At 72.1% G+C, this 57,671-nt stretch carries 47 protein-coding genes and 2 pseudogenes (1 of these 49 running past the window's edge); 31 read left to right on the top strand and 18 right to left on the bottom strand.

From position 1 onward, the window contains the following. On the top strand, nt 1–544 hold the 3' portion of the coding sequence (locus tag ABZ659_RS19640) for a Xaa-Pro peptidase family protein (protein WP_360221267.1). It extends 533 nt beyond the left edge of the window; the window shows 544 of its 1,077 coding nt (coding positions 534–1,077); its start codon lies beyond the left edge, outside the window; the stop codon is at nt 542–544. 10 nt (nt 545–554) lie between these two features. On the opposite strand, the gene ABZ659_RS19645 is transcribed toward ABZ659_RS19640, so the two are convergent. Then, the gene (locus ABZ659_RS19645) at nt 555–2,225 is read right to left on the bottom strand and encodes a glycoside hydrolase family 13 protein (RefSeq protein WP_360221270.1); all 1,671 of its coding nucleotides are present in this window, start codon (nt 2,223–2,225) and stop codon (nt 555–557) included. Between the two features lie 357 nt (nt 2,226–2,582). Between ABZ659_RS19645 and ABZ659_RS19650 the strand changes: the two genes are divergently transcribed. From ABZ659_RS19650 to ABZ659_RS19670, 5 genes are all read left to right on the top strand, one after another. After that, nucleotides 2,583–3,530: an LAETG motif-containing sortase-dependent surface protein gene (locus tag ABZ659_RS19650; protein ID WP_360221273.1), complete on the top strand. Its 948-nt coding sequence runs from the start codon at nt 2,583–2,585 to the stop codon at nt 3,528–3,530. A gap of 320 nt (nt 3,531–3,850) precedes the next feature. Then, complete coding sequence (locus ABZ659_RS19655; protein WP_360221276.1) at nt 3,851–4,537, top strand: hypothetical protein; 687 nt, start codon at nt 3,851–3,853, stop codon at nt 4,535–4,537. Then, entirely contained in the window at nt 4,534–5,154 is a 621-nt protein-coding gene (locus ABZ659_RS19660; RefSeq protein ID WP_360221279.1) for a sigma-70 family RNA polymerase sigma factor, read from the top strand. The genes ABZ659_RS19655 and ABZ659_RS19660 overlap by 4 nt, the downstream gene beginning before the upstream one ends. A gap of 117 nt (nt 5,155–5,271) precedes the next feature. Beyond that, nucleotides 5,272–5,928 (top strand): hypothetical protein, encoded by a 657-nt coding sequence (locus ABZ659_RS19665; RefSeq protein WP_360221282.1) that lies wholly within the window; start codon nt 5,272–5,274, stop codon nt 5,926–5,928. Next, a complete protein-coding gene (locus ABZ659_RS19670) occupies nt 5,921–11,092 on the top strand; it encodes a hypothetical protein (protein ID WP_360221285.1) in 5,172 nt (1,723 codons plus the stop codon). Before ABZ659_RS19665 ends, ABZ659_RS19670 begins: the two co-directional genes overlap by 8 nt. A 9-nt stretch (nt 11,093–11,101) precedes the next feature. Here ABZ659_RS19670 and ABZ659_RS19675 read toward each other — a convergent pair whose 3' ends face one another. After that, nucleotides 11,102–12,064, bottom strand: a complete 963-nt coding sequence (locus ABZ659_RS19675; RefSeq protein WP_360221288.1) for a nucleoside hydrolase — start codon at nt 12,062–12,064, stop codon at nt 11,102–11,104. Between the two features lie 184 nt (nt 12,065–12,248). Between ABZ659_RS19675 and ABZ659_RS19680 the strand changes: the two genes are divergently transcribed. Continuing rightward, nucleotides 12,249–13,061 carry a hypothetical protein gene (locus tag ABZ659_RS19680; RefSeq protein ID WP_360221291.1) on the top strand — a complete coding sequence of 271 codons (813 nt, stop codon included), beginning with the start codon at nt 12,249–12,251 and terminating at the stop codon, nt 13,059–13,061. 15 nt (nt 13,062–13,076) lie between these two features. Here the strand turns inward: ABZ659_RS19680 and ABZ659_RS19685 are convergent, their stop codons facing one another. The 5 genes from ABZ659_RS19685 to ABZ659_RS19705 form a co-directional block, all read right to left on the bottom strand. Continuing rightward, a complete protein-coding gene (locus ABZ659_RS19685) occupies nt 13,077–13,856 on the bottom strand; it encodes a GAF and ANTAR domain-containing protein (RefSeq protein ID WP_360221294.1) in 780 nt (259 codons plus the stop codon). 317 nt (nt 13,857–14,173) lie between these two features. Continuing rightward, nucleotides 14,174–14,803 (bottom strand): NAD(P)H-dependent oxidoreductase, encoded by a 630-nt coding sequence (locus tag ABZ659_RS19690; RefSeq protein ID WP_360221297.1) that lies wholly within the window; start codon nt 14,801–14,803, stop codon nt 14,174–14,176. A gap of 220 nt (nt 14,804–15,023) precedes the next feature. Continuing rightward, nucleotides 15,024–17,459, bottom strand: a complete 2,436-nt coding sequence (locus ABZ659_RS19695; RefSeq protein WP_360221300.1) for a lamin tail domain-containing protein — start codon at nt 17,457–17,459, stop codon at nt 15,024–15,026. Nucleotides 17,460–17,656: 197 nt separating this feature from the next. Next, complete coding sequence (locus ABZ659_RS19700; protein ID WP_360221303.1) at nt 17,657–18,484, bottom strand: DUF2182 domain-containing protein; 828 nt, start codon at nt 18,482–18,484, stop codon at nt 17,657–17,659. 7 nt (nt 18,485–18,491) lie between these two features. Continuing rightward, nucleotides 18,492–19,148, bottom strand: coding sequence for a DUF1326 domain-containing protein (locus ABZ659_RS19705; protein WP_360221306.1), 657 nt, complete (start codon nt 19,146–19,148; stop codon nt 18,492–18,494). A gap of 310 nt (nt 19,149–19,458) precedes the next feature. Between ABZ659_RS19705 and ABZ659_RS19710 the strand changes: the two genes are divergently transcribed. Beyond that, a complete protein-coding gene (locus ABZ659_RS19710) occupies nt 19,459–20,706 on the top strand; it encodes a hypothetical protein (protein WP_360221309.1) in 1,248 nt (415 codons plus the stop codon). Continuing rightward, the gene (locus ABZ659_RS19715; RefSeq protein ID WP_360221312.1) at nt 20,703–21,302 is read left to right on the top strand and encodes a hypothetical protein; all 600 of its coding nucleotides are present in this window, start codon (nt 20,703–20,705) and stop codon (nt 21,300–21,302) included. Before ABZ659_RS19710 ends, ABZ659_RS19715 begins: the two co-directional genes overlap by 4 nt. 40 nt (nt 21,303–21,342) lie before the next feature. Here ABZ659_RS19715 and ABZ659_RS19720 read toward each other — a convergent pair whose 3' ends face one another. Then, a complete protein-coding gene (locus ABZ659_RS19720) occupies nt 21,343–23,817 on the bottom strand; it encodes a tetratricopeptide repeat protein (protein ID WP_360221315.1) in 2,475 nt (824 codons plus the stop codon). A 215-nt stretch (nt 23,818–24,032) separates the two neighbouring features. On the opposite strand from ABZ659_RS19720, the gene ABZ659_RS19725 reads away from it, so the two are divergent. Beyond that, nucleotides 24,033–27,056: a tetratricopeptide repeat protein gene (locus ABZ659_RS19725; protein ID WP_360221318.1), complete on the top strand. Its 3,024-nt coding sequence runs from the start codon at nt 24,033–24,035 to the stop codon at nt 27,054–27,056. A 379-nt stretch (nt 27,057–27,435) separates the two neighbouring features. Here ABZ659_RS19725 and ABZ659_RS19730 read toward each other — a convergent pair whose 3' ends face one another. Continuing rightward, nucleotides 27,436–27,801: a hypothetical protein gene (locus ABZ659_RS19730; protein WP_360221321.1), complete on the bottom strand. Its 366-nt coding sequence runs from the start codon at nt 27,799–27,801 to the stop codon at nt 27,436–27,438. 100 nt (nt 27,802–27,901) lie between these two features. Here ABZ659_RS19730 and ABZ659_RS19735 point away from each other — a divergent pair, with 100 nt between their 5' ends. After that, a complete protein-coding gene (locus ABZ659_RS19735) occupies nt 27,902–28,567 on the top strand; it encodes a hypothetical protein (protein ID WP_360221324.1) in 666 nt (221 codons plus the stop codon). A gap of 127 nt (nt 28,568–28,694) precedes the next feature. Here ABZ659_RS19735 and ABZ659_RS19740 read toward each other — a convergent pair whose 3' ends face one another. Both ABZ659_RS19740 and ABZ659_RS19745 read right to left on the bottom strand, forming a co-directional pair. Beyond that, nucleotides 28,695–29,975 carry a PE-PGRS family protein gene (locus ABZ659_RS19740; protein ID WP_360221327.1) on the bottom strand — a complete coding sequence of 427 codons (1,281 nt, stop codon included), beginning with the start codon at nt 29,973–29,975 and terminating at the stop codon, nt 28,695–28,697. A 4-nt stretch (nt 29,976–29,979) separates the two neighbouring features. Further along, a complete protein-coding gene (locus ABZ659_RS19745; RefSeq protein ID WP_360221330.1) occupies nt 29,980–32,169 on the bottom strand; it encodes an AAA family ATPase in 2,190 nt (729 codons plus the stop codon). A gap of 83 nt (nt 32,170–32,252) precedes the next feature. On the opposite strand from ABZ659_RS19745, the gene ABZ659_RS19750 reads away from it, so the two are divergent. The 6 genes from ABZ659_RS19750 to ABZ659_RS19775 all read left to right on the top strand — a co-directional run bounded on the left by ABZ659_RS19750 (nt 32,253) and on the right by ABZ659_RS19775 (nt 39,105). Then, nucleotides 32,253–33,059, top strand: a complete 807-nt coding sequence (locus tag ABZ659_RS19750) for a metallophosphoesterase family protein (protein WP_360221333.1) — start codon at nt 32,253–32,255, stop codon at nt 33,057–33,059. 295 nt (nt 33,060–33,354) lie between these two features. Then, entirely contained in the window at nt 33,355–34,704 is a 1,350-nt protein-coding gene (locus ABZ659_RS19755; protein WP_360221336.1) for a phosphatase PAP2 family protein, read from the top strand. A 344-nt stretch (nt 34,705–35,048) separates the two neighbouring features. After that, nucleotides 35,049–36,698 carry a serine/threonine-protein kinase gene (locus tag ABZ659_RS19760; RefSeq protein ID WP_360221339.1) on the top strand — a complete coding sequence of 550 codons (1,650 nt, stop codon included), beginning with the start codon at nt 35,049–35,051 and terminating at the stop codon, nt 36,696–36,698. Next, nucleotides 36,695–37,324 (top strand): hypothetical protein, encoded by a 630-nt coding sequence (locus ABZ659_RS19765; RefSeq protein ID WP_360221342.1) that lies wholly within the window; start codon nt 36,695–36,697, stop codon nt 37,322–37,324. Before ABZ659_RS19760 ends, ABZ659_RS19765 begins: the two co-directional genes overlap by 4 nt. A 180-nt stretch (nt 37,325–37,504) precedes the next feature. Beyond that, nucleotides 37,505–37,942, top strand: coding sequence for an NfeD family protein (locus ABZ659_RS19770; RefSeq protein WP_360221345.1), 438 nt, complete (start codon nt 37,505–37,507; stop codon nt 37,940–37,942). A gap of 59 nt (nt 37,943–38,001) precedes the next feature. Further along, a complete protein-coding gene (locus ABZ659_RS19775; protein WP_360221348.1) occupies nt 38,002–39,105 on the top strand; it encodes an SPFH domain-containing protein in 1,104 nt (367 codons plus the stop codon). A gap of 10 nt (nt 39,106–39,115) precedes the next feature. Here the strand turns inward: ABZ659_RS19775 and ABZ659_RS19780 are convergent, their stop codons facing one another. Continuing rightward, a complete protein-coding gene (locus ABZ659_RS19780; protein WP_360221351.1) occupies nt 39,116–40,573 on the bottom strand; it encodes a nitronate monooxygenase in 1,458 nt (485 codons plus the stop codon). A gap of 175 nt (nt 40,574–40,748) precedes the next feature. Between ABZ659_RS19780 and ABZ659_RS19785 the strand changes: the two genes are divergently transcribed. Further along, on the top strand, nt 40,749–41,114 hold the full coding sequence (locus ABZ659_RS19785; RefSeq protein WP_360221354.1) for a hypothetical protein: 366 nt from the start codon (nt 40,749–40,751) through the stop codon (nt 41,112–41,114). A gap of 15 nt (nt 41,115–41,129) precedes the next feature. Here the strand turns inward: ABZ659_RS19785 and ABZ659_RS19790 are convergent, their stop codons facing one another. Both ABZ659_RS19790 and ABZ659_RS19795 read right to left on the bottom strand, forming a co-directional pair. After that, nucleotides 41,130–41,273 carry a hypothetical protein gene (locus ABZ659_RS19790; RefSeq protein ID WP_360221444.1) on the bottom strand — a complete coding sequence of 48 codons (144 nt, stop codon included), beginning with the start codon at nt 41,271–41,273 and terminating at the stop codon, nt 41,130–41,132. Between the two features lie 118 nt (nt 41,274–41,391). After that, nucleotides 41,392–41,811 (bottom strand): annotated as a pseudogene (locus ABZ659_RS19795) (hypothetical protein); the annotation flags it as partial. On the opposite strand from ABZ659_RS19795, the gene ABZ659_RS19800 reads away from it, so the two are divergent. The 6 genes from ABZ659_RS19800 to ABZ659_RS19825 all read left to right on the top strand — a co-directional run bounded on the left by ABZ659_RS19800 (nt 41,792) and on the right by ABZ659_RS19825 (nt 49,156). Further along, nucleotides 41,792–42,487 carry an ester cyclase gene (locus ABZ659_RS19800; protein ID WP_360221357.1) on the top strand — a complete coding sequence of 232 codons (696 nt, stop codon included), beginning with the start codon at nt 41,792–41,794 and terminating at the stop codon, nt 42,485–42,487. The pseudogene ABZ659_RS19795 and the gene ABZ659_RS19800 sit on opposite strands and share 20 nt — an antisense overlap. Before the next feature lie 268 nt (nt 42,488–42,755). Beyond that, entirely contained in the window at nt 42,756–44,348 is a 1,593-nt protein-coding gene (locus ABZ659_RS19805) for a DUF1254 domain-containing protein (protein ID WP_360221360.1), read from the top strand. A 49-nt stretch (nt 44,349–44,397) separates the two neighbouring features. Then, nucleotides 44,398–45,303: an HAD family hydrolase gene (locus tag ABZ659_RS19810; protein ID WP_360221363.1), complete on the top strand. Its 906-nt coding sequence runs from the start codon at nt 44,398–44,400 to the stop codon at nt 45,301–45,303. A gap of 19 nt (nt 45,304–45,322) precedes the next feature. Then, entirely contained in the window at nt 45,323–46,759 is a 1,437-nt protein-coding gene (locus ABZ659_RS19815) for a DUF1254 domain-containing protein (RefSeq protein ID WP_360221366.1), read from the top strand. Between the two features lie 11 nt (nt 46,760–46,770). Then, nucleotides 46,771–47,448 (top strand): GAP family protein, encoded by a 678-nt coding sequence (locus ABZ659_RS19820; protein ID WP_360221369.1) that lies wholly within the window; start codon nt 46,771–46,773, stop codon nt 47,446–47,448. 46 nt (nt 47,449–47,494) lie between these two features. Then, on the top strand, nt 47,495–49,156 hold the full coding sequence (locus tag ABZ659_RS19825) for a SulP family inorganic anion transporter (protein WP_360221372.1): 1,662 nt from the start codon (nt 47,495–47,497) through the stop codon (nt 49,154–49,156). A 573-nt stretch (nt 49,157–49,729) separates the two neighbouring features. On the opposite strand, the gene ABZ659_RS19830 is transcribed toward ABZ659_RS19825, so the two are convergent. Both ABZ659_RS19830 and ABZ659_RS19835 read right to left on the bottom strand, forming a co-directional pair. After that, a complete protein-coding gene (locus tag ABZ659_RS19830; RefSeq protein ID WP_360221375.1) occupies nt 49,730–49,930 on the bottom strand; it encodes a hypothetical protein in 201 nt (66 codons plus the stop codon). A 49-nt stretch (nt 49,931–49,979) separates the two neighbouring features. After that, on the bottom strand, nt 49,980–50,924 hold the full coding sequence (locus ABZ659_RS19835; RefSeq protein ID WP_360221378.1) for a hypothetical protein: 945 nt from the start codon (nt 50,922–50,924) through the stop codon (nt 49,980–49,982). Nucleotides 50,925–51,162: 238 nt separating this feature from the next. Between ABZ659_RS19835 and ABZ659_RS19840 the strand changes: the two genes are divergently transcribed. Continuing rightward, the gene (locus ABZ659_RS19840) at nt 51,163–51,894 is read left to right on the top strand and encodes an MMPL family transporter (protein WP_360221381.1); all 732 of its coding nucleotides are present in this window, start codon (nt 51,163–51,165) and stop codon (nt 51,892–51,894) included. A 313-nt stretch (nt 51,895–52,207) separates the two neighbouring features. Here the strand turns inward: ABZ659_RS19840 and ABZ659_RS19845 are convergent, their stop codons facing one another. Next, a complete protein-coding gene (locus ABZ659_RS19845) occupies nt 52,208–52,858 on the bottom strand; it encodes a TetR/AcrR family transcriptional regulator (protein ID WP_360221384.1) in 651 nt (216 codons plus the stop codon). Nucleotides 52,859–52,943: 85 nt separating this feature from the next. Between ABZ659_RS19845 and ABZ659_RS19850 the strand changes: the two genes are divergently transcribed. From ABZ659_RS19850 to ABZ659_RS19870, 5 genes and pseudogenes are all read left to right on the top strand, one after another. Then, nucleotides 52,944–53,363, top strand: a complete 420-nt coding sequence (locus ABZ659_RS19850; RefSeq protein WP_360221387.1) for a nuclear transport factor 2 family protein — start codon at nt 52,944–52,946, stop codon at nt 53,361–53,363. Beyond that, nucleotides 53,360–53,575 (top strand): heavy-metal-associated domain-containing protein, encoded by a 216-nt coding sequence (locus ABZ659_RS19855; protein ID WP_360221390.1) that lies wholly within the window; start codon nt 53,360–53,362, stop codon nt 53,573–53,575. The genes ABZ659_RS19850 and ABZ659_RS19855 overlap by 4 nt, the downstream gene beginning before the upstream one ends. Before the next feature lie 291 nt (nt 53,576–53,866). Next, nucleotides 53,867–54,061, top strand: a pseudogene (locus tag ABZ659_RS19860) (VapC toxin family PIN domain ribonuclease); the annotation flags it as partial. A gap of 135 nt (nt 54,062–54,196) precedes the next feature. Next, a complete protein-coding gene (locus tag ABZ659_RS19865; RefSeq protein WP_360221393.1) occupies nt 54,197–54,475 on the top strand; it encodes a hypothetical protein in 279 nt (92 codons plus the stop codon). Beyond that, nucleotides 54,472–54,870 (top strand): PIN domain-containing protein, encoded by a 399-nt coding sequence (locus tag ABZ659_RS19870; protein WP_360221396.1) that lies wholly within the window; start codon nt 54,472–54,474, stop codon nt 54,868–54,870. Before ABZ659_RS19865 ends, ABZ659_RS19870 begins: the two co-directional genes overlap by 4 nt. 540 nt (nt 54,871–55,410) lie before the next feature. Here the strand turns inward: ABZ659_RS19870 and nhaA are convergent. After that, nucleotides 55,411–56,727: a Na+/H+ antiporter NhaA gene (gene nhaA, locus ABZ659_RS19875; protein WP_360221399.1), complete on the bottom strand. Its 1,317-nt coding sequence runs from the start codon at nt 56,725–56,727 to the stop codon at nt 55,411–55,413. A 371-nt stretch (nt 56,728–57,098) separates the two neighbouring features. On the opposite strand from nhaA, the gene ABZ659_RS19880 reads away from it, so the two are divergent. Next, complete coding sequence (locus ABZ659_RS19880; protein ID WP_360221402.1) at nt 57,099–57,593, top strand: DUF5994 family protein; 495 nt, start codon at nt 57,099–57,101, stop codon at nt 57,591–57,593. Nucleotides 57,594–57,671 lie beyond the last annotated feature (78 nt).

Here is a 57,671-nt window from a genome sequence, read left to right on the forward strand (position 1 = left end):
GCACGGGCACAGCCGGGTCGACGTCGCCGTGGTGGGTTCCGGGCCCAACGGCGCCGACCCCCGGCACACCGCGGGGGACCGGGTCATCGAGCCCGGCGACATGGTCGTCCTCGGCTTCGGCGGGCTGCGCGACGGCTACGGCTCCGACGCCACCCGGACCGTCCACGTGGGCGAGCCCACCGCGGCGGAGCGCGAGCTGTACGACGTGGTCAGCGCCGCCCACCGGGCCGCCGTGGCGGCGGTGCGCCCCGGGGTGCCGTGCCGGGAGGTGGACCGCGCGGCCCGCACGGTCATCGAGGAGGCCGGGTACGGCCCCTACCGCGGCCCCCGCACGGGCCACGGCATCGGCATCGCCGTCGACGAGCCCCCCTACCTGACGGCGGAGGAGCCGCAGCCCCTGCTGGCGGGCATGTGCCTGGTCGTCGAGCCGTCGCTCGGCCTGCCCGGCCGCTTCGGCGCCCGCCTGGAGACCACCCTGGCCTGCACCGCGACCGGCGTCCGCCCGCTGACCCGGGCGCCGCGGACGCTGGCCGTGGTGGCGTGAGGACCCCCGCTCAGGCCAGCCAGGCCGTCGTGTCGGGCCCGAGAAGTCCGCCTCTCGCCAGCGGCGCGCTGCTGAGCAGCAGCTCCCCCGCGGGCAGCGGTACGGCGGTGCCGGTCAGGTTGGTGACACAGCGCCAGCCGTCGTGGCGGTCGAACTGGAGGACGCCGGGCGGGGTGTCGTCCGCCCAGGTCAGGGTCTCGCCGTCGAGGAGCTTGCGGCGCAGTCTCAGCGCGGCGCGGTACAGCTCCAGGGTCGAGCCCTCGACGCCGTCCTGCGCCTCGACGGCGTACGCCGCGAACCGCTGCGGCTGCGGCAGCCAGGCGCCGCCGGGCCCGAAGCCGTACGAGGGCCCGCCGGTCGTCCACGGCAGCGGCACCCGGCAGCCGTCGCGGCCCTTGCGGACCCGGCCGGTCTGCTCCCAGACCGGGTCCTGGAGCACCTCGGTGGGCAGGTCGGCGACCTCGGGGAGCCCGAGTTCCTCGCCCTGGTAGAGGTACGACGACCCGGGCAGCGCCAGCATCAGCAGCGTGGCGGCGCGGGCCCGGCGCAGGCCCGCCGCCTCGTCGACCTCGGGCGCGTGGCCGCCGGAGAGCAGCCAGGCGTTGTCGTCGGTGCCGGGCGGCAGCATCAGCCGGGAGGCGTGCCGGACGACGTCGTGGTTGGAGAGCACCCAGGTGGCGGAGGCCCCGGCGGCGTGGGCGTCGGCGAGGGAGGCGGTGATCAGGGCGCGGAGCGCGTCGGCGTCCCATCCGGCTCGCAGGTACTCGAAGTTGAAGGCCTGGCCGAGTTCGTCGGGGCGGGCGTAGAGGGTGCGGCGGGCGCCGGGGACCCAGGCCTCGGCGACGGCGGTGCGGGGTGGGGCGTAGGCGTCGAGGATCTTGCGCCAGTCGCGGTAGATCTCGTGGACCTCGTCGCGGTCGTAGAAGGGGTGGGTGCCGGGAGCGAACTCGGTGAGCGCGGCCTCGCTGCTGAGTTCGGGGGCGCCGAGGTCGCGCAGGGGTTCGTCGAGGTCCTTGGCGAGGGCGTGCGCGACGTCGACGCGGAAGCCGTCGGCGCCGCGGTCGGACCAGAACCGCAGGGTGGTCCGGAAGTCGGCGCGGACCTCCTCGTTGTCCCAGTTGAGGTCGGGCTGCTCGGGGGCGAAGAGGTGGAGGTACCACTGTCCGTCCGGGACGCGCTGCCAGGCGCTGCCACCGAAGACGGACTGCCAGTCGGTGGGCGGGCGTTCGCCGTGCGCGCCGCGTCCGTCGCGGAAGACGTACCGGTCGCGGGCGGCGGAGCCGGGCCCGGCACGCAACGCCTCCTGGAACCAGACGTGTCGGTGGGAGGTGTGGTTGGGCACGAGATCGACGATGACCTTCAGCCCGAGCCGGTGCGCCTCGTCAGCCATCGCCCCGAAGTCGTCCAGGGTGCCGAGGCGGGGGTCGACGTCGCGGTGGTCGGCGACGTCGTAGCCGCCGTCGGCGAGTTCGGAGGGATAGAAGGGGCTCAGCCACAGGGCGTCCACGCCGAGGGCGGCGAGATGGGTGAGGCGCTCGGTGACGCCCTTGAGGTCGCCGAGCCCGTCGCCGTCGGCGTCGGCGAAGCTGCGGGGGTAGACCTGGTAGATGACGGCCTGCCGCCACCAGTCGGGGTGCTGCGGGGAGAGGTCGGGGGTCCGGGTCCGGGTCCGTTCGGTCACGCGATCGGTCTCCTCTTGGTGTGGCTCGGCTGCGGGCGACAGGAAGAACTCTGTCCACATAGCCGGAAAAGTGAACCTCGGCACTTTCCGTGGGAGATGCGACTGAATATGGGTTAAGCGCGGGGGAGATGAGGAGGAATGGTGAAGTCCGCTTGAGTCGTCGCAGGTTGACAGGTAGTCCGGGACAGGACGACGATGGGGACCACGGTGACCCATGTGACCAATGGGCTCCGTGTATTCGTTTCTCAGACCGATCGTTCCCGGCCCGACCAGCCGGAGCCGCAGTGGTGTGTCCATTCCCGCTGTCGCCGCCCGCTGCCGTCGGCCGGGGTTCGCACAGCTTCAGATGGGATCCGCATGTCCATAGCGAGACGTGTCACCATGCGCCGCCTGCTGGGGACGGGCGCCGCGACCCTCGCCCTCTGCGCCGCCTCCGCGTCCGCCACCGCCTGGGCCACGGGCTCGCACGGCGGCGGCGACGGCTGGGGAAACGGCGACCACTACAAGCCCGGCACCGGCGCGGGCCACCAGACCCCCACCGACCGCTGCGAGTTCTCGCTCGACGGCACCAACTTCTACGAGTCGGTCAAGGTCGACAACCAGAACCTGAAGCCCGGTGAGGACGGCAAGGTCCACATCACGGTCCGCACCGCCGGCAAGGCCGCCACCTGCACCGCCTCCCTCGCCTCCTACCTCGCCCACGGCGACACCTTCGCCACCTCGGGCGAGCAGGTCTTCGTCGACTTCGACACCGTGACGGTCAAGCCCGGCGCGACCGACACCCTCGACATCGCGGTGCCCGACGAGGGCTGCTACGCGCAGATCGACCTGTACCGCGGCGCCGTCAAGTACGACGGCCTGCTCGACGCCGACGACGGCTTCGAGCACGGCAACCTGCCCAAGGGCCCGGACGGCGCGGTCATCAAGGACAAGCTGATCGCCGCGTGGAACGGCGGCACGAAGGACTGCACCAAGGAGGAGCCGTCCACGCCTCCGTCGCAGTCCGAGGAGCCCTCGAACCCGCCGGAGTCGTCGACCCCGCCCGCGGACGACACCTCCACCCCGCCCGCCGACGACTCCTCGACGCCTCCGGCCGACGAGTCCGCCACGCCGACCCCGGCCGAGTCGTCCCCCGCGGCCCCGGCTCCCACCACCAACGGTGGCGGTGACACCGACGTCAAGGGCGACCTCGCCGAGACCGGCAGCAGCAGCGCCACCGGCCCGATCGCCCTCGGCGCGGCGGCCCTGCTGGCGGGCGGCGCGGCCATCGTCGTCGTGACCCGCCGCCGCAAGGCACAGAGCTGACCCGAAGGCACGCCGATCCACCGGGGCGGCGTACGGCAGACCGCCGTACGCCGCCCCTCGGCGTTTGACCGGGCCTGGTGACCGCTCGCGGACGCGCTCCGCGTCGCCCGCCCATGAGATGTTCCCGGACTCTCCCCCGTACGTACCCGCGCATGCCATCCTGCCGACGAAGGCCGTAGCGGCCATCACGCTCAACTGGACGCGTAGATATGGGGGTTACGGGTCCGGAGTCCGTCATGCCGTATCTCCGGTTGGCCAGTCTGTCGACATCCTCCGTACTCGTCTTCGACATGTTGCTCGGCCGACCGGGTGAGGGAGACGTGACCGTAACCGTAACTGTGACCGCGGTGCTGACCGCCATCTTGTTGAGCGAACTGGCCTTCGACACGGACGACACGGCCTTCTGGCGCCGCTGGCTCGGCTGGTGGGGATACGTCTGGCGCCGTGGCCTGCTCGCCTTGATACCGGCACTGGTCGCACTGCTGGTGAGCCAGGCAGTCTCCACGGACGGTGGTCGAGTGCGGCAGGTCACGCAGGGCCTGGTGGCGGGGGTGACCGCCTCGGCCCTGCTGCGAGCCGACGCCCGTACCCGGGTGCGGGGCGGGCAGCGTCCCGAGACCGCACAGGCCGCCTCGGCGCTGTCCTGGATCTACCAGCAGGCCTGCCGACGCTTCGACGCACGCGCGCGTCGAGCCATCGAGAAGTTCGTGCTCACGCTGCGCAAGGCAGGGGCCGGTCATATGGAGAGGCTCCTGCCCACCGCTGAGGAGGTGGACGGCCTCCTCAGCAAGGAACTCTCCGGCGTGCACACCGCCAAGCAGCGCAAGGCACTCCAGGACCGGTTGGACTCGCTCAGAGCACAGATGGACCTGATGGTCGACCCGCTGGCCGATGGCCGGGCGCGCAGGAGGGCCGGAGCTGTGCTCGCCGAGACGATCATCGACGAGTTGGCCCAACGCCGCTGGAACCGCCCACCTGCCCACAACGAGACGAAGGAGGGCCGGTGACCGGCACCGTCTCCCAGCAGACCCAGTTCGCCGTCGACTGCGCCACCGTCACGAGACTGCTGAAGGCTCAGGACGGCGACGAAGCGCTCGCACCGGACGAGGAGCACCGTCTCGCCACCGCGCTGGCGAACGTGACGACGACCTTGCCACGGCTGCTCGGCCAGCGGGTTCGAGACGCTGGCCAGGACCCGGAGGACATCGCCCAGGAAGCGTTCGAGCGCTTCGTCAAGGCCGTGCGGGCCGGCCGGGTCGACGAGCACCACTCCCCGGCCGGATATCTCGTCACCATCGCCATGAACATCGCCCGGGACGGCGTACGGCGCCCCGACACCATCCCCTTGGCGGAGGCGGGCGCCTCGCGGGACACCCGCGAGGACCAGGTGACACGCATGATCGACTCGCTGGCCTCCGCGGAGACGGTCCGCCGGGCGCTTGAGCGAGCCCTCGCCGAAAGAGATCAGATGGTGCTGGAAGTAGTGCCGGCCTGGCTTGACCTCGCGCACCACACCGGCAAGCAACCGACGAGCCGGGAGGTCGCCCTGTACGTGGGGATCAGCAAGACCACGGTCGCCAACGTGCTGGGGCGGTTCCGGAAACTTCTGCAGGACCCGGGCTGATTTTGCCTGCCGGATCCCGAAAGAGGTGGCCGCTCGACGACTGTCTTCCGTACTTGTGGAGTGGCCTCCCTTACGAGGCCCGTGCAACACATAGCCGAGGGGGTAGTGAGGTGCCTAATGGAACGGTTTGAGGGCCAGCCGAACGCGGAGCGCTCCTTGGACCAGCGGGTGACCACCGAGGTGGACCTTGACGAGCTGGTCCAGGCAGTGCCGCAGAGGCTCGCCGACTTCCTTGCCCGACTCGCGTATCTGACGCCCGTCGGGCAGCGACACGCCCTCGACGCACTGGGCCCCGGATCCCGACTGGTGCTTGAGGCGTTGCGCCTGACGGAGACCGGCCCGACCGGCGAACTGACCGAACGTGGCCGACTCCTCTCGGAGCGGCTCGCGAACGAGTGGCCGAGGCCGGCTTCCGCGGTTCCGGACGATGAGTGGTCCGGCGGCAGGCTTCGGCGGATCGCCCGCGTCGTACCAGTGGGAGACCGTGGAAAGGCGGCGGCCGCGACGGCCCCGGAGCAGCGCAGCGAGGACCGCGTCGTCACCTACGGCCTCTCCCCGGACTCCGGGACGACCGAAGCGTCGGTCGAGGTGTTCCGGGTCGACGGGGACTACTGGCTCTGGCAGAGAAGCGGCACGCACGACGTGGTGGTGGTCGACTCGATGGAGGCACTGCCGAGAAGCGACGAGCCCTACGTCCTCGCCAACCCCGATGCGGAGCCTCCCTCCATCCTGCTGCGCGACAAGCTCGGGCTCAGCAGGGGCGGGCATGGCTGACGGGGCGTCCACCTGGACGGGGCGGCGGCGGTGGGAGTGCGCGCTGTCACTGCAGACCGCGCTGCTGCGACTGGACTTCACCGTCGACGGGGTGTCGGTCGAGGAGAGGGCTCACGCTCAGGAAGCAGGGTCCAAGGGGTTCGCGCGGCTGGCGCGTGACGTACGCCAGGTCTTCAGCGCGTTCGAGGACCTCAAGGACCACGGTACGGCGGGACTGTGCGGCGTCCCCGCCTGGCTGGGTCCGGTCGAGGACGACCAGGCGGCCGTCTCCGGCGGACTGGGCCTGCTTCGCCAGCGCCTGGACTCGGGGACGCCGGTGTGGGAGGAGATCCGCCGACGCCTGGCAGAAGGCCCTGAGCAGTTCCTGCTGACGAGGCTGGAGCGGCAATGGGCGGACCTGGCCCAGCGCGACGGAACACCCGACCCGGCGGAGTTCGTGCCGACGGCGCCCGCACCCGGTGCGGAGAGCGGGGTAACGGTGGTCTTCCCCATGGTGCACGACCGTGGTGGCGGATTCCTGGTGGAGATGCTGATCCGCCCCCGTGACGTCGTGGAACCCGGGCCGGCCGAGCAGCGGACGACGCAGAAGTTCAGCCAGGCGGTATGGGGCGCCTGCCGCGCCGCGGGCAGGTTCTCCGAGGGAGTCGGTGTGCCCCAGGAGGACATCGAGCGCTGGCAGCACCACACCCTCACGTTCCATGGAGTCCCCGAGTGCATCAAGCCGGACGACACCTCGGCCAGCGCGCCGACCGCCGTCGCGCTCACCGCTCACCTGCTCGGCCTTGCCGCCCCGAGGATGCTCGTCACCGGCGGGATGCAGGCCGACGGCACGCTGGGCAGCCTGCCGACCGAGGAACAACTGGCCACCAAGGAGAGCGCCGCGAGTGAGCACGGCCTGGAACTGCTGAGGCTGGATCCGGCCTGGCAGCTCCCCGACATCGGAACCCGGCTCTGGGGCGCCGCCTGGGGCGACGCGCTGGCACGCGCGGCGCAGCGCGGGCTGCGGGACCTCGAGCACGAGGTATGCGTCGTCACGGACGTGCGGAGCGGAACGCAGGATGATGACTGGGACTTCGTCCCGGTCAAGCTGGAGGCAGCCCGCGACGTCCTCCAACGCATCAAGGCGGGGGCCCCGGCCATCGTCGTAGGCGGCCCCGGCTCGTCGGCGCGCACGACCGCCGCGCGGCAGGCGGCGCTGGAGCACGCGGCGGAGTGCGGGGTGACCGTCCTCGAGATGAGGCTGAACAACGGCCTCGTGCCGAGCGCGCACGATCTCCGGCACGTCATCCGCCTCGCCCGGTACGCGCAACAGATCCCCACCGACGCCTCGGCCGTCGTCATCCTGGAAGACCTCATTCCGTACGACGACTCGGTGAATCTCGACGCCGTGCTGCCCTGGGCCGCAGAGGAGACCTCCTCCGTCATCGTCGCCGCCTGCCTGTATTCGGGGCGTGCCAGATGGCAGACGGACGGACTGGCGACCGTACCCAGCCTGTCCCGGACCGACGATCTGTGGCGGTTCGGCAGAGAGTTCGCGCGCGTGAACTGCCTGGCGTGGAACGACTCGGATCTGTCCATCGCCATCCAGAGCTCGGACGGCGACATCTGGTGGCTGGCGCGCCTGCTCAAGCGGAGGCAGTTGGCGGGCCCGGCGGGTGACCAGCGCCGTGAGGCGCTTGCCCGAGCGGCGACGGCCGTCGCTCCCGGGGAACGCGTCGAGACCCCCGCCTTCACACCACCGCAAGCGGAGACGTTCGCCAAGGTCCGACGCGCCTACGTGCGCCGGACACGTAAACGGGCCACCCGCGCCTGGCTGAAGCAGATGAAGATCGTGGCCGCCGCCAGCCTGCTGCGGATCGCCGTACCCGAGGGTCTTCTGGGCGGCATCCCGGCGGACCGGTTGATGCGGGCAGGTGCTCAACGTGACTCGAGGGGCGGCTGGTACATCGCCCGCAGTGCCACCTGCCGTGCGCTGCTCGCCTCCGAGGAGGCGATGACGGATGCCACGGAGCGGTCATGGAAGCGAACCACCGACGCGCAGTACGAGGCGCTGGCGAACCTGATCCGCGAACAGCCGCGCGTCTACGAGGAAGTCCTCACACGCTTCATCACCGCGCTTCTCAGCGCGGCGAAGACCTTGGACAACCGTCTGTACCGGCGGCTGCTCGTCGTCGCCGCGCCTGCCATGGCGCTCATCGCAGTGGACGCCCCGCCGGCAGTCCTGGCACAGGCCCTGCTCGCCTACAGTTCGGACGGGCCCGACGACGAGCGGCAGCGGCTCTTCGACACGCTGATACGCAGCATGTTCGCCGTCGGCTGGCACTCCATGGACCCCCGTCAGGCGGCGATCTGCCTCCGCGCCATCCGTTCCTACCGCGACTTCACCGACTGGGGGATCCGCCGCAAGTACGAGGAGGTGTTAGAGCACAGCCGGGATATGCGGCAGGTGCTGGGGCGCGCCGATCCGGTGCCGGGCCTGCTGTTCGTGCAGGAACTCGGTCGTCTGTGGGAGGAGAAGACCAGGGGCGAGATCCTGGACCTGGCCGTGAAGGCCACCACGCGTTGCGACCCCCGGCAGGTGCAGCACTACGAGGCGGTCGTGGGACTGGTGGACGCCGCGATGAAGTACGGCGACGACCGTGGGGCGGTCGTCAACCAGTTCGCGCGAGCGCCCGGGGTGCGGCGCCTGCTCGGGGCCGGGGACACCGACGACGCGGGGCTCGTCCTCGCGCGGGCCGCTCTCCATCTCCTGCTCGACCGCAATGCGGACGCCAAGCCTGACGCACTCAGGCGGCGGGGGAGGGAGGCGGCCAGATGCCTGTCCAGGTCAAGGGCGGCCAGCGTCATCGTCGGGTTGTCGCTGCTCGAACGGATCGACCGGGGTGCGGCCCGCGTGATCGTGCAGGCAGCCGAGATGGACAACTGGCTGCGGACGATCCTGCGGCACGAAGGGCCGGACGGGCTCACCCCGTGGCACACGGCCCAACTCCTGCGCAGGCTCGGGAGGATCGACGCCCGCACTGTCCTGCGGGTCCTGTACCAGCCGAGTGGCCCGCCCCTGGCCGACAGGGACACCGTCGGTGCGCTCGTCACCAGGATCATCGCGATGGGGGACCTGAAGGGCGCCGGTCACGTGGTGTCAGCCGTCGCATCGGTCGACGTGCCCTGGGGGCCGGGAGGACCGGACAGCGGTGCGGTCCGCCTGTGCGCTGACCTGGCGCAGTTCTTCAAGGAGTCGCTTGAGCACGAGAAGCGCGGGAGCGTGGTGCTGGCGGTCGTCACCGCACTGCTGGAAGCGAACATTCCGCAGGAGACCCTGCGGGCGCTGCTCCATCGCTGTGCTGATGTGGTGGTGACCGAGATCCGGGAAAGCCAGAAGGAGCACGGCCCCCGACTCGCACTCCTGGTGGGCCAGCATCCGACCGTGGGTTCGGCGTTCCTCGCCATGCTCCACCCCAAGATCGAGGACAGACGGCTCCTGGACCGCATGACGCACTGCCAGTCGCTGGAAGCGCGCGCGGCATACATGGATCTGGCACGTGCCCTGCGCCGCACTATGGACGACGCGTTCGTCGACAGCTTCCTGGACCAGGACTGGCTGGAGCAGTCGAAACCGGAGTTGCGCGGCGGAAACGTGCTCAGGTCCCTCTCCGCCCTGCGCGCCTTCACACGGTTGCTGCGGGACATGGGCGTCGTCCTCCGAGACGGGGAAGCGGGGGTGCTGCGAGCCGTTGACGAAAGCCCCAGATGGTGGGCGGAGCGGTTGAAGCGGCTGTACGACCCCGGGCAGTGGAGCCAGGCCCTGCACCTGCTGCATCAACTCGCCCCGGGCTTCGCCGTCGACTGTCTCCGGGAACTCGACGCACTCCAGCGGCCGGAGGCCAGGTACGGCGGCACGGTGACCGCCCGACTGGCCCCGCTGGTCACGGCCGACGAGCCACAAGCCCGTGAGATACCGAAGGGGCCTTCGCCCGCCCGGGTAGCCCAGCTGCAACGACGCCGGGGAGCGGCCTCTCGTCATCGTGGACTCACGAGCCTCGTCGAACGGCGGTTCATCCAGCCGGAGGAGGCTGTGCAGCTGGTCCACGCGGTGCGCACCATCGACAGGGAGACCGGACAGAGCATGGGCGCCGCCGTGTCCGCGGGAGCCAACTGGGAGAGGAAGGTGCGCTCCCTGCTCGACACGGACCTGCCCGAGCAACTCGGTGTTCAGATGCGGCAGATGGCGGACTGCAAGCTCCAGTTCCCCCCACTCCATCGGGACCGGTTGTTCAAACGGTGGCGGGCCGAGGCGCGCGACCTCCGCTCTCCGGCGGTCGCCCAGAGCCTTCTGTGCGGATTCGCGGCTTCGGGACAGGACGGGCCGGAGCTGGCCGCACAGCTCGCCGACCAGCTCGACCTCGATGGCATCGCCTCCCGGCTCGGCCGCGGCTTCCCGCGCGACATGACCACGGCCTCCCCCTTCATCCGCGCGCTCGCGGTCTGGGGGCCGAGCGGGAGCGCGGAACGCATGGCCGCCGCCCTCCCCGCGGACACGATGACGCGTGTGGAGGTGGCGGATGCCAGCGACCTGATGCTGATGCTGAGGACGGTCCGCCCCGACACGGTCAAGAACCATGTCGAGGCCGCTGCCAGCGCTCTGGAGGCCCAGGTCGGCAGGCACTACGTCCCCCGCGCTGAGGATCACTGGCGGGAGATGGGCTGGCTCATCCGCACCACACGTGAGGCCGGTGGCGCCGTGCCCGATCCCGATGACGTGCTCGGCCGCGTCGCCGCTGACTGCCGTCGGCCGGAGATCGTCGCGTGGGTGGAGGGCTGTCTCGGCCGCTTCCCCGACCCCGAGTACTGGCGATCCGACGACGCTCGTGCCTGGGCCGAAGCAGCCCGGTTGCTCGTCCACTCCGAACTCGGCCCGTCCGGTGTCCGGCTTCCCGGCGACCTCGGCTCGTTGCTTCCCCGGGTCTCCCTGCGCTGGCAGATCCACCTCCTCCGCAGGGCGGGTCGGGATGGCGCACTGCGCGCCACGCTCACCGAAGAGGACCTGGTCACGATGGATGAACGGGGGAGTTACCTGCTGACGACCGGCCGTCCCTCGGGGGCCGTCCTACGCGGTGCCGTGGCTGATGTCCTCGCCGCGGCGTCCGACGGACAGGCCCTGGCTTAGAGCCTGTTGCTAAGCGCCTTCCACCACCCTCAGCCACAGCCGGGCGTACCGTTCCGCGTCCACCCCGAGGGCCACGTCCACCAGGGGCTGGTCGCGGGGGCCGTGGTGGACCTCCGACTCGCCGGGGCGGGGGCGGCGGTCGACGACGGTCTGGCCTCGGGTGGGGCCGGGGGCCAGGGCGACCTCGACCGGGAGGGGTTCCGTGGTCAGGCCGTCCGGGTCGACGACCGCGCAGACCGCGCCTGCGTCGCCCAGGCCGCCGGAGGGGGTGGGGTCGCCGGAGGACGCCGGGTCGCGGTGGGCGAGCAGGGCGCCCGCCATGCGCAGGCGGGGTTCCGGGCTGGCGCGCAGACGGGCGACGTCGGCGGCCGGGACGGTGACGCGGCGGAACACGTCGAGGCCGTACATGGTGGTGGGGACGCCCGCCGTGAGCAGGATCGCCGCCGCCTCCGGGTCGTGCCACACGTTGAACTCCGCGACCGCCGTGGCGTTCCCCGCCGTCACCGCGCCGCCCATGAACACGATCCGCTCGATGTTGCCGACCACCTCCGGGTGGGTGCGCAGCAGCAGCGCGATGTTGGTGAGCGGGGCGGTCGGGACCAGGGTGACGGGGCGGGGGCTGGCGAGGATCTCGCGGCGTAGGAGGGCGACCGCGTCGACGTCCACCGGTTTGCGCGTCGGCGCGGGCAGGCCCAGGTCGCCCATGCCGTCGGCGCCGTGTACGTGCCGGGCCACCCGGACCGGCTCGATCAGCGGGCGTTCCGCGCCCCGGGCCACCGGGATGCCGGGCGCCCCGGCCTGCTCCAGGACGGTGAGGGTGTTGCGGACGACGCCGTCGACGTCCGTGTTCCCCGCGACGCAGGTGACGGCGCGGACGTCCAGGCCCGGGTGCCGTACGGCGAACAGCAGGGCCAGGGCGTCGTCGACGCCGGTGTCACAGTCGATGATCACGGGGATGGGCTGACCGGTCACGGCGGGGTCCTCTCCTCCACGGCTACGGGCTGACCCTACGACGGCTCACCCGGACGGACCGTCGCGGTGGTGGGGGGTCGGGGAGGGTGGTGCCGTGTGTGCGGAGACCCGCGTCCGGCGTTCCCCGCTGGTCATGACAGGCGGCGCTCCACCGGTACGTCCCGTTCCCCTGGAGGCACTCCCGATGTTCCGACTCCCCGCCGTCGCCACCGTCGCCGTCCGTGTGCCCGTGGCTCTCGTCGTGCTGTGGGGCAGTGGCGGTTGTTCCGGGGTGGGGGAGACGTCCGCGCCCCCGCCCACGCGAGCCCGTCCGTCCACCGTCTCCCCCGCGCCCCGCGCCTCCGCGCCCGCCGCCCCCGCCACCGCGCCCGCCCTCAGCACCCGGCAGGCCCGCGCCGCCCTGATCACGGACGCCGACCTGGGCGATCCCTGGGTGCCCACCGAGGGCGCCGCGCTCTGGCGGGACGGCTACCTCAAGGCGCGGGCCGCCCCCGGCACCCCCCGCGACTGCCAGCGCCTCCTCGACGCCCTCTACGCCGACGAACTCCTCGGCGCTCCCCCGCGCGCCGTCACCGGCCTCGACGACGCCTATACCGGGGCCCAGATCCGCTACCAGGTCACCACCCGGCGCGCCGCCGACGTCGACCGGACGCTGGCCTGGCTGGGGGAGATGCCGGACCGGTGCGACGAGTTCACGGCCACCACCGCGCGCGGCGTCACCGAGAAGGTGCAGGTGTACGACGCCGCCCTCCCGGACGCCGGGGACGCCCGCCAGGGCCTGCGGCTCACGGTGACTCCAAACCCCGACGGGGCGGACGGGGCGGACGGTGCGGGCCCGCTCACCCTCGACGTCGCCGCCGTCCGGGTCGGTGAGGACGCGCTCGCCCTCACCAACGGCGGTCTGGACGTCGTATGGGCGGAGATCACGCAGTCGGTCGCCGAGCTGGGCGCCGAGCGGCTGGCGGCCGTGCGGAAGCAGGGGCGGGCCCAGGTGTGAGCCGTCCTCGGGGCTTCACGGGGGCTCCTCGTCGAAGCGTGTGCGGTGGGTCACCACCTCGTGCGCCGCGCCCAGCACCGTGCGCCCCTGCGCGAACGCGTGCGCCCGTAGCCGGGCCAGCGCCTCGTCCGCGCCGATCCTCAGCTGGGCCATGATCATGCCGGTGGCCTGGTAGACCTCGTCGTGGTCGGTGGCCAGGTCGCTCAGCCAGGACCCGTCGCCGAGTCCGCCGTTCTCCTCCCCGTACGGCAGCTCCATCAGCGCCACCGTCATCACACCGGCCATCACGTGCGCGGTGTGCAGTTCGCGCGCCGGGAGTTCGCCGGGGGCGTCGCGGTACAGGTCGAGGGTGCCGAGGCAGCGGTCACCGGCGCCCAGGGGAAGGGCGTACACCGCGCGGATGCCCGCCTCCGTGGCCTGCTGGGCGAAGACCGGCCAGCGGTGCGCGTCCGGCGCGCTCGTCAGGTCGGGGGCGAGGACCGGCGCGCCGGTGCGGGCGGCGTGCAGACAGGGGCCGTCGCCCAGGGTGGCCTGGATCTCCATCAGGTACGCCGCCCGGGGATCGCTCGCGCTCAGCGGTACCGGCAGCCCGTCGCTGCACAGCGACACGCTCGCCCCGGTCACCGGCAGCACCCGGGACGCCACCACGCACAGCCGCTGCGGTACCTGCGCGGGTTCGGCGCCCTGGACACCCTCGGCGATGGCGTCAACCGCCTTGTCACCGCGCGGGCCGCGCCGCCGGCGGGGGTCGTCGCCGTCGGAGCCGTCGGGCTCTCCCGTGAGCCGCACGCTCACGTCCTCCTCCGCTGGTCGTCCTGCTCGTCCCCCGGGAGTCCGGACGGACGCGCCCGAAGCGGAACGGGGACAGGAGACGTGCCGCGGGGGAGCACCCGCCCGGAAACGAGGCCCGACTACCCCGGCCGGACTGACCGAAACCGCCGTGTCGCAGGGCTTCCGCGCCTCCTCACGAACGCCCCCGGCTCACCGTCTCCCGTACGGGTCCGCCGGTTCCGTCACCGTCCTCACACCCGTCGTGCCCAGCACCGGCGGCCACGCGTCCCGTGCCGGGCGGGCGGCGACGGGTCGGGACGGGGGCGGCGCCCGGACCGGGCTCACCCCACCAGCGCCGCCGCCTCCTCCCGGGCCCGCGTCAGCCACGCCGCCCGGGTCTCCGGGGTCGCGTCCGTCACCGTGCGGAACACCGTCCGCCGTACGTCCGTCACACCGACGTACGGCAGGACGCACGCCGCCCACACCCGCTGCAACGGGTCACCGAACTCGCGTTCCTCGCGGTCGGCCGGGGTGTCGGAGGTGTTCAGGACCAGGGCCCGGCCCGCTTTCAGCAGTCCCGCCGGTTCACCGTCCGCCGTGCCCAGCTTGTAGGCGACGCCGGGGACGAGGACGCGCTGTACCCAGCCGGTCAGCACGGCGGGCGGCATACCCCACCAGTTGGGGTGGACGAACACCAGCGCGTCGAGGGTGGCCACCTCCGCGCGGTGCCGGGTCAGCAGGGGGTCGGGCGTCCCGGCCGCCGCTCCCACGGTGTCCGTCTCGGCCGCCGACAGGACCGGGTCGAAGCCCTCCGCGTACAGGTCGTGCGCCGCCACCTCGCAGCCGCGGGCGCGGAGCTCGGTCACGACGGTCTCGTAGAGCGCGTGGTTGAAGCTGCTCGGGTGGGGGTGGGCCACGTACACGCCCACCGCGCGCCCCCGTGTCCGTGTCTCTTCCGGCTCGCTCGTCATGTGTCGTGTCCGCCCCTCCCGGCCGCCCCTCGGCCCCGCCGCATTATCGTCGGCGGTTGACCCTGCCGAACCCCGCGCCCTCTTCCCGCCGCACGCCGCCGGACGGCACCTCCAGACGCCCCGGCGTACGGTCAGGGACCCGTGAGGTCCCTCAGGGGGAGACACGGAACGCGCAGGGGACGGCGAGTGCCGCCCCCTGCGCGTGCCTGCCGTTCGGTGACTACTTACGGCACTTGCCGACGTCGATCCGCACGATCTGCGGGTCGTGGTCGCTCGCCTGGTCGGCGAACTCGGCGTTGATGTGCACGATGTCGTAGTCGAAGCGGGTGATGGCCGGGCTGGTCAGGGTGTGGTCCAGAGTCTGCGAGTTGCCGTCGTAGACGTAGGTGTAGCGCTCGGCGGCGGGCAGGGTCCTCACCAGCGGGGTGAGGACACCGCCGTCGGTCAGGGTGCCGACGGTCTGCGAGAACTCGAAGTCGTTGAGGTCGCCGAGGACGACGGCCTTGGCGTCCTTGTCCACGGCGAGCAGCGACTTGACGAAGGTGTTGACCTCGGCGGCCTGCTGGTGGCGCTTGGTCTCGCTGCTCCGGGTCGGCTCCTGGTAGCGGCCGTGCAGGGGCTGGTCGCCGCCCTTGGAACCGAAGTGGTTGGCGATCACGAAGACGTTCTGGCCGTGGAAGCGGAACTCGCCCACGAGCGGCTTGCGGCTGTCGTCCCAGGCGTCGCTGGCGGGGTTGATCCGGCCGGGCGAGTACGTCAGCCGGGCGCCCTTCCTCGTCCTCACCACGCCGGTGGCGGTGGTGGCGTCGCCACCGGCCCGGTCGGTGAAGGAGACCCGCTCGGGGTTGTAGAGGAAGGCCAGCCGGATGTTGCCGCCGGGCTGGCCGCCGTCCTGGTTGTTCTCGGGGGAGACGTAGCGCCAGGAGTAGCCGGGGCCGCCGGCCGCGCGGATGGCGTCGGTGAACCGGGTGAGCGTGGCCTCGGCGGTGACGGTGCCGTCGTTCACGGGGCCGTTGTCGTCCTGGATCTCCTCCAGGGCGACGATGTCGGGCGAGTTGAGGTTGACGGCGACGCCCTCGGCGAGCCGGTCGAACTTCTCCTGCGCGTCGAGCGCGTCCAGGTTCTCCACGTTGTACGTGGCGACGGCCAGCTCACGGCCCTTCTGGCGGCGGGTCACCTCGCGCTGGAGGTCGTGGTCGGCGAGGGTGCCGAGGCGGGTGGCCTGGACGTTGTAGCCGCCGTAGGTGGCGTAGTCGAGGGGGCCGCTGGTGGTGCCGGTCAGCTCGTCGCCGACGTCCGCCTTCGGGATCGCGGCGGAGGCGTCGAGGGACATCACCTTGATACGGCCGGTGTTGGGCTGGTCGTAGGAGGAGTACAGCGTGCCGCCGCGGGCGCTCGGGCTCTCGTCCGGCTTGACGGTCACCCACACCTCCTTGTACGGGGTGGTGCCGCCGACGACGCGGGCGTCGGACAGTTCGACGCGCATCCCCTCCAGGGACTCGTAGAAGTCCAGGGCGTAGGTGTCCGGGGCGAGCGGGAGGGCGTCGATGCTGCCGCCCCCGGCGGTGGGCACATAGCCGTCCGGGACGCTCGTGGAGTCCAGGACGACGGCGTCGGGCACCGGGTTGCCGCCGGACAGCACGGTCTCGGTGGCGCCGGTGATCTCGGTGACCGACTGGCTGGTGCTGCTCGGGTAGTACTCGGTGACCTTGCCGCTGACCAGCACCGAGTCGCCGACGGCGACGGTGGGCGTGGCCGAGCCGGTGTAGACGAAGACGGCCTCGCTGGTGCGCGGGTCGGCGTCGGCGGACGGGTCCTGGATCCAGTAGCCGCGCGAGCCGCTGGCGCGGACGCCGGTGACGATGCCGGGGACGCGGGTGACGGTCTGCCCGTTGAGCGGGGAGAGCCGGGTGGTGCCCTGGAGGTCGTGCACACGGACGGTGCCGGGCTCGGTGGAGCCACCGTCGCCGCCGTCGCCGCCGCCCGGGTCGGTGCCCTCGGCGCCGGAGTTGACGGGGGTCGGCGCACCGGCCGCGAGGTCGGCGGCGTTGTCGTCGGTGTCGGCGAGCGTGGCGGCACGGGCGACGGACGCGGTGTTGGAGGCGCCGGTGGCGGGGCCGCCGCCCTCGCGGACGACCGCGCTGCCGTAGCCGACGAGGTCGACGATCCGGTCGTCGGCGGCGCAGTCCGCGGCGGTCTTGCAGGTCAGCGCGGTGGTGCCGGAGACCAGCGCGACGGTGCCGTTGCCGGCGCTCATCGCGATGGAGCCGCTGGCGTCGGGCGTGGGCAGCTCGGCCGTACCGCCGCTGCCCGCCGCCTCCGCGACCAGGTAGCGGCCACCGGGCGCGACGGACCCGTTGAGCGCGGTCACCTGCCACAGCGAGGACGCCGACGGCGATCCGGGCAGGTACTGCACGCTGTACCCGGCGAGGTCGTGGGCGGTGGTCCCGGCGTTGCCCAGCTCGATGAAGTCCCTGACGAGCGTGGCCCCGGAGTTGCCGCCGCCGCCGTACACCTCGGAGATGACGACGGTGGTGGACGGCGCGGCGTACGCGGCGGGCAGCGCGGTGAGGGCGAACGCCCCCGCCACGGCGACGGATATCACCGGATAGACGGCACGGCGCGTACGCCGTCCACTTCCTACGTTTCTGGCCACGCTCGGGGTCTCCTCGTACATCAGGGCGTCAGGACGTGGGGAGCCGGCTCGGTGGGGGGGAGTCGGCTCGGTGGGGGGAGTCGCTCAAGAGAGTCGGCTCAAGTTACGCGCGTAGAGGCGCAGTCGCCAAGGGGGAGGAGGTTAATTCCCGGGAACGAGTCAGACGCGGGTGGACGTGACGGGGAGCTGGCGCGCTCTCAGCGCCCGCCCGCCATGTCACCCATCGACGGGTCGCCCATGTCCAGTCCGGGCAGCGGCCAGTCCTGGAACGGGGCGAGGACGGCGAGGACGAGGAAGAGGGCGCCGACCGCCCGGCTGAGCCAGGGCCCGCCGCGCCACAGCTTCTCCAGGAAGATCACGGCCGCCAGACCGGCCATCGCCGCGATGTTCATGACGCCGAGCGGGACCAGCACGAGCATCAGGCCCCAGCAGCAGCCGACGCAGTACAGGCCGTGGTGGGCGCCGACGCGCAGGTCCTTGGCCCAGGGGTGGAAGCGCGCGTACCGCGCCAGCTGGGCCAGCGGGCTGCGGCAGTGCCGCAGGCACACGGTCTTCAGCGGCCCGAACTGCTGCGCCCCGGCGAGCAGGTAGACGCCCGCGCCGATCCAGCGGGCGGCGCCGGGGTCGGCGTCCACCAGGTCGCCCGCCGCCGCGAGGAGGCCGTACGCCAGCAGTCCGAACGCGGTCCAGGCGAGCAGGTAGCCGCCGACGAAGGCGCCGGTGCGCAGGGCGCGGGCCGTCCCCGAGGTGGTGCGGCCGATGGCCCGGACCCAGGTGAGGGCGACGGGCGCGACCGACGGCAGCATCATCGCCGCCATCATCACCACCCACAGCACCAGGAAGAGGGGCAGCGCCAGCCCCATGGTGCCGGGCTCCATCGCCATGTCCCGGGACTGGGCGACCGTGAGCACCCAGGCGAGGGCGGCGATCAGCACCATCAGCGCCCAGCCGACGGCCAGTTCGCGGCCGGGCGGCCGGGCGACGGGCGGGGCGGAGACGGGTGCGGACGCCCTCACGTCGCGCATACGACGCTCAGTCCGGCCCGGTCCAGTCGAAGGTGATGTGCTTGCTGGACTGCCCCTCCCGGCTCCACCGGAAGCCGAACGCGTCGGCGCGGTCGGCCGTGGAGCGCCCCCAGGTGGCGACCTGGCCGGGGCCGGTCTCCGAACCGGGCAGGTTGGTCGTCCGCACGCGCTCGCCCTTGGGCGTGGTCGGCCCGGTGAGGGCCTCGGCGCTCGCGGTGACCCGGCCGGGGACGCCGGCCCGCCAGCTGCCGAGGTCGTCGTCGATCTCGAACTGGATGGGCGCGAAGTCCATGCCGCGCATCTCCGCGCCCAGCATGGTGATCATCTCGTGGGGCCAGCTGCCCGCCTGCCCACCGAAGATCATCTGGAGGGCCTCGCGCTGGGCGTCGTCGGCCCGCTCGTCCAGGAAGACCGCGGCGTAGGCGTCGGAGTGCTCGGCCCACACGTTGCCGACGAACGAGCCCAGCATCAGGACGTTCAGCCCGTCGAGGGTGACGTCGCCGTAACGCCCTTCACGGATGTGCCACACCAGGACGCCGTCGCACTCGCCGTAGGTCGGCTTCTGCGCGAACGAGCAGGGGCAGGGGATGTCGCACCTGCAGGTGTCGAACCAGTCGCCGGAAGCGTGCCACCGCGGAATGGTCGGCGTCGTCGTGTCAGTCATGGTCGCCGCCTCCTCAGAACCTCACCTTTCATCGTCCCACCGGCACCTTCCGCTGTCCTGTTCGGCGGGGGGAGTCCTTGGCCGCCGCACCGTCCGGCGAGCGCCGGCAGGGCCCCGGCGGCGGCCGACCGCTCCCGGCGCGCCCCGCGCGTGGGGGCCGGTCGGGGTGCGCCGGGGCGCGGGGCGGGGCGCATCGGGGTCGGGTCCGGGTCGCGCAAGGGAGTTGCAAGGAGCCTGCAAGGAAAGTGCCGTGCCCGTCGGGCAAGCCCCTGCCGACTGCTGTACGCAGCGACGAGCGATGGGGGATCGCATGTCCGTCAGAACCACGAGACCGGCCCTGATCGAGCAGGGGCACTGGTTGACCGTACGGGACTGCAAGAGGGTGTTGGTGGTCGTGCACACGGTGACGTTCGCGCAGCGTCTGCGGGAGGTCTTCGACCTGCTGGAGGCCGACCGGCGCGTCCAGCTGGTCTTCACCGTGGCGCCCCATGCCTTCGGCGGCGGGGCGGAGCACTTCCTGCAGGGCCTGGGCATCACCACCGTCCCGTGGGAGGAGGCACTGCTCGGCGAGTTCGACCTGGCGCTGGCCGCGAGCTTCCGGGGCGTGCACGAACTGCGGACGCCGGTCGTCCGCGTCTCGCACGGTGCCGGACACATCAAGCCGCTCACCGATGTCACCCTGCTGGCACCGGGTGAGCCGCGGGTGCCGGGGATGCTGAGCCGCCAGCACCTGCTGCACGAGGGCCGCCTGTTCCCGGCGGCGGTCGGCTACGCCCATGAACGGGACGTGGCGGAACTGGCGCGGACCTGCCCGGAGGCGCTGGAGGTGGCGCATGTGGTGGGTGACCCGTGCGTCGACCGGATCACGGTCGGGAAGCCGCGGCGGGAGCGCTACCGTCGCGCGCTGGGCCTCGACCCCGGGGAACGGCTCGTGGCCGTCACCTCCACCTGGGGACCGGCCTCGACCTTCGAGCGGCTCGACTCCCTGCTGCCGCAACTGCTGAGCCAGCTGCCCGGCGACCGCTACCGGATCGCGATGCTGGTCCACCCCAACGTCTTCGCGGGCCACGGCGCCTGGCAGGTGCGCGGCTGGCTCGCCGACTTCCGCGCGGGGGGCGTCGCGGTGGTGCCGCCGGAGGCCGACTGGCAGGCGGTGCTGATCGCGGCGGACTGGATCATCGGTGACCACGGGGCACTGACCGCCTACGGAACGCTCACGGGCGCCACCGTGCTGCTCACGGCCGCCCCGCGGCGCGCGGTGTCGCCCTCGTCCCCGGCGGCGCTGCTGGCCGCCGTCGCGCCCGTCGTCTCGCCGGGGTATCCGCTGGCCGAGCAACTGGAGTACGCGGCGCGGTCGCGTCAGCCGGGGCAGTACGACCAGGTGACGGCCTCGCTGTCGTCGGTGCCCGGCGAGTTCCACCGCCGTATCCGCTCGGTCGTCTACCGCCTCCTCGACCTGGGCGAACCCGCCCGTCCGCCGTTCGTGGGGCCGCCCCCGTCCCCGCCACCGCTGTCCTGGTGGGAGGCGTCGCACGCCGACCGGGGAGCGGTGCGATGAGGAGCCGGTGGCAGCCGACGTCCCGGTCCGCGCTCGTGGCGGACCCGGGGGCGGTGGCCGGGTGGGGCACGGTGTGCTTCGCGGCGGCCGGCGCGGCGGGGGGTACGGGTCAGCCGGTCCGTCTCGTCTGGGGGACCGGCTCGGGTCCGGCGGTCGTCCGTACCGACGCGCCGCTGTCTCCGGGCACCGGTCAGCCGTACCCGTTGCGGTGTCCGTCGCCGTGCGCGCATCCGCCCGGCTCGCTGCCGTGCGACGCGCATCTGTGGGCCGACGCGGACGTCCGGGGCACACCGGGCCTCAGGGAGCAGGCCGATGTGCTCGTGAGCCGTGCGCCGCTTCCGTGTCCGGCGGCCCGTCGCCGGGTGCGGGAGTTGCTCGACGGCCATCCGGGGTGCCTCGTCGCCGTGGTGCCGGGGACGGCCACCGGGTGCGTCGTGGGCGTGCGCGACCGCGCCGTACGGGGTGTGCGGTGGGCGTGGGTGGAGCGGTGCGGGCCGGTCACGGCCCGGGCCGTCGCCTCGGTGGCCCACGCGTGGGCGGCGGCCGGTGGCGAGCCGGGGGCGCTTCGGCGGGTGACGGGGCCGCCTCCGGCGTGATCCGCGCGCGGGGGGAGCGGCCGGCTGCGGTGGCGGGTGCTCACAGCTGCCGCAGCCGGTCGTCGAGGCGGTCGGCGTCCGCGGGGCTCAGCCGTCGGAAGAGGTCCCGGGCGGCGGTGTAGTGGTGGGCCGACCGTTCCCGGTCGCCGTCCGCCTCGGCGGCCATGCCGAGCCACTCCAGGCAGCGCGCCTCCCAGAACTGCGCTCTCGTGCCGCCCGCCCGGAAGCGCGCCAGCGCCTCCCGTAACCGCCGTACGCCTTCGGTGCGGTCCCCGGCGCGGTCCAGGACGTGGCCGAGCAGGGCGAGCGCCCGGGTGGCCTCGTACGTCTCCCCGAGCGCCGCGAGCTCGTCACCCGCCCGGTGGAGCCGCGCCGCGGCGGCGGTGAGGTCGCCCGAGGCGAGCGCGGTCTCGCCGAGACGCAGCCGGCTGAGCGCGGCCCCGCGCCGGTAGCCGATCGACTCGCGCAGCCGCAGCGCCTCCTCGAACCGGTCGCGGGCCTCGTCGAGTCGGCCGGTGAGGAGGCTGAGGTGGCCCAGTCCGTTCACGGCCTGCGCCTGCTGCCGGGTGTCCCCGTCGGCGAGGGCCAGCGCCAGCGCCTGCCGGTACCAGTCGGCCGCCTCCTCGTACCGTCCGGCGGCGCGCAGGCTGAGCGCGCCGGAGGTGAGCATCCGGCCCTCACCCGGTCGTGAACCGCTCCGGCGGGCCGCCTCCAGTCCGAGGCGGTGTGACTCGATCGCGATCTCGGAGACGTGGAACCGCTGGACCAGGGGCCACATGAGGTCCGTCAGACGCCAGCAGGAGGTGTGCCAGCCCGCGCGGGCGCAGAGCCGTACCGCGCCCATCAGCCCGTTGCGGTGGGTGTCCAGCCAGGCCAGGGCCTCCTCGGGGCCGGTGAGGGCGGTGGGCGCGACGGTGCCGGCGGGGAGGTCGTGCCCGGGCAGCGGATGGCTCGGGGTGAGGATCCGCTCCGCCGAGGCCGCGGTGGCCAGGCACCAGTCGACGTACCGGCGCAGCGTCCGTTCGCGCTGCTCGCGGTCCTCCCCCTCCTCACCGAGCCGACGGGCGTGCGGCTGCACGAGGTCGTGGAAGCGGTAGGTGTCCGGCCCCGTCTCCTCCAGCAGGTTGGCCTCGACGAGGGCGTGGACGGCGGTGTCCACCACGTCCGCGGTGGGCGCCCCCTCCCCGTCCGCCGCCGCGACCGCGGCCAGCGTCATGAGGTCGTAGCGGTCCGTCGGCAGCAGCCCCATCCGGCGGTACAGCCGGGCGCTCTCCTCCGGCAGCAGGGCGTACGACATGTCCAGCGCGGTACGCATCACGGCCTCCCCGTCGACGTGCAACTGCCCTATGGCGCCCTGTCCCTGGGACAGGCTCTCCGCCAGCGCGGCCAGGGACCGGTGCGGGCGTACGGCGAGCTGCGCCGAGGCCAGGCCCACGGTCAGGGGCAGACGGCCGCACAGCCGCACCACCTCGTGCGCGGCGGCGGGCTCCAGCGCGACGCGTGTTCCGCCGCCGAGGGCCAGCAACTCGACGGCGAACTCGGTCGGCAGCCCTTCGAGGCGGTGCAGGCAGGCGCCGTCCACCCGGAGCCCGGTCAGGTTGTTCCTGCTGGTCACCACGGTGAGGCTGGTCGGCGAGGCGGGCAGGAGGGGCCGTACCTGGGCGGCGGTGACGGCGCTGTCGAGGAGCACGGCCAGCCGTAGCTCCGAGGTCATCGAGCGCCAGAGCGCGGTGCGCTGGGCGATCCCGGCCGGTACCGAGGGTGCTCCCAGCGCGGTCAGGAACGCCTCCAGCACCGTGGAGGGGGAGGCGGGCCCGCCCTCGCCGCCGTCCACGGTCTGACCGGACAGGTCGGCGTAGAGCTGCCCGTCGGGGAAGCCGCTCGCGTGCCCGTGCAGCCAGTGGCTGGCGAAGGCGGTCTTCCCGGCGCCGGCGAGTCCGCTCACGACCAGGACCTGGGGCGCGTGGCCGGAATGCCCGGCCCGCCACGCGTCCAGGGCCTGCCGGTCGGCCTCGCGGTCGAGGAACCGGGCGGTCACCGGGGGCAGCTGCCGGGGTACGGGGGTACGGGGCGCGGGCGTCGTGGGCGGCGGGTGGAAGTGGACGCCGCCGTGGACGGTCCCGGCCTGGACGGTGGGGCCGTGGAGTACGGCGGCTCCGCTGATGGTGTTGGCGGTGGTCGCCGCCGCCTCGGAGGACGCCGCCGGTCCGGGCGGTCCGGGCGGCGCGTGCCGCCGGAGCCACTCGGTGAGCGCGCTCGCGGTCGCGGCGTCCCGGGCGGCGATCGCGGTCAGCGTCCGGGCCAGCTCCTGCCAGCGGGCGGCCTCCGGTCCCTGCTCCTGGGGCTGCCCGGGGTCCGGACCCGGCAGCCGGAGCCGGGCCACCGCCGCGTCGGCGCGGGCCGCGACGGCCACCACCCGCGCCAGTTCCTGCCACGCGGACGACTCCTGGTGCGCACGGTGGGCGACCATGGCCGACAACAACACCTCCAGCCCGCTGTAGGGGAACGCTCCCACGTGCGTAACTCCTCTCGCCGCGTGGAAGGTCACTCCCCGCTCTCGGCTCGATGCGAACGGAAATCGATTGTTTATCGGTCAATTTGAGACTCGTCGAGTCGCCGTCTGGTCCACCGTGCGGGGTTCATGACACGCTCCCGTTCCCGGGGACAGCAGGCCCTACCGGCGGGAGGACGCTGGTGGAGTTCGAGATACGACTCTCAGGAGCGGTCGAAGTGCGGGCTGCCGACCGACGCGGTGACCTCGGCTCCACGAAGACGCGTCTGACCTTGGCGTCCCTCGCCTGGGACGCGGGCCGCACCGTCGGCGTGGAGACCCTCGTCCACCGCATCTGGGACGACCACCCGCCCGGGAAGCCCCGCGAAGCGCTGCACGTCCACGTCTCCCGGATCCGTGCCGCCCTGCGCACCGCCGGGGACGACGCGCCCCGGATCGTCAGCCGCACCAACTCCTATGTGATGTACGTCGATCCGGACCGCGTGGACCTGCGCTGCTACACGAGCTGCGTGGAGCAGGCCCGGTCCCTGCGGGCCAGCGACGACGAGGAGGCGGCCCTGCGGCTGCTGGACCGGGCGGACCGGTGCTGGCACGGCGAGCCGTTGGCCGGGATGACCGGCTCCTGGGCCGAGCACCTGCGCGCCAGCGTCGGTGAGACCAGGCTCGCCGCCGCGATGATCCGCACCGAGATCCTCCTCGGCGAGGGGAAGTTCGCCGACGCCGTCCCCGTCCTGCGTCCGTTGGCCGGGGAGTACCCCCTCGACGAGGCGCTGGCCGAGCGGCTGGCCGTCGCGCTGTACGGCAGCAACCGCACGGCGGAGGCGACCCGGCTGCTCCAGCGGACCCGGCAGCGCGTCGTCCGTGACGTCGGCCTCGACGCGGGCCGCGGCCTGCACCGCGTCCATCAGGGCATCCTGTCCGGCATCCCGGCGGCGGCCCTCTTCCGGCAGGACGGCGGCGCCGGGGTGAGGCCCACCCGCCCGGCCCGCCGGGTCCCGGACAACCTGCCCCGGGACATCCCCTGGATCGGCCGCCGCGACGAGGTGCGCCTGCTCACCTCGGCACTCTCCGAGGGGCAGGGGGCGTCGGGGGTGGTGGTCACCGTCGAGGCGATCGACGGGATGCCCGGTGTGGGGAAGACCGCGCTGGCCACGCACATCGGACATCGAATGCGGGAGAGGTTCCCCGACGGGACCGTCTTCCTGGCCCTCGGCGGCTCCGCGGACCGGACGGCCACGCCCCCCGCCCGTGCCCTGACCGAACTGCTGCGCCTGCTCGGCACGGAGTCCCGGGAACTCCCCCACACGGAGGACGAGTTGGTCGCCCTCTGGCGTTCCGCCGCCCGCGACCGGCGGATGCTCGTGATCCTGGACGACGCCGCCTCCTCCGACCAGGTCGCCCCGCTGCTCCCGGGTGCCTCCCCTACCGCCGTCATCGTGACCAGCCGCCGACGGCTCCCGGGCCTGCCCGGCGTACGCCCGCTCTCCCTCGACGTGCTGCCGCCGGCGGACGCCGTGGCGCTCTTCACCCGGCGGCTCGGCGCACGGAGCGGCGTCGACGCGACCGACACGGCGGAGATCGTCCGGATCTGCGACTACCTGCCGCTCGCCATCGAGATCGCCGCGAGTCGCCTGCTCGCCCGCCCCTCCTGGACGACGGCCGATCTGCTGCGCCAACTGCGCGGAGCCCAGCTGACCCACCTGCACGACGGCGAACGGGCGATGTCCCACGTCTTCGCGCTGTCGTACCGGGCGCTCACCGCCGAACAGCAGCTGGTGTTCCGGCGCGTCGGACTGCACACGGGCCTGGAGTTCGAGGCGCACGCGGTGGCGGCGCTCACCGGTCTGTCCGCGGAGGCGGCCGGGCGGGCGCTTGAGGAACTTCAGATACATCACCTTCTGATCGAAAAGTCACCACACCGGTTCACCATGCACGATCTTCTGCGCAGCTATGCCCGCTCGTTGGTGGAGACCGGTAACGACGATTCCGCGGAGGACTCCCGGCAAGCGGTGCGCCGACTCACGGATCACTACATCCGGACCGCGGACCGGGCGGACCGGCTGGCGTACCCCGTCCGCTCCCGTATCGACATCGGCACCAGAAGCCCTGGTCCGCCGGGCCCGGAACTCGCCGACTCGCAGACGGCCGAACAGTGGCTGATCACCGAGCGCGCCAATCTCCTGAACACGCTGGACTGGCTTACGGATCACGGAACGGAACCCCAACTCGCGCGCGGAGTCCACGCGTTGGCGGGCTTCCTGGAAATGGAAGGCCACCTCGTCGCCGCCGAACCACTGCTGCGGCGGGCCGTCGCCCACTGGCGCGCCGCGGGCGACAGCGCGGCCCGGGCACGCGCCCTCCTCGACCTCGCCGCCGTCTACAGCCACAGCGCCCGCTACGCCGAGGGGATCTCGGTCGCCAACGAGGCGTTGGAGGCCGCGCGCGCCCTCGGTGACCTGGAACTGGAGAGCGAGTGCATCCACCAGCTGTCGATCCCGCTGTGGCAGACCGGCCAGTACGCCCAGGTCCGGACCCTGCACAGGCATTCGCTGGATTTTCTGTCGCAAACAAACAACAAGCGCCAGACCGCGCGCAGCCGGAACATGCTGGGAATAGCCCACCTCCACCTGGCGGAGAACCAGGAGGCGCTGGAGTGCTTCAGTCTGGCGCTCGCCGGTTTCACGCAGATCGGCGATGAGCGCGGGCGGTACAGCGCGCTGAACAACATTGCGAAGCTGTGCCAGAGGATGGGTGATCTGGAGGCGGCAGAAAGTGCTTATCGTGAGGCGATAAGCATTGCGGAGGGAATGGGTAACAGGCGGGAAAAGGCCACCCTTCACATGAACCTGGCCAGCGTTCTGGACAGCCTGGGGAAAACTGATGACGCCCTGGCCCTCTACGGCGAAGCCATTCCGGTACTGCGCGCCGTGGGGGACCGCCGGGCGGAGGCCATCGCCCTGAACGGGACGGGCCGGGCCCACCGCGCCGCTGGTCGGGCCGAGGACGCCCTCCCCTGGCACGTCACCGCGCTTGCGGTGATTCGCCGCATTCACGCGGTAAGTGAGGAGGCCGACGTGTTGTACGACCTGGCCCTCACGGAACGTGCCACGGGTCGGATGAAACAGGCCGTTGGGCACTTGGAGGAGAGCAGGTCGGTCAGCCGAGCACTCCAGGCCCCGGCGGAGGAGGCCCGAGCGGATCGGGTGCTGGCTGAGATGCGCGAGGCGTCCTCGGCGCGCTAGGATCGGGCAACCAACGGCGCCGGTATCGCACTCGATATGGAATAAACGTTGCGCTTCTGTGTGTCCTGGTGTAGATGCAAATCGCAGCGCACTTGGAAGGTAAATGCTCCACATAAATAAATACCGCGCCGCTCTTATCGGCCTCGGTCTGACCTGTCTGCCCTATGCAGTCGTAATGCTGAGCGGCGTGTTCGGGCAAGGCGGCGCGGCGTAACGGTTCCCCTCGGGTGGGAGGGCCGCCGGTCCCTCCCACCCGGGACCCGAACAGGGCTGTTCGGTCCCCGCACCCCCAACGACGATCATGTGCGCGGCACGCATGACGACGGCATGTCCCACCCGTCCTCGCCCTCGGCGCCGCGGTCGCTGGCCTGGCAGAGCGTCACCCTCGCCCGAACACCTTCCTCCGGGTGCCCGGGTCCAGGAAGACCGTCTCGCCGGCGGCGTCGTCCAGGGCGTCGTTGCCGGTGATGGCGTAGACCTCGCCGTTCCCGGCCACGGTCAGGCCCTCCAGCTTCTCCTGCGTCCAGCCGTGGGTGGCGCGCAGCGCGGGCGGGACGTCGTACGCGAGCCGCTTGGGGAGGACGGGCAGGGTGCCGGACGGGGCGTGCGGAGGAACACAGGCCGAAGACCACGCGACGCGAACGGCGCGCGGGCCCCCGGGGCGGGCGGCAAGGAGAACAGAACGTTTCCCAGCCCCGAACAACAAGCCGCGGAACGAACAATTCAGTTCGACGCTTTCCGGCACCTTCGGCGGCACCGCCAAATAACTGCGGGAATTCCTTGCGTCACGACTAATCTGAGGCCGCTTCCTTTCCACCCATACGTAAGGAATAGCCGTGCGACGCATGACGTCCGTCCTTTTGTCCCTGACCGCCGTGGTGGCCGCCTCCGCCCTGGCCGTGCCCACCGCCGGAGCCGCCCCGCAGACCGACCGGACCACCGCCGTACCCAGCGGCTGGAAGGCGGTGGGCCCCGCTGAAGTGGCGCGCATAGCCGAGGAGTCGGGCGCGCAGCGGACCCCGCTCACCTCCGGCGACGGCGTCTCCGCCACGGCCGCCGAGGCCGACCTGCTGGCGATCAAGTCGGTCCGCAACAGCAAGTTCGTCGCCACGGAGAAGAACTACGCGGCCCCGAACACCGGCGTCCTGCGCGCCCGCTCCGCCGCGTACGGCGGCTCCTGGGAGGGCTTCGCCCTCGAATGGGACGAGACCACCGAGACGTACGCCCTGAAATCCCTCGCCAACGACCGTTACGTGGCCGTGGAAAAGAACTTCACGGGCAGCGCCCAGAACGTGCTGCGCGCCCGTTCCACCACGGTCGGCGGCTGGGAGCGCTTCACCCTCTACTACAGCGAGACCCTCGACCACTGGGCCCTCCAGTCCAACCTGAACAACATGTTCGTCGCCATGGAGAACAGCTACACCGGCACCCTCCAGTACGCCCTGCGCGCCCGCTCCACGGACATCTCCGGCTCGTGGGAGGAGTTCGACTTCCTCCCGCTGGAGGGCTGACACGGACGCCCCGGCACACAGCAGCGCCCTCTGCCCAGCCTGACCGGGCAGAGGGCGCCGGCACCGTGTCCTCTCAGCGGAACGACCGGACCATCCGTGTCGGACCACGACTGTGCGTCGAGGCCGGTCACGGTACGGCCGCAGTGGACGAGGCGAACGCGGCGATCGCGCCCCGCAGGGGGCCGGTGGCGTCCTTGGGGGAGGCGCGGGTGTCCAGGCCGAGCACCCTGATGATCCCGAGTCGGCCGCGGGGTCCCTCGACCACGAGGTCGCGTGGGGGGAGGGGGCCGTGGGGTGCGGGGTGGACCACGAGGGCGACGGGGTGGTCCGGGGTCGTGTAACCGGCGATGTAGGTCAGGAGCTGGTGACGGTCGGGAGAGGAGACGTTCCTCGTCGCGTAGTTCTTGTACTTGGCGTCGACGACGAGGTAGCGCGATGTGCCCGGCTCCTCGGTGGGTGAGGGGAAGGCCAACAGGACGTCGGGGTCGAACGCCGGTTTCCTGTCACCCAGCCCGCCGTGGGTGCGGATGGCTCCTTCACCCTTCCGCGCGCCCCTGCCGCCCACGGCCACGGCCGCGTCGACCGCCATCCGTTCGACGACCTTCTCCCACAGGCGGTTCAGGTCGAGCAGGAGGCTCTTCGCCCCGAACCCGTACGGGTCGAGCAGGTCCGTGACGCCCCCGCCCCCGAGCACCATGCGGGCCCAGGCGTGGGCGGCCCGGTAGTGGGTGTTCAGCCGGGTGTACTGGCCTCGTGCCAGCAGCGGCACCGCGTCGAGCGGGCGGCGCGGGGACGGGAACCGCGCCGCGGTGTCGAGCAGCCGTCGGGTCTGCTCCGGGTCGGTCGAGCGCTGGGCGGCGACGGTGAGGGCGGCGCCGCACACCAGGTTCTCCCAGCCGCCGTCCTCGTACTCGAAGGTCTGGAGGTGGAGCCGGTCCACCGCGCCGTAGCACCGGGTCGCCTGCGCCTCGACGTCGAGTCGGCCGCGCAGGGCGGTGTCGATCCGGGGGCGGCGTACGTAGTCCCGGCGCAGGCCGCGGCGGAGCAGGAGGCGGCACTCGTGCAGCAGGGCGGCGGGGACCAGACCGGCGTAGCCGTCCCGGCCGAGGGGCCAGTCGCGCAGTGTCTCGTCGGGCTCGCGCTGGTGGTTGGCGTAGCAGAGCCAGTCGATCAGCCGCTTCCCGGGGATCGGGAACTTGGGGCGCAGCACGAGCCGGAGACGTTCGAGTTGGAGTACGCCGGTGGTCGACCGGGCCTTCAGCGCGTATCCGGCGCGGACCTCGACGACGCTGACGGCACTGACCGAGCGAAGCTTGGCCAGGTCGTCGCCGGAGAGCCGGGAGCGCGGCACGACCGCGGCCCGGTGCTCGGTGAGGACCACCTCGGACCGCGCGGTGCTCACGGGCATGGGGCTACGCTCCGGCCCATTCGACGGCGTCGGGGTCCTCGGGGAGTTCCTCGCCCGCGACCTCGGAGGTGGCGAACTCCTCGGCCAGCAGGCCCGGCAGGTCCTGCGGGTTCGTCTGGACGACCCGCCCCGTCCCGTCGTCCACCAGCCTGCCGAGAACCTTCCGCAGCAGGTCCGGCTGGCTCAGGCAGTAGTCGGAGACGAGCGGCACGATCTCGTGGTGGAAGGCGTGGGAGAGCTGTTCGGCGCTGTGCAGCGGCTGGTCGCCGTTGAGCAGGTAGGCGTGGCCGATGAGGTGGTCAGGTCCGAAGGATTCGTCGAGTTTGGCGTTCAGCCCTTCGAGGAAGACCGCCAGGTCCAGTCCCTCGACCTCGCCGTCGAGCACGTCGGGGTCCGGGGCCACGTCGTAGAACGCGAAACGGCGTCGGATCGCGGCGTCGATGTGTCCCACGCTGCGGTCGGCGGAGTTCATCGTGCCGATGATGCGCACGTTCCGCGGGACGGTCTGCTGACGGCCGCTGGTGGGCAGCGTGATGGAGACGGAACCCCGTTTGTCGAGTTCGAGCAGGGTGATCAGCTCGCCGAGGACGCGTGGCAGGTCACCCCGGTTGATCTCGTCCACGACGATCAGGAAGGTCTCGTCGGGGGCGGTCTCCGCCGCCGCGCAGACGCGGCGGAACAGGCCGTCGGTCATGGCCAGGTTGAGCCCCGTGCCGTCGGCGGCCGGGTTCGGCTTGAACCCCTCGATGAAGTCCTCGTAGCCGTAGGACGGGTGGAAGGTCACCATCGTCAGCCGCGCGGCCTTCGCCCCGGCGGGCACCTGCGACAACTCGGCGAGGATCCGTCCCCGCTCCTCCGGCGGGGCGTCGATGGCGTCGGCCCGGCCCGCGAGGGCCAGGGCGACGCTGAGCGCCAGCCGGGTCTTGCCGGTGCCGGGTGGGCCCTGGAGCACCACCTGCCCCTTGTGGTCGAGTAACTCCCGTACCTGGCGTACCGAGTCGGGGAGGTCGTCGTCCGCTCCGGAGCCCGGCGGTGGCCCGGTCTCCGCGACGGCTGGCGGGCGTACGTCCCGGATCTCCCTCCACAGGGTGGCGGGGACCTTGACGAGGGTCTGCTGCCAGGCGTGCCGCGGTGTGTCGAAGACCTGGGCGTAGGAGGTGTCCCAGCTCACCCCCACCGTGTGGCGGTGGTCCGGCGCGCCGGTGTCGTAGGAGTAGCCGTCCTGGACGGTGCCCACCGCCAGTACCTCGGACTTGCCCCGGTTCGCCACGACCAGGTCTCCCGGTTCCAGGTCCCGGAAGGCCAGCATCTGCCGGGCGAGCCTGAGGTTCCCTCCCGTGCTGTGGGGCCAGTACTGGTTGAGCGCCTCCCTCAGGTCCTGGTCACTCTCGTACTGGCTGAGGCTGCCGACCTCGTCCCAGCCGATCCGGATCCGCCCGTTGGCGAGGCAGTCGTCCCACAGACTCGCCTGCCGCCCGGGCGCGATCTTCCAGACCACGCGGTCCTTGGGCCGCGGATCGTGGAAGGCGTACAGGAACCTCGTCACCTCGTGCGGGGTCCTGCCCTGGAACTCCGGCACCTCCCGCACCAGCGACAGCAGCTCGCGGTTGGCCCGCCAGGTCCGGGTGCCCGAGGAGTACTTGTGCGGTCTGCCGCCCAGCAGCGCGGTGAAGTGGCGGACGTGCGAGGCGGAGAAGACCGGCAGGAAGTCGTCGGGGAAGTAGACCGCCAGCGCCTTGGTGGTCAACGCCTGCCCGTACGACAGGGACTCCAACTCGTCGATCTGCTCGTACCGTCGACCGGCCGTCGCCTCGAAGGCGGAGACGAACTCGGCGCGGACCTCCGCCCACGCCTCGTGCACGGAGAGCTTCCGCAGCGAGCTGGGTACGACCCGCCACTCACCGGTCCGGTGCTGGTAGACGATGTGCTTGGCCGCGCTGCCGCCGCGGATGCTGCCGACGGCGTTGGTGCCGTACTCCAGCAGGCGGCAGAAGGAACGGCCCGGGGCGTGGTAGGTCGCCGGGCCGAGCGCGTACCGCTCCAGGGGCAGCCGGGGCCAGTCCTGGAGCGGGAACTCCGCCCGTACCCGCTGCCGTTCCTCCGCCGCTCTCTCGCCGGAGCGCCTGGCCGCGTCCCAGTCGAAGGCCGCGACGCGTAGCTCGATGCCGTCCCTGAAGTCCCCACCCTCAGCCATGCGCGCATTCTTCCGTATCCTCCGCCGCCGGGCGGGCCGATATCCGGATGCCCGTCGACACGGGTGGCTGCCAGGATGCCGCCATGCCTGCCCCCCTCGAACGCATCGCGCTGATCTCCGACGTGCACGGGAACCTGACGGCGCTGGAAGCGGTGTTGGACGACATCGGCGCCCGTGGGGTGCGCCGGGTCCTCAATCTGGGGGACTACGTCGGGAAGGGGCCGCGCGGCCGGGAGGTGATCGACGTGTGCCGGGAGCGGTGTGAGGTCAACCTGCTCGGGAACTGGGACGACTTCCTGCCCGACCCGGACCGGACCCATGACAGCGAGGCCCTGTCCTGGTGGCTCGGCCAGCTGTCCGAGGGGCAGGGGAGCTGGCTGCGCGGGCTGCCGTTCAGCCATGACTTCCTCGTCAGCGGTCGGCGGGTACGGCTGTTCCACGCGTCCCCGGCCTCCGTGCACCGCAGGGTCCGCTTCGACCACGACGAGAGCGAGTTCCTGGAGATGTTCGCCAACACCCCGGCCACCGGCGACGGACCGGTGCCCACGGTCGTGGGGTACGGGGACACCCACGACGCGTACTACGAGGTCGACCGGGAACGCCGTACGTTGTTCAACACCGGGAGCGTCGGCAACAGCCTCGACGACCCGACCCCGGTGTACGTGATCGTCGAGGGCGTCGTGGGCTCGACGGCCGACGCGCCCTTCTCCCTGCAGTTCGTGCGCGTCCCGTACGACGTCGAGGCCGAACTCGCGGTGGCCCGGGAGACGGGGATGCCGGAGTTCGACGGCTACGCCTCGGAACTGCGCCACGGGATCTACCGGAGTGACGCCGCCAACGGCAGGTCGCCGCGGTACCACCGTCGGGGCCCGGACGTCACGGCGTCCTGAGGCCCGGCCGGGGCGGGCGGCCCGGCACTGTGACACAACCATATTGACCTGCGCAATCGCGCTGTGCTTCGCTCTGCGCCGGAAGCTGTGGGAAGGCTGTCGGAACGCGAGGCGTGATCTGTCCGTCTTGCCTCCGGCGAGCCGCTTCTCCTCCCGGCGTCCGCCCCCGCACGGGCAACATCTAGCAAAGCTGACCAAATTGAGACATGTGCCACCGCCCCCGTCCCAGGGCTCTGACCGAATACCCGGGATATCCCCAGAAATAGGGGTGTTCGGGAAGTCCGGGATATCTCGGATGTCCGCGCTCAGGACCGTCGTCGTCACGGCGGCCGTCGTGGGGCTCGGGTTCCTCGTCGCGCTGGAGTTCGCCGCCCGGCACTACGGCGTGGCGGGGCCGGTCACCAACCAGGTGCGGGAGGTGGTGTACGCCCCCAAGTCGGGCGGTCTGCTGTACGCCTCCATGGCGCTGATGATGGTGGTGCTCTCCTGGCGGGAACGTTTCGTCGCCCTGGGTGCGGCGATCGGCGTCGACCTCGTCTTCTGGGCGGTCCGGGCCACGTTCGACATCGACACGGGCGGCGGCCACCCCTTCGGGAACGGCGCCCTGTGGGCCGTCCTGGGCTGCGCGGTCGTCGCCGTCACCCGGCGGGAGGGGGCGGAACGGGTCCTGCTGCTGAAGGGCGCCGGGCTCGGGCTGCTGCTGATGACGGGGCGCAAGACCGGTGACACCTGGCTGTTCATCACCGCGCAGACCCGGCCCGGCGTGCTCGACCAGTTCGTGGCCACCGCCGACCAGGCGCTCGGCAACCCGTCGTGGCTCGTCGGGCGGGTCGTGGAGGCCACCGGGCCGGTCGGGTTCAACTTCCTCGACTTCGTCTACGGCCAGCTCCCCGTCGCCGCCGTCATCGCGGCGCTGTACCAGCTGCGGCACGTGGCGGCCGAGCGCCGCTTCCCGCGCCACCACCTGGTGCGTACGTTCCTGGTGATCGGGCTCCTCGGGCCCGCCTTCTACATGATCTTCCCGGTGGTCGGACCGGTCTTCGCCTACGGCACCGGCACCGAACACTGGGCCGACATCAGCCTGTGGGCACCGGACATGCCGCCCACCACACCGTGGGCCGTGGCCACCGTGTGGCCGCAGACGCTGCCGCCGATCAGCGTCCCGCACTCCATGCCGTTCGACGCGATCACGCCACGGAACTGTATGCCCAGCCTGCACACGGCCTGGGCCACCGCCATCTTCCTCCACACCCGCCAGGCCCCCCGGCTGCTGCGCCACGCCGGGACGTTCTGGCTGGCCGCCACGCTCTGCGCGACGCTCGGGTTCGGCTACCACTACGGCGCCGACCTCGTCGCCGGTGTGGTGTTCACGCTCACGATCGAGGCGGCCCTGCGCACCTACGACCACGGCTGGGACCGGTCAGGCGTCCGGCTGGTCGCCTACGGGACCGCGGTCTTCACGGCCTTCCTGCTGTCGTACCGCTGGCTACCGCTCCAGATGGCCCACCACCGGTGGCTCGCCGGGCCGCTGCTCCTGCTCGCGACGGGGTCGGTGGTCTACGGGTACGTCCGCACCACCGGAGCGTGGGCGCGTCGGATCCCCACCGTCACGGGGCGCCCCGAGCCGCAGCCCGAGCTGATCTGAGCCGTCCCGGCCGCCGCGTTCCGGGTCCGTGCGGGCGGCGCGTGCCGTGGTCCAGGAACGCCGCCACGCCCGGGCGCCGCTCCGCCCCGCGCAGCCAGACCATGGTGACGTCGGTGTGTGCGGCGGGGCCCGTCAGCGGTACCGCGGCGACCTCGCCACGGGCCGCCGGTCCGGCCGCCGCGGTCTCCGGCAGCGGGGCGCAGCCCATCCGGCACGGCGGGCGCGAGGGCACCTGAGTGGGCGGCGGGCGCAACCGCGGTGGCCGGAAAACGTGTCTCTCACCGCGCGGCCCGGACACCTCGCCAAGGGGCGGGGCTCCGGCGGCCGTCGGCTGGGGGGCTGGAATGGACACATGGGCGGTACCCGGATACGCCGAGTCCGGGGAACTGGGGTCGGGGGCGAGCGGGCGGGTCGTGCTCGCCGTGCACGAGGAGACCGACCTGCCGGTGGCGGTGAAGTACCTCAGCGAGTCCCTGCGCACCCGGCCGGGCTTCGTCCACGGCTTCCGGGCCGAGGCGCGGCTGCTCGGCGGCCTGGACAGCCCGTACGTCGCCAGGCTGTTCGAGTACGTGGAGAGCACGCACGGCGCCGCCATCGTGATGGAGCTGGTGGACGGCGTCTCCCTGCGGACGCTGCTGCGGCGCGAGGGCCCGCTCGGTCCCGAGGCCGCGCTCACCGTCCTCAAGGGTTCCCTGCTCGGCCTCGCCGACGCCCACCGCGTCGGTGTCGTCCACCGCGACTACAAGCCGGAGAACGTGCTGGTCGCGCCCGACGGCTCGTCCCGGCTCGTGGACTTCGGCATCGCCGTGGACGCGGGCACCAGCTCCGGTGTCGCGGGCACCCCCGCCTACATGGCCCCCGAGCAGTGGACCGGCGCGCCCGCCTCGCCCGCCGCCGACGTGTACGCGGCCACCGCCACCTTCTTCGAGTGCCTGACGGGCCACAAGCCGTACCCGGGCGACAACCTCGCGGAACTCGCGCTCCAGCACGTCGACGCGCCCGTCCCCGCCGACGAGGCCCCCGAGCCGGTACGCGACCTGGTGCGCCGCGGGCTCGCCAAGGATCCGGCCGGGCGGCCCGCCCGCGCCGACGACTTCGTCCGCGAACTGGAGACGGTCGCGGGCGGCGCCTACGGGCCCGACTGGGAGGACCGCGGACGCGGTCGGCTCGCCGCGCTGGTGGCACTGGTGCCGCTGCTGCTGCCCTCGGGCCGCGGCGAGGCGCCCCGCACCACCACGGACACCGCGCGCACGGTCCTGGCCGCCGAGCCGGGCGGGGGCTGGGGCCGGTCGTGGCTGCCGGGCCGCCCGGGCCTGGCCGTCGCCGGCGTCGCCGTACTCCTCGGGTTGCTGCTGGCCTACGGGCTCCGGGACGACCCGGGGACCGCCGCTCCGCAGGGGGTGGCGGCCCTGGCGCTGGCCACCACCAGCGCCGAGGCGGGCGGGGGCGGCGCTCCGCCCGGTACGGGTCCGTCAGCGGTCCCGGGCGCGGTCACGGACTCGCCCTCCGCGCCGACCGCGTCGGCCGACCCGACGCCCTCGCCACCGGGCACCGCCGCGCCCCCGGCCACCGGCCTCACGACGGCGCCCGAGGAGACCGCCACCACGACGCCCCCGCCGTCGGAGCCCGCCGGCCCGCCGACGACGACGCCGGACGCCCCCGTCGCCCCCGCCGTCAAGGACATCGCGGTCTCGGCGTTCCAGCAGACCGGCGCGACGACCGCCACCGCCACCCTCAGCATCACCACGGACGGCACCGGACCGGTCTCCGTGACCGTGGCCTGGTACGCGGGCGACACGGCGGGGCAGCCCGGCGCCCCGGACGGCGGGTCCCAGACCTTCGAGCGCGGCGGCGCCACCCGGTACACGCTCACCCTCGACCACGCCTTCCAGACCAGCGGCTGCTACTGGACCGTCGGGGCCACGACCTCCCCCGCCTCCGCCGACGGCGGCGCCGCACAGCAACTGCTGACCAAGAGGTGTGATCTCCGATGACAGCGCGCAGCGGACGCGATGACGACGCCGCCGAGTACAGCGCCACCGTGCTGGCCAGCCACTGGATCCAGCGGCCCGAGGCGGAGGGCGCGGCGGGGCCCACACCCCCCGACCGCGTCGACGGCACGGTCCTGCGCTTCGGCCCCGGCGTCACCGCCGCCGCGCTCGCGCACCGTCCCCACCGCACGCTGCCCGCTGTCCCGCCGCCGCCCCCCGCGCCCCGCCGCCCCCGGCTCCGGCGGCTGCGCGGGCACGCGCTGCCCACCCTGGTCGTGCTCGGCGTCCTCGCGTTCCTCGCGTGGCAGCGCCTCGGGCCGTCGCTCGCGGTGGACGCGGTCACGGTCACGGCCCGTCCCACGGCGCTGGAGTGCGGCGGCACCGCGCACGTCGTCGGTGTCGTCGCCACCAACGGCCGCGCGGGCGAGGTCACGTACCGCTGGGTCCGCAGCGACGGCACGGCGTCCGGTGTCCTGACCGAGGTGCTGGCCCGGGGCCAGGACCGGGCGCGCCTGCACCTGCGGTGGACCTTCGAGGGCGAGGGCCACCACGCCGCCCGCGCCGACCTGCGCGTCCTCACCCCGACCCCGCGCACGGCCACCGTCCGCTTCACGTACGACTGTCCGTGACCGGCACCCCCGCCACGACGCCGGTGCCGGGCCAGCAGTCCGTGCCGGGGCGCCAGGCACCGGACCACCGCGAACAGCGGCGTCAGCACACAGACGATCGAACCTCCCGCCGCGCTCCCTGTCTGCCCGGCCTCCCGAGAGGTAGCTTGGGGGGAGAGGCCCCTGAAGGAGGGCGATCAGATGCCATGGTTCCTGTGGCTGCTCGCCGCCGCGGCGCTGGGCGCCGCGGAGTTCTTCACCCTGACCCTGTTCTTCGGACTGCTGGCGGGCGCCGCGCTGGTCGCGGCCGTGGTCGCCGGTCTGGGCGTCGGTCTGCTCGGCCAACTGCTGGCCCTCGGGGCGGCGACGGTGGCGGGGGTCGTCCTCGTCCGCCCGGTCGCGCTGCGGCAGCTGGCGGAACAGCCCCTCGTCCGGGACGGCAGTGACGCGCTGGTCGGCAAGCGGGCCGAGGTCGTGCAGGAGGTGACGGCGACCCGTGGCCTGGTCAAGCTCTCCGGCGAGGAGTGGTCCGCCCGCGCCTACGACGAGAGCCTGGTGATCCCGGTGGGAGCCCTGGTGGACGTGATGGAGATCGAGGGGGCCACGGCGATCGTCTACCCCCGCGAACTCCTGCCGTGACGAACGGCTGACGGCTGACGACCGTGACGAACGGCTGAAGACCCAGCAACGGAGGCACTGTGGATCCCGTGGTCATCCCCCTTCTCGTGGCGGCCCTGGTCGTCGTCTTCCTCGTGGCGTCCACCGTGCGGATCGTGCCGCAGGCGCGCCGCTACAACGTCGAGCGGTTCGGCCGGTACCGCCGGACGCTCCAGCCCGGTCTGAACCTGGTGCTGCCGGTGGCGGACCGCATCAACACCAAGCTCGACGTGCGTGAGCAGGTGTACTCGTCCGACCCCCGGCCGGTGATCACCGAGGACAACCTCGTGGTGAACATCGACACCGTCCTCTACTACCAGATCACCGACCCGAGGGCGGCGGCCTACGAGGTCGCCGACTACCTCCAGGCGATCGACCAGCTCACGGTGACGACCCTCCGCAACGTCATCGGCAGCATGGACCTGGAGGAGACGCTCACCTCGCGCGAGGAGATCAACTCCCGGCTGCGCGCCGTCCTCGACGACGCCACCGGCAAGTGGGGCATCCGCGTCAACCGCGTCGAGATCAAGGCCATCGACCCCCCCGCCACCATCAAGGAGGCGATGGAGAAGCAGATGCGCGCCGAGCGGGACAAGCGCGCGGCCATCCTGCACGCCGAGGGGGAGCGGCAGGCCAAGATCCTCACCGCGGAGGGCACCCGGCAGAAGGACATCCTGGAGGCCCAGGGCACCCAGCAGGCGATGATCCTGCGCGCGGACGGCGAGGCCAAGGCGGTGGAGCTGGTCTTCCAGGCGGTGCACCGCAACAACGCCGACGCGAAGGTGCTGGCCTACAAGTACCTGGAGACGCTTCCGCACCTGGCGGGCAGCGACAACAACACGTTCTGGGTGATCCCGGGGGAGCTGACGGAGGCGATCCGCACCGTCACCAGCGCGTTCGGCGACCAGTCGACGACGGGCGCCCCGCGGCCCGCGCCCGCGGAGGAGCCGACCGGGTCCGACGCCCACCGGGTCCCGCAGCTCGACGCGGCCAGCGCGGCGGGCGCCGCCGTCTCCCTCGACGCGGCCACGGCCGCCGACGAGGCGGGGAAGCAGGCCGCCGCGGCGGTGAGCGACGCGAAGGCGGAGGCGGAGGCCGCGCAGTCACCCCAGTCATCCCGCAGGGCCCGCGCGTCCGACGAGTGAAGCCCCTGCCCTACACGGGAGCCGCCTGGGGCACCAGCCCCGCCGACAGCCACCGCACCACCGTCTCGACGTCGTACGGTCCCCCGTCCGGCGCGATCTCACGGAGGAAGCCGAGGTCCTGCCCGATGGTGACGACGGGCGGCTCCACCCCGCGCCGCGGCCGACGCTGGCCGAACCCGACGGCGGACATCAGCCCGTTGCACAGGCACTGCCGCCCCTCGGTCCGCTCGGCGGCCCCGCCCTTGCGGACGTACGCCGTGAGGGGCTCCGCCGGGCAGCGGTAGTCGATGTCCCCGCGCTCGGTCCGGTACGGGGTGCGCAGATAGCCGAGGTCGCAGACGCGGGCGCGCCCGGCACGCGTCTCCGGGTCGGCGAGGGTGTCGGGCAGGTCGGCGACCTTGAACGGGAACGAGGTCGGGGAGGCGGCCGGATCGTTGCGTACCGTCAGCTCCCGGGCCAGTTCCCGCTCGACGACCTGCCGCCGCAGCCCCTCCGCCATGCCCGACTCCTCGCAGAGTGCGAAGACACTGCCGAGCTGCACGCCCGCCGCGCCCGCCGCCCTGGCCTCCCGGAGCCGCTCGGGCCCGCACTGGCCCCCGGCGATCCAGAACGGCAGGCCGAGCGCGGCCATCCTGGCGAGGTCGGGGGTGTCCCGGGGGCCGTAGCGGGGGTCGCCCTGCTCGTCCAGGCGCATCGGACCGCGCGGCGGGGCGCTGTGCCCGCCCGCGAGGTGGCCCTCGACGACGAACCCGTCCGGCCGGGTCTCCTCGTCCCGGTTCAGGTACGTGGCCAGGGCGGGCAGGGAGACGATGGCCAGGACCCGGGGGCGGCACAACGGCCCCGGATCGGCGCCGCGCAGCACCGAGGCGGGGTCGAAGCCCAGCTCGTGGGGCCGGTCGTCGCCCTCCACGTCCACCCGCGCGGTGACCGGCTCGCACCGGGCGAGCGCGCGGGCGATCCCGGGTATCTGCCCGGGCACGCCCGCGCCGACCAGGACGTAGTCGACACCCGCCAGAATCGCCCCGAACATCGCCGGTACGGTGGCGAGTTGGACCTTCTCCAGGTAGTTGACGCCGACCGGTCCGCCGTGTCCCTCCCTGGCGAGCCACACCTCGCAGAAGTTGGCGACGACGGTCAGCTCGCGGGCCGGGGACGCCGGGTCGACGGTGAGCAGGGGCGTGGCGGCGTACAGTTCCCCGGCTCCGATGCCGCCCTCGACGAAGTACCGGTCCAGCACCGCCTCGGCGGTCCCCGGCACCGGGAAGGCGGCCAGCGCCCGCCGCAGGTGGCCGCCCGGGTCGCCGCTCTGCAACACCCGGATCAGCAGGGTGTCGAGCGCGGTGCCGGAGACGACTCCCAGCTGCCCGGTACGCGCGACCGCCCGGGCGAGCCGCCACCCGGACACGCCCACACCCATGCCGCCCTGGATCAGCCACGGCAGCTCAGCGGTCGTCCGGACAGTGCGCATGGGTCCTCGCAAACGTCGTGCCAGGGGTCGCGGAACGCAACCTTCGGTACCGTAACTTACGGCACCGTAGGTCGGCGTGGCCACGTGGGGCGGCGGTAGCCACGACGTCCTCGGCGAGGGTCTCGGGAGGCCCGAACCCCGGCGCCGGCGCGGGCGGCGAATAGGATGTGCGCTCATGTCGAACACCGATGAGTTGCTCGTCGCCATCTCCGCCGCGGTGGAATCCGAGCGAAGCAATCAGATGTCGCTGACCGTGGTCGTCGGCGGCGCCGTCATCACCGGCCGACTGGCTCCCGAGGCCGTGTGGCGGGAGCGGGTGGCCGAGGTACTGAAGGACTCGGACCGGCTCGGCCCGTTCTCCGACGTCTTCGCCCGCGGCACCCGGTCCAGCCAGCCCGAGCCACCCACCCACCTGCACTTCCACCTCGCCCGCATCCTCCAGGGCAGCCTCGGCATCCCCGAGACGGGCGGCATGTACCGGGTCGCGATCAAGGACGTCAGCGCCTGGACGGTGGGTGACTTCAGCTACATCGACCACTGAGGTGGACGCCTGCCCCTACTCACTCCGCAACACCTGAGCCACCGTCAACCGTGCCGCGCGCCGGGCTGGGACGAAAGCGCCGAGGAGGGCTGTCGCCAGTCCGGCCAGGGCGAGGGCGGTGAGGGCGGTGAGGGCGGGGAGGTGCCAGACGTCGGTCATGTACGGGGCAGGCCGATGTCCACGGCGTCGGCCATGCGCGGGACGACCAGGTGGTGGGCGCCACGCCCAGGGGAACGCCGACGAGGGAGCCGGTGGCGCCCGATACCGCCGTCGACGTCATCGTCGTCACCGTGACCTGCCCGGGGGTCATGCCGACGGACTCGAACACGCCCAGGTCCCGGCGCCGGTCATGGGTGTGGAGGACCACCGTGTCGAAGACGCCGAGCGCGGCGACCACGGTGAATACCGCCACCGCCTGACCGTGCTGCACGGGGGCACGGGCCGGTCCCCCGGCGGGAACTGACCACGCATCCGACGGGCACCCCGCCGGGGGAGGCCCGTGCTGCGCGCGATGCGCGCACGCGTTGACCGAGCCGGGAGGCGATGGCTGGATGACCGACGGCCTGCTGCCGTACCGCCCGACGGCAGGTGAGAGGCCAGACGACCTGCCAGGAAGATCGGGCAGGCACCGCCTATCCTGAAGATGACCCCGCCCCTCTGACCATGCGGGAGGCGTCATGACATTCGTCCAGGTCATCGACTGCAAGACCAGCAGGGTCGATGAGTTGAACAGGCTGATGGACAGCTGGGTGGAAGCCACGCAAGGCAAACGGACGGCCACCCATTCGATCGTCGGCCGGGACCGCGCCGACTCCGCTCACGTGGTGGAGATCGTGGAGTTCCCCTCGTACGAGGAGGCGGTGAAGAACTCCCGGCTGCCGGAAACGGACCGGATCTTCCAGGAGTTGGTGGCGGCCTGCGACCAGGAGCCCACGTTCACGGATCTCGACGTCCTACGGGACGAGCAGTTGAACGAGACCGTGGTCCGCGACTTCTTCGAGGAAGTCGCGAACAAGAGGAACTTCGACGCGCAGGACGCGCTGTGCACGCCCGACTACCAGGAGCACGACCCCACCCTGCCGACGGGTGTCATCGGGCTGGAGGAGTCCAAGGCGGCGAACCGGAAGCTTCACGCGGCGCTCGGACCGGTGGTCACGATCGAGAACCTGATCGCGCAGGGAGACCTGGTGAGCGCGCGGTTCTCCTTCCGGGGTCGGCACACGGGCGAGTTCCAGGGCGTGGCAGCCACGGACCGGGAGTTCTCGGCCACCGGTCACGCGACGTTCCGCTGCCGGGGTGGCAGGATCGCGGAGAGCTGGTGGAACACCGACGACCTCGGTCTGCTGCGGCAACTGGGCGTTGTCGAGGCCTGAGCCCTCCCACCAGGGCGCGTGTGCGCTGTGCCGAGCCCGGCACCCGCGTCGGTGAGACGCGTCCGCGTGCCACCCCCGGAGGGTTCCGCCGCGCTCCGGGACGGCGGTGATCTCCCTGGAAGCCCGCCTCGTCACGCCGTGGAGCGGAACCTCCCGCACCGCCAGCCCCCGAGACGCGAGCGCCCCCGATGGTCTAGGTGGAGTGGTGGTCCGCGGCCGGTACGGCTCATGGTCGAGAAGAGCCCTCCCCCGAGAACGGAGCGATGCGGTGCAGCACGAGGAACGGATCTCGCCGCAGGTCATGGAGTCGCTCTCCACGCCCGAGCGGGTGGAGACACATCTGGGCACTCTGGAATTCCCGCTCGGCATCCCCACCGAGGAGACGGCCGACCGCGTCTACGACCATCTGGACCGTCTGCACGCCGTGCGCGGGTTCCTCGACGCCTACTCCGGTGTCAGTCTGTGGGCGGCGCGCAAGGGTTTCCTCGAAGCGGGGGTCAGGGACAACGACGTCCTCGTCTTCTCGGAGTTCATGGATCCCGAGACACTCGTGCTGACAGGGAACGCGGACACCGTCTACTTCATGTCGTTCCTCGACCTGACCGAGGGTCCGCTGGTGGTGGACATGCCGCCCCTCTCCCTCTGCTTCCTCAACGACCTGTGGTTCCGCTGGGTCGCCGATCCCGGTATGGCCGGGCCGGACCGCGGGGCCGGCGGCACGTACCTCTTCGTGCCGCCCGGTCACGAGGGTCCCCTTCCGGAAGGCGGCTACTTCACGCTGAGGACCCGCACCACCCGGCTCGTCCTGGGCGGCCGGGCGTTCCTGGAGAACGACGACCCGAAGCCGGCCGTCGAGCGCATCAAGGAGAGGCTGCGCATCCACCGCTATGCCCCCGGGTACTACGGAACAAGCATCGGGGAGATCGTCACGGGAGGCACGGCCCCGCCGTTGCCCTGGACCGCCCAGACATGGACCGCCGCGCTCCGCAGGCCCGACCCGCCGCGGTTCGTCGAGGGCAGCGGGCGCGCCCTGAACACGGTTCCCCCCGCGGACGCGACCTACTTCGACCTCGCGAGTGAGCTCGTGCACGACCAGCCGGCCGAGGCGCTCGATCCCGAGATCGCCGGTGCGCTGGCCGCGGTCGGGATCGCCAAGGGCCGGCCCTTCGAGCCGGACCCGCGGATGCGGGAGATCCTCACCGAGGCGGCCGCGGTGGGGAACGCGACGGCTCGTACCCTCGCCTGCCGCCCGCGCCCGGAAGAGGGAGCGCACTACTACGGCGCGTCCTCCCGGTGGGTCAACGGCCTGCTCGCCTCCGGCTACGACTTCGCGACCCCGCCCGCGGACATCACCGACCGGGGTGTCGAGCCCCGTCCGAGCGACGGCGCCCGGATGCTCAACCTGCGGAGCTGGTGGTGGTACCTGGGCGTGGGCATCAGCCCGGCGTTCACCGCACCGCTGCCCGGTGTCGGCTCGCAGTACCTGTTCGCGTTCGCGGACCGGCAGGACCGGGCCCTCGACGGGGGTCGGCACTACCGGCTGGTCCTGCCCCCGGACATCCCGGCCGCCCGTTTCTGGTCGGTGACGGTCTACGACAACCAGACCCGCTCCATGCTCTCCACGCCGCAGCGCTACCCCCGGGCCGGCAGCCAGGACTACCCGACCCCGGCGGCGGTCGCCGACGCGGACGGCACCACGACGGTGCACTTCGGTCCGGACCGCCCCGACGGCGTACCGGAGGGCAACTGGATCCAGACCACGCCGGGCCGCGGGTGGTTCGTCGTGCTGCGGCTCTACAGCCCTCTGCGGCCGTTCTTCGACAGGTCCTGGCGGCCCGGAGAGCTTGAGGCGGGGGACTGACCCCGCGCGGCAGATCGGACGGCGTGGCGGTCCGGACACCGAGGTGACCATGAGCACGAGCCCTCTGGAGAGCTGGAACGACGGAGCCGCGAAGCGGGCGATCGTCGACTTCGTGACGTCGGCGGCGGTGGAGGGGACGCCGGACTTCGTGCCGCCGATGGACCGGGTCGCCGTGTTCGACAACGACGGAACGCTGTGGGTCGAGAAGCCCGCTCCCGTGCAGACGGCGTTCGTCCTGGAGAAGCTGGCCGCGCGGACGAGGGCGGACCCGTCGCTCGCCGACGCGTGGCCCTACCGCGCCATCGCCGCCCGGGACGCGTCGTTCCTCCACGCGCTGGACATCCAGGACGCCGACGCGGTGACGTCGACGGTGGAGGCCATCGGGGCGGCCTGGGAAGGCACCACCCTGGACGCCTACGAGGCCGAAGCCGCCCGGTACCTGGCCTCCTGGCGCCACGAACGCTACGGCCTGTCCGCCACCGGCCTGGTCTACCAGCCGATGCTGGAACTCTTCGACTACCTCAGGGCCCACGGCTGGCGGGTGTTCGTCTGCTCGGGCGGCGGACGCGACTTCATGCGGGTGATCTGCGAGGAGACCTGGGGCCTGCCCCGGGAGAACGTGATCGGCTCGGCACCGGAGTTCGCCTGGCGGGACGGCGAGCCGGTCCGCCGGGCCGTCCTGCACGGCCCCGTCGCGATCGGCCCCGGGAAGCCCGAGTACGTCCTCGCCCGCACCGGCCGCCTGCCACGCTTCGCGGCCGGCAACGACGACGTCGACGTCGAACTGCTGGCCTCCGCGCGGTTCGCCCTGCTCGTCGTGCACGACGACGACGTACGGGAGTACGCCTACACCGAGGGGGCGGAGCAGGCACGCGCGACCGCGCGGCGAGAGGGCTGGACGACCGTCAGCGTGAAGGACGACTGGAGGACCGTGCTCAAGGAACGGTCCCACTGATCCGTTCAGGAGGAACCCCATGACCCAGGTGAGCGAAGGCGCCAGCCCCGGCACGTCGGCCGAGACCCTGACCTCGATCAGCCTCCCGGACCGGTTGGCGACGGTCTTCGGCGAGATGGAATTCTTCGACGGCCTCCCCCTCCCCGACACGGTCACCCGCAGCTACGACACCCTGGACCTGCTACGCGGGATCGAGGTGTTCCTCAACTGCGTGCCCGGCGCCTCGATGGTGGCCATGCGGCGTGGCCTCGCCGGCCTCGGCATCGACTCCCACACCATCGGCTTCACCGCGCCGCGCTGCGGCTCGGCACCGCTGGTCCTCACGGCGAACACGGAGACGACGTACGGAATGGCCTGCCTGGCGCTCGACCAGGACGGACCCACCGTCATCGAGTCGCCGCCGAACTCGCTGTGCTTCGTCAACGACCTGTGGCAGCACTACGTCACCGACATGGGCATGGCCGGGCGGGACAAGGGAGAGGGCGGCAAGTACCTCTTCCTGCCCCCGGGCCACGACGGTGAGGTCCCCGACGGATACCTCGTCGTGCGGCCGAAGACCTTCTCCTCGTGGGTGCTGATGCGCGCCCTGGGCGGTGAGGAGGGCATTCTCCGCGCCCGCATCTACCCGCTCTCCGCCGCGGCGGACCCGCCCGAGCAGCGCTTCGTCAACTTCGCGGAGTCGGACTTCAACACCGTCCACGCCAACGACTTCACCTTCTACGAGGAGATCGACACGCTCGTGCAGGGGGAGCCGCCCGAGGCGCTCGACCCCGAGCGGGCCGGACAACTCGCCGCGATCGGCATCGTGCCCGGCAAGCCGTTCCAGCCGGACGACCGGATGCGCTCGATCCTCGACACCGCCGCGAGAATCGCGTCGGGCATCGTACGGACGCTGGCCTTCAAGCCCCGTGACCCGCTCTTCTACCACTACCCCGGCAGCTCGTCGTGGAAGAACCCGTGGCCCTCGCGCAGCTACGCGTTCCTGTCGGCGGAGGGTGCCCGGTTGCTGGACGCCCGGGCGGTGTTCCACTACGTCGGGGCGGGCACCACGCCGGCGATGGCGTCCGCGGCCGTCGGGGTCGGATCGCAGTACGCCTACACGGCGGAGGACTCCACCGGCGCCTGGCTCGACGGCGGGCGGGCCTACACGCTCAGGCTGCCGAGCGGCATCCCGGTGAAGGACTTCTGGGCCGTCAACGTCTACGACCCGCAGACCCGTTCCCTGCTGCGCACGGATGCGCCGTACCCGAGTGTGAACAGCCTCTCGGACGCCGTCCGGTCCGAGGACAACGGCGACACGGTCCTCCACTTCGGCCCGACGGCGCCGGAGGGCAGGGAGGGCAACTGGGTCCGGACCGTCCCCGGCAAGGGGTGGTTCACCATCCTCCGGCTCTACGGACCGCTCGAAAGCTGGTTCGACCAGAGCTGGCGGCCGGGCGAGATCGAACCGGCGTGAGGTAGGCGGCCGTGGGTGAGGCGATCGGTCAGATTCTGTCCTACGGCGTCGCCGTGGCGCTGAGCGCGTTCCCGATCATCGGTGTGGTGCTCATGCTGGCCACCCCCAGGGCGCGCTCCAACGGACCCGCGCTGCTCCTGGGCTGGGCCGTCGGCCTGGCCCTCGTCGGCACGATCGTGCTGCTGGTCTCCGGCGGCGCCGGTTCGAGCGACCAGGGCCAGCCGGCCGACTGGGTCAGCGCGCTCGACCTGGCGCTCGGCGTGCTGCTGCTGTGGGTGGCGGTGAAGGAGTGGCGCGGCCGACCGGGCCGCGACGAGGAGGTGGCGCTGCCGAAGTGGATGAAGACGGTCGACTCGTTCACCCCTGCCAAGGCGCTGGCACTCGGCACGGCGCTGTCCGCCCTCAACCCGAAGAACCTGCTGCTCTCGATCGCCGCGGCGTCGGCGATCGCGCGAACCGACACCTCCGCCGGCGCACAGGCCGGGGCACTGGCGGTGTACGTGGCGCTCGGGTCGCTCGGTCCCGGAACGCCGGTCGTGCTCTACTTCGCCCTCAAGGAGCGCTCCCGGCACATCCTTGAGGATCTCAGGCTCTGGATGGAGCGGAACAACACGGTGATCATGGCGGTGATCTGCCTGGTCTTCGCCGCGAAGCTGGTGGGCAACGCCATCAGCGGGTTCTCCTCCTGATGCGGGTCTCCTGATGCGGGCGAGCGGGCTCGGACTGTTCCCCTCCTTGCGGGGATACCGGCGGCAGTGGCTGGCACGGGACGCCCTGGCCGGGGTGACGGTGTGGGCGATCCTGGTGCCCGAGGCACTCGCCTACGCGACGATCGCCGGCGTCTCGCCCGTGGTCGGTCTCTACGCCGCGCCCGCGGCCCTGATCCTCTACGCCGCCTTCGGCAGCTCGAAGCACCTGGTGGTCGGGCCGATGGCGGCGACGGCGGCGCTCTCCGCGGCGGTCGTCGGTGAGGCCGCCGGCGGTTCGGGCGCGGACTTCACCGCGATGACGGCCGCACTGGCCGTGACCGTGGGCGTCGCGGCGCTCCTCGCCGGACTGCTGCGCCTCGGCTTCCTCGCCAGCTTCATCTCCGAGCCGGTGCTGAAGGGCTTCATCGTCGGCCTGGCACTGACGATCATCGCGGGCCAGCTCCCGAAGCTGTTCGGTGTCGAGGGCGGGTCGGGGGACTTCTTCGAGAAGGTCTGGGCCCTGATCGGCGACCTCGGCGGAACCAGTGGCCCCACGGTCCTGATCGGCGTCGGCAGCCTCCTCCTGATCCTCCTCCTCAAGCGGGTCGCCCCGATCGTGCCCGGCTCGCTGATCGCGGTGGCGCTGGGGATCGCGGCGGCGGTGGTCTTCGATCTGCGGGACCACGGGGTCGATGTCGTCGGCAGCGTCGAGACCGGGCTGCCCTCGTTCGGCTTCCCCGATGTCTCGGTCGACGACCTCGGCCGCCTCGCCGCCGGAAGTGTCGGCGTGCTGCTGGTCGCCTTCGCCGAGGGACTCGGAGCGGCGAAGAACTACGCCGCCCGCGACCACTACGAGGTCGACGCCGACCGCGAGCTGATCGGGCTCGGCGCGGCCGGCCTGGGCGCCGGTCTGTCCGGCGGCATGACCGTCAACGGCAGTCTCTCGAAGACCGCCGTCAACTGGTCGGCGGGCGCCCGCTCCCAGTTGGCCGGGGTCTTCGTCGCCCCCCTGACCGTGATCACGCTGCTCTTCCTCACCGGCCTCTTCGAGAAGCTCCCCGAGGCGGTGCTGGCGGGGGTGGTGGTCGCGGCGGTGGTCGAACTGGTCGACATCCCCTCGCTGCTCGTCCTCTACCGTGTCTTCACCCGCAGGCTCGGCCAGGCCTACGGCGTCGCCGCCCGGCCCGACTTCCTCGCCGCGGTCGCCGCGATGCTCGGGGTGATGGTCTTCGACACGCTGCCCGGCCTCTTCATCGGCATCGGTGCCTCGCTGCTCCTGCTCCTCTACCGCTCCTCCCGGCCGGTCATCAGCGAACTCGGGCAACTGCCGGGCGACGGCCACTTCGTCGCGCTCGACAGGCACGCGGACAGTCGCAGGATCCCGGGGGTGGTCGTGCTGCGGGTCGAGGCGGGCATCTACTTCGCCAACGCCGAGCGGATCCGGTCCACGGTACGCGGAGCCGCCGACAGGGAAGGGACGACGGCGGTCGTGATCGACGCCGAGACGGTTCCCTTCGTCGACGTCAGCGCGGTGCGTATGCTCGACGAGCTGGCCGAGGAACTGGAGGCCCACGGAGTCCGTCTCCTGCTGGCCCGCGACGTGGGCCAGGTACGGGACGTGCTGCGCACCGCCGAAGCCAGGGCGGAGCTGAGGCACGTTCACCCCACCGTACGGGCGGCTGTGGACGCGGCCAGGACCGGCACATGACGCGACCGTGCCCTGCTCCCCTCCACGGCCTGGCCGGCTTTCTGCGTGTCGACGGGTAGCGGAGCAGGTCACAACAAGCACGGCATGTCTGCGTAATTCAGCTTTTCCCGCCCATTACTGTGCGCACTGACTGAAGGGCAGGAAGCGAGGGCCGCCCGGCAGGGCCGCTGGAGCGCTGACGCGGAGGGAACACGTCCATGACCCCTGACGGCTGCTCGTGCAGTGGTCCGCACATGCGCCCGCGGTCGGGACCGACGGGAAGCACCAGCGAGACGTACCTCACGGCCCGGGGGCACGTCCCCGGTATGATCCTCGGCCTCCTGGCTCCGGCCCAGCCGCCCGGCAGCGGTGCCGCCACGGGGGAGGGACGGCGGACCTCATGATGTCCCCCGCCGTTTCGGGAGGTGCGGACGGTTCCGGCGGTCCGCTCGGCCGTTCGGGTGCTCCACGTCCGGTGAGGTGGGGCAGTTGGGTGGCCCGCCGCCGGTGGTGGGTCCTGTCCTTCTGGGCCGTGGTCTTCGTTGCCTCGGGCCTCGCGTATCCCCATCTGGTCTCGACTCTCGCCGCGTCCGACTACAGCGTGACCGGCTCGGACTCCCAGCAGGTCTCCCAACTGCTGGAGTCCGACTTTCCCACCGCCGGGGCCGAGCAGGACGTGATCGTCTTCGACTCGGACACCTTGACCGTCAAGGACGAGGAGTACGTCCAGACCGTGGACCGGGTGGTGGGGGCCGTACGGGACGAGCCGGGGGTCACGTCCGTGCTGGGGCCCACCGACCCCGGCCTGCAGAACGTCCTGTCGCGCGGATCGGCGGCGGTGGCCTCACTGGGCCTGGCCGGCGACGACCGTGAGCGTGGCGATCGGGCCGCCGATCTCCAGGACGTCGTGCGAGACGCGGCGGCCGACTCCCCGGTCCACGCCTATCTGACGGGGTACTCGCCGACGGCCAACGACCTGACCGAGGTGGAGAACGCCGACGTGGAGCGGGCCGAGTCGATCGGCGTTCCGGTCGCCTTCCTGGTCCTGCTCATCGCGTTGGCCGCCCTGGTCGCCTCGTTCGTTCCCCTGATCACCGCTCTGGTCAGCCTCACGACCACCTTCGGTGTCCTCGCCGTGCTGACGACCGTGACGGTGTTCGACGCCTTCCTCCTCTCGATCGTCACGATGATCGGAGTGGGGATCTCGATCGACTACTCCCTCTTCATCCTGTTCCGCTTCCGCGAGGAGCTGACCCGTGTCCGGTACGGGGAACGCGCTGACGCCGTCGCCCACTCGGTGGGTGTGGCGATGGCGACGAGCGGCCGCACGATCGCCTACTCCGGCGCGATCGTCGCCATCTCCCTGCTCTCCCTGTTCGTAGTGGACTCGCCGCTGTTCCACGGCATCGCGCTGGGTTCCGTGCTGGTGGTCCTGTGCACGCTGGTGGTCGCTTGGACGATGCTGCCCGCGCTGCTGGCGGCGCTCGGCGAGCGTGTCAACCGAGGGGCACTGCCCCGGCGTCTGCGGCCGAGGGAAGACGTCGCGGACGCGACCGGACGGCCCGGCGGCTGGGAACGCTGGGCCCGCACCGTTCTCGCCCACCCGTGGATGGCCGTCCCCGCCGCGGTCCTGCTGGTCCTTTTCGCCCTGCCGACGGCCGGCATCAAGCTGGGCATCGACCTGGGCATCTCCGCGATCTCCGACGAGCCGTCCGGAAAGGGCGCCGCGATCCTCGCCGACAAGTTCAGCGCCGGCGCGTTGTCCCCGGTCCAGGTCCTGGCGTCGCATGAGGGCTCGGGGGCGCTCAGCGCGAGCGACCTGGCGACGATCGACTCGTTCACGCGGTCGCTGGCTGAGGACCCTCGGGTGGCCGGCGTGTACTCCGTCTCGACGCTGCTCAGACAGACGACGGGGACGGTGTCCCCGCAGGCACTGCGACAGCTGGAGCAGGATCCGGCGGTGAAGCCGGGTCCTCGCTCAGACGGTGAATGTCGGCGGTGGGGGCAACCGCACGGTCATCACGATCGTGCCGAGGGCTCCCGTGGACTCCTCCGAGGCGACCGGCCTGGTGGAGGTCCTGCGGGACGAGGTGATCCCCGCGCGGACCGCGTCGGCCGGCCCGCAGATGCTGGTGGGTGGCGAGACAGCACAGTTCACCGACCTGTCCGACGAGACTCTCGGCAAACTCCCCCTGGTCATGGGGATGGTGCTGACGCTGACGTTCTTCTACCTGCTGTTGATCTTCCGCTCGCTGCTGCTGCCGCTGAAGGCGGTCCTGCTGAACCTGCTCGCGACCTTCGCGGCCTTCGGGATCACGACCTGGGTGTTCCAGAAAGGGCACCTGGAAGACCTCTTCGACTTCACCAGCGCGGGCTTCGTCCAGGTCTACCTCCCGATCATGGTCTTCGCCCTGTTGTTCGGCCTGTCCATGGACTACGAGGTGTTCCTCATCGGCCGGATGCGGGAGGAGTACCTCCGCACGCACGACAACGACCACGCGGTGGCCAAGGGCCTGGCGCACACGGCGAGGCCGATCGCCGCCGCCGCGGTCATCATGACGGCCGTCTTCGGCTGCTTCCTCGTCGCCGACGTGCTCGAACTCAAGGAATTCGGCCTCGCCCTGGCCGTGGCGGTCCTGCTGGACGCGACGCTCGTCCGCCTGCTCCTGGTACCGGCGTTCATGAAGGTCGCGGGCAGGGCCAACTGGTGGGTGCCGGCGTTCCTGGACCGGCACCTGCCCCGAGTCAGCCTCGACTGATCCGTCGACAGTGGCACCGGGTTCGGCCACTGCCGGGTGTGCGTGATCCGCCGGCGTCGTGTTCCCGCCCCGCCCTTGAGGCTGCGTCGGCGGCTGAAGGCCACCACGTCGTCTGATCCGGCGGTGCGACGGTCCCCGAGGACATGTGCCGCGTCACGGCTTCGGCGGCGGTCAGGGTGGGGGCGACGAGGCCAAGCCCTCTGCGCCGCCCACCGAGGGCACGGCACCGGCGACGCCCGACCGGCAAGCCGGGACCGCGTCACATCAGTACCGCGCCCGCCGTGATCCTGACATCGGGCGTCCGGATGCCTCGTTAGCCGCAGCAGTCCCCGGCATTCGCATCGGGCGCGGACGGTGCACTACCTCGGGCGTCCGCTGGTTCGGCGGCGCCGAGCAGGCGGAGCAGGCTGACACGCAGCACATCCTGCGCCACCGCCGCGGGTAGTCGGCCGGCGTCCTGCTCCGTGCTCGCCGTGTGCCCGAGCGCCGTAATCGAGGCGACGAGCCAGTCGACGGGAAGCCTGTCGTCGAATTCCCCGGCCTGTTGACCTCGCTCGATCACCCGTCCAATCCGCTCCGTGACGGGCAGGTGCCGGTCGCGGTCGACCTCTGCGCTGACGGGCTGGGCGCTGATCATTTTCAGCAGCACGGGATAACGCTCGGTCACCTGGGCGCTGGCACCGATCATGCGGAGCAGCGTTCCCGTCGCGGTGTCGGTGTCCAGATCGATGGCGTCCATGGCGGCGACGGCCTCGTCGGTGATCCGCTCGACCACGGCCAGCAAGAGCTGTTCCCGGGAGGGGAAGTGGGCGTAGATCGTCGGTCGGGTCACCCCCGCGGCCCCGGCGATGGTCTCCAGGCCGGCGTCGGGCTCGACGTTGAGGACCTGGGTTGCGGCATCCAGGATGGCGGCCCTGCTGCGGCGGGCGTCAGCGCGGCGGTTGCGGGAAGGGGATGACTTCATCTCTTACATGTTGCCAAACTTGTCAGCGACTGTATATTTGACAGCTCGTAAAAGATAGCGTCCGTACATCGACAGCGGGAGCGACATGCGACCCCTTGGCAGCACCGACCCCGGACAGTTCATCGCGGACTTCTACACCTCCTTGACCGAGGAGTTGCTGCGGTCGGACGAGGACGCAGCGGTGATCATCGATCGCTACCACACTCCGGACATCGTGGAGATCGCCGACGGTCACCGGATGGACCGCGACAAGCTCATCGCGCATTGCCTTCCCGTGCGCAAGAACCGCCCCACCTTGCGGATGGAGGTGCACGAGGCCGTCGTCGACGGCGACCGGCTCGCCGCCCGGTACACCATGCACTCCTCGCAGCGCGGCAAGGACCTCGCCACCGAGGTGTACTTCTTCGGCCGGTTCGCGCCGGATGGGCGTATGAGCCGGGCGCACATGACCACCCGCACTCTCCGGGGCGACGGGCCCGGCGGGCAGCAGACGGTGGCACCGTGACCGAGCGTGTCTACACCGTCCGAGGCATGGTCTGCGGCCACTGCGCGGAGTCGGTCGGTGAAGAGCTCGAAGGAATCGCGGGTGTTACGGCTGTCAACGTGGACGTCGACAGCGGCACGGTTGTGATCACGAGCGGCGAGGCGCTGGACACCGCGAACGTACGCGCGGCGATCGAGGAAGCCGGCTACGAGCTGTCTGCCGAAGGCTCGTAGAAACCTGCCGGCAGCCACCACGCGGCAGCCCCCCTCGAACCGCACACCGAACTGCCCGTGCGCCGGGCGCCACCACGGCCTTCGGCCGACCGCCCGACACGGACACAGAGGGCGCGCCCGCGGGTTCGCGGGCCTCGGGAAGCTCCGCCAGCCGGTGGACGTAGCGGTCGAGCCAGTCACAGGACGCGGGTTCACGCCTGTGGACTTCGGCCTCCACGAGAAGTGGTTCGGTGTAAGAGGCGGCGAGCACGTCGCGGTTCCACGGCCACGGCCCGATGCCTCACACCCATGGTGGGCGCCGCGCAGTCCGTCCGCGTCCGCTACCGTGCGCTGGACCTCGACCTCGCTGACGCGGTCAACGTGGCGCTCGCGGCCGACTACGACACGGACGCGATCCTGACCCTCGACCGACATGACTTCCGGGCCGTACGCCCCTTGGGCCACCACAAGGCGTTTCGGGTACTCCCCGACGATCTCCCGCTCTGACGCGAGGAGAGTCGAACCCGCGGCTTCCGTCAGGGAAGTGACGGGGACTCGGGCGACTCGCGCGGCTCTGACACGTGCTGGCCCGGCCCGTACACGCACTGCGCGCTATGCCATATTGAATGGCATACTTGACGTGTGACTGATGACGTGGACTTCCCACCCGGCGACGGCCCCACCAGCGGTATCTCCGTCACGCTGACCGCCGGAACCCTTCAGGCGATCCGTGAGCGGGTCGGCAAGCGAGGCGTCTCGGCGTACCTGGAGAAGGCGGCCCAGCGCCAGATCGAGCGCGACAACCTGGACGAGTTGATCGCGGACTTCGACGAGATGCACGGCCCGGCCGACCCCGCGGCCGTGGCGGCCAAGCGCGCCCGACTGACCGGAGGCGACTCGAACGCCGGGGTAGCCGCGTGAGCGGTGCCCTGGTCCTGGACAGCGAGGGCCTGGCGAAGGCCGTGCAGCGGGATCGGGAGATTCACGAGTGGCTGACGGCGGCGCGCGACGCGGACCTGCCAGTGATCACCTCGGCCGCCGTGCTGGTCGAGGTGATCCACCCGGAGACCAATGACGCCGCCCTGAAGTGGACCCTGTCCCGCCTGAGTGTCGAGCCGGTGACCCAAACCCTCGCGCAGTCCGCTGCCGCCTTGCTGCGTGCGGCGGGGCTGCACGGCCACAAGTACGCCATCGACGCCATGCTGTGCGCGACCGCCCTGCAGCATCCCGGCCGGGTGACGATCCTGACCTCGGACGTGGAAGACATCGGGTTGCTCACCGCCGAGCATCCGCGCGTGAGCGCGGAGAAGGTCTGAGACAAGGCACCCTGTAGAGCGGCGCTCGCTGCGCACGAGGTTGCCCGGAGGTTGACCGTGCTGGTTGTTTCCGCCTCCTCGCACCCCGCTGCTCAGCGCTCTGCCGCGAATCTGCAACGTGACCACTGATCAAGCGGACAGCAAAAAGGCCCGGGTCTCTGACCTGGGCCTCAATCATGGAGCGGGTGACGAGAATCGAACTCGCGCTCTCAGCTTGGGAAGCGACGGCGCTTGGGCGGGCAGACTGCTGCTGACCTGCGCAGCCCTGTTGCGCGGGGGTTGGCGCGAGTGCTTGGCGTTGCCTCTGTTGACCGTGTCTGTCCGGGCTGAAGGGCACGGTACGGGCACGGCGCCGTGAGGCGGATGAGCGCCGTGCTCACGTCCCTGCAACCGCTCCCGGAGCGTGGTGACGTGCTGAGGCACCGACGGGAGCTTCGCGTTCGCGCACTGGAAATCATGCCTCCTCAGCGGCAGGCGAGGCCGTGGGTAGTCGCGGCCGGTCACGGCATCCAGTGAGTGAGCGGCCGCTGTTGCCGACGATCAGTGCTCGCCGGGGGCGGGCCTGTCCGGGTGCTGCTGGTAGACGTTGGGGATGCCGTCGGCATCCTCGTCGCGGCTCTCCGCCTCCCACAGCCTGCGGTAGACGCGGTCACGACGTTTGACCAGCAGCGTGGCGGCGCCCGCGGCGAGCACCGAGCCCAGCAGGACCGCGGCCTTGATCTGCCCGGTGGCGGTGGGGTCGGGGAAGGACACCTCCGCGATCAGGAGGGCGACCGTGAAACCGATGCCGGACAGCACCGCGAGGGCGAAGACGTCGGCCCACGCCAGGTCGGGGTTGAGCCGGGCGCGGGTGAACCGGGCGGCGAGGTACGTTCCGGTGAAGATCCCCACCGACTTGCCGACGACCAGTCCCAGCAGCACGCCCAGCGGCTCCGGTCGGGTGAAGGTCTCGCCCAGCATGCGGGGCGAGATACTCACTCCTGCGGCGAACAGGGCGAACAGCGGTACGGCGAAACCGGCGGACACTGGTCGCAGGAGGTACTCGGCGCGTTCCCCAGGGGAGGAGTCCTCCCCCGCTTCCGGGCCCCGGACGCAGCGCAGGGCCAGGCCCATGGCCACGCCGGACACGGTGGCGTGCACACCGCCGTTGTAGGTCAGCGCCCAGATGGCCACGCCCAGCGGTACGTACCACCACCAGCCGCGCACCCGGAACCGCTGCAACAGGTAGAACACCACCAGCCCGGCGAAGGCCCCGCCGAGCGCGGCCGGTCGCAGACCACTGGAGAAGAACACCGCCACGACCAGAATCGCGCCCAGGTCGTCGACGACCGCGAGGGTCAGCAGGAAGGCCCGCAGTGCGGTGGGCAGGTGGGTGCTGAGCACGGCGAGCACCGCAAGGGCGAAGGCGATGTCGGTGGCCATCGGCACCGCCCAGCCATCCGCCCGCCCGCCTCCGGCCGTGACCGCGGCCAGGTAGATCGCCGCGGGTACCACCATGCCGCAGACCGCGGCGACGACCGGCAGGAGCGCCATGGCCGGGGTACTCAGCCCGCCGACCAGGAGTTCGCGCTTGAGTTCGATCCCGGCGACCAGGAAGAAGACGGTGAGCAGCCCGTCGGCGGTCCAGTGCTGCACCGAAAGGTCCAGCCCCAGCACGGGTACGCCGAAGTGGACGTCACGCAGCGACTCGTAGCTAGCGCTCCACGGGGTGTTCGCCCACACCAGCGCGACCAGGGCGGCGCCCAGCAGCACCAGGCCGCCGACGGTCTCCGTCCGCAGCGCGCGGGCCACCTGCACGCGTTCTGGCCAGGGCAGCAGCCCGAGAAAGACCGAACGCTCACGCGGTGCAGCAGACAAGGGGAAACCTCCGGGGTACCGCCACGTGGACACAAGAAACCCCACCCCGCGCGCCTTCCGGCGCGTTCCGCCCACGCTATCGTGGCCGTCCTCCCGGCATCTGCACCTGCGCAAGGCACATCCGGATGCCCGGCCGGGAGGGCGGTCAACCGGACACCGCCGACCGCTCCCGGTGCGGGTCAGCCTCGCCTGCTGCCGCATCCCGGCCGAGCAGTGCCGGAAAGCCGCCTGCCCCGACGGGGCCGCCGCGGGCCAGGCGGTGGCGGACAGCGCCTCGGCGACCGGTGGGGCCCCTGGCCGCCGTCAGCCGAGGAGTACCGTGAAGCGAAGAGGGTTTCGGTGCTGTCGTTTCCGGTAGGCAGGCGAGCGCGATGTCCGAGTCAGATTTTTCGCGGGTGACCAGGCTCCTGCCCGACGCTGTCCATCAGGCGGTGCCACGACCAGGGACGGCCGTGGTGCGGCTGGAGACGACCCACGACCGGCAGGGCGCACTCGACGGGGCGTGGTGGCCGCGTTCCCGCGATATCGCCAGTGAACTCCCGGGCCTGGTCACGGCGCTGTCCGAGTATCTCGGGCCCATCACCCGGGTCGGCCTGGACGGCGACGCCTGGGACGGGCTGCCGACGCGGATGACGATCGGCGACCGAATCGTCCACATCGACTCGTTCCCGGTCGGTGACGACACCATCCTCGTCACTCGGGGCGACAAGGATCTCTTCGCCCTCCTCGTGGTCCCGCCGCACGCGACGCGCGACGCCGCGCACGCCGCCATGGCCGCGGCCGTTCGCGCTGGCGGTCAGACGCGGGCGGAACAGATCCTCATCGACACCGGCACCGAGCGAGCCGCCCCGGGGCAATCGACCTGATCGCGCGCGTGCCCCAGGAGCGGCGCGCAGGGGCCCGGCGGCGGGCGGAGGGCTCGGTGCGGCGGACGGGTGCCGTTC

It is taken from the genome of Streptomyces sp. NPDC006997 (assembly GCF_040635175.1).
GTDB lineage: Bacteria > Actinomycetota > Actinomycetes > Streptomycetales > Streptomycetaceae > Streptomyces.

Coding starts and splice junctions, on each gene's coding strand:
- ABZ659_RS19650 (WP_360221273.1), top strand. CDS start 2,583: ATGTCCATAGCGAGACGTGTCACCATGCGCCGCCTGCTGGGGACGGGC.
- ABZ659_RS19665 (WP_360221282.1), top strand. CDS start 5,272: ATGGAACGGTTTGAGGGCCAGCCGAACGCGGAGCGCTCCTTGGACCAG.
- ABZ659_RS19670 (WP_360221285.1), top strand. CDS start 5,921: ATGGCTGACGGGGCGTCCACCTGGACGGGGCGGCGGCGGTGGGAGTGC.
- ABZ659_RS19680 (WP_360221291.1), top strand. CDS start 12,249: ATGTTCCGACTCCCCGCCGTCGCCACCGTCGCCGTCCGTGTGCCCGTG.
- ABZ659_RS19690 (WP_360221297.1), bottom strand. CDS start 14,803: ATGACGAGCGAGCCGGAAGAGACACGGACACGGGGGCGCGCGGTGGGC.
- ABZ659_RS19700 (WP_360221303.1), bottom strand. CDS start 18,484: ATGCGCGACGTGAGGGCGTCCGCACCCGTCTCCGCCCCGCCCGTCGCC.
- ABZ659_RS19705 (WP_360221306.1), bottom strand. CDS start 19,148: ATGACTGACACGACGACGCCGACCATTCCGCGGTGGCACGCTTCCGGC.
- ABZ659_RS19710 (WP_360221309.1), top strand. CDS start 19,459: ATGTCCGTCAGAACCACGAGACCGGCCCTGATCGAGCAGGGGCACTGG.
- ABZ659_RS19715 (WP_360221312.1), top strand. CDS start 20,703: ATGAGGAGCCGGTGGCAGCCGACGTCCCGGTCCGCGCTCGTGGCGGAC.
- ABZ659_RS19735 (WP_360221324.1), top strand. CDS start 27,902: ATGACGTCCGTCCTTTTGTCCCTGACCGCCGTGGTGGCCGCCTCCGCC.
- ABZ659_RS19740 (WP_360221327.1), bottom strand. CDS start 29,975: ATGCCCGTGAGCACCGCGCGGTCCGAGGTGGTCCTCACCGAGCACCGG.
- ABZ659_RS19745 (WP_360221330.1), bottom strand. CDS start 32,169: ATGGCTGAGGGTGGGGACTTCAGGGACGGCATCGAGCTACGCGTCGCG.
- ABZ659_RS19750 (WP_360221333.1), top strand. CDS start 32,253: ATGCCTGCCCCCCTCGAACGCATCGCGCTGATCTCCGACGTGCACGGG.
- ABZ659_RS19755 (WP_360221336.1), top strand. CDS start 33,355: ATGTCCGCGCTCAGGACCGTCGTCGTCACGGCGGCCGTCGTGGGGCTC.
- ABZ659_RS19760 (WP_360221339.1), top strand. CDS start 35,049: ATGGACACATGGGCGGTACCCGGATACGCCGAGTCCGGGGAACTGGGG.
- ABZ659_RS19765 (WP_360221342.1), top strand. CDS start 36,695: ATGACAGCGCGCAGCGGACGCGATGACGACGCCGCCGAGTACAGCGCC.
- ABZ659_RS19770 (WP_360221345.1), top strand. CDS start 37,505: ATGCCATGGTTCCTGTGGCTGCTCGCCGCCGCGGCGCTGGGCGCCGCG.
- ABZ659_RS19780 (WP_360221351.1), bottom strand. CDS start 40,573: ATGCGCACTGTCCGGACGACCGCTGAGCTGCCGTGGCTGATCCAGGGC.
- ABZ659_RS19785 (WP_360221354.1), top strand. CDS start 40,749: ATGTCGAACACCGATGAGTTGCTCGTCGCCATCTCCGCCGCGGTGGAA.
- ABZ659_RS19790 (WP_360221444.1), bottom strand. CDS start 41,273: ATGACCGACGTCTGGCACCTCCCCGCCCTCACCGCCCTCACCGCCCTC.
- ABZ659_RS19800 (WP_360221357.1), top strand. CDS start 41,792: ATGACATTCGTCCAGGTCATCGACTGCAAGACCAGCAGGGTCGATGAG.
- ABZ659_RS19810 (WP_360221363.1), top strand. CDS start 44,398: ATGAGCACGAGCCCTCTGGAGAGCTGGAACGACGGAGCCGCGAAGCGG.
- ABZ659_RS19815 (WP_360221366.1), top strand. CDS start 45,323: ATGACCCAGGTGAGCGAAGGCGCCAGCCCCGGCACGTCGGCCGAGACC.
- ABZ659_RS19835 (WP_360221378.1), bottom strand. CDS start 50,924: ATGCGACGCCAGGACCTGGACCGGGGACAACGCGCCGGCGCTGAACTT.
- ABZ659_RS19845 (WP_360221384.1), bottom strand. CDS start 52,858: ATGAAGTCATCCCCTTCCCGCAACCGCCGCGCTGACGCCCGCCGCAGC.
- ABZ659_RS19850 (WP_360221387.1), top strand. CDS start 52,944: ATGCGACCCCTTGGCAGCACCGACCCCGGACAGTTCATCGCGGACTTC.
- ABZ659_RS19880 (WP_360221402.1), top strand. CDS start 57,099: ATGTCCGAGTCAGATTTTTCGCGGGTGACCAGGCTCCTGCCCGACGCT.